Raw genomic sequence first — 57,291 nt, 5'->3', positions numbered from 1 at the left:
GTTTTAAGGTGATTTATGAAAAAGAAAACACCGAACACATACCGTCTTCGATGTTTTTTCACATATCTATGATCTTAGCTGCTCTGCCAAATCATTTTCGCGGATGGCCGTGATCCCGGCATTCAGATAAACCTGAAAACAGCCAGCTTCCTCGATGCCGCTCTCTTCCAGCGCTTCAACGATGCACACAAAGTTATCAATCAGATGATCGGATTTCATGCCCCTGCTGATCAACACATTGTTCAGCCATAATGCATAGTCGGTAAAGACCTTTTCATCTCCTGCTGCAGCTGTAGTGTTGAGATAATTGAAATGGTGGACATTATCTTCGTAACATTTCTGCCTTCCGATTTCCCCGAATCTTTCTTCTAGTTCAGGGTAGCGTTTATACAGTTTCATTACTGCACTGTCAATCACAGACTTATACATATTTTCCATCAATATGCCACCACCTTATACTTATCAATCGATGGGATGATCGAAGCAAGTTCCTGATCAGGATACTTTTTTTCAAGCTCATGAATCCGCTTGTAGTCCTCACTTTGTATCCATGTCATGAAATGTTCCTTCGTATCCCACTCCATATGCACGGTGATTTCGCCGGGCTTCTTTTCATTTTGAAGCAGCAGGAATCGCTGGAACCCTTCTGCTTCATCCACCAGCCCTGAACGCGAATGATAGATCGATATGACTTCTTCCGCCTTTTCATCCGGAACGACGAATGTTGAATGTACGATATACATGAAATCCACTCCTCCCCTGGCTTTTGCTTCCGACATCTTTTCCCCACTTTAACACAACAGAGGGCTCAGGGAAACTACCCTTCATTACTATTTCTGGAAGCTCCATGTTATCGCTTGAAAAGAATCTAAGAGAATTGCTAGTATAGAAAGATATTTTAAGAGAAGCAAGCAGTGCTTGATGTAAAAACTTACCTCGTTTCATGGGGCACACATAGGGAATTAAGCAATGCTGTATATCATTCATTCTTAAAATAATGACTAAAAAAGATCAACAAAAAGTAGGTAGATCATATGAATCCAGACATCTTAGTAAACCTGATCCTGGTTGGGAATGTATTCCTCGGTGTACTTTTCACGTTAAAATCACGACGCTGGTGGCTCCCTTATATTTTGATGGGGCTCACCTTTTTAACCCTCACCTTCGGATTCGGTATATCTCTTGTACTGAACAAACAATCGATTTTGTCTTATTTATTTGTATTCGTCGTCGGTCAGCTGATATGGGCATTTGTATTTGTCATCATTGCGCATATTCTTTCTTTCATCGTCAGGAAGTTGCCTTTCCGTCATAAACAGCAGATCGGGTGGGGCTTTCTTCTTGGATTCCCGCTGGTTTTTTTAGTGTTTATTTTGGTTCGTTAGAGATTGCGTGAAAAAGGCCTCCCCAAATGTGTATCGGGGGGCCGTTTTTTGTTATCTCACCTTGTTTGGGGCCCTGCAGTCGTTTTGTATGCTGACTTTGATCTTGATTCTTTCGTTTTTGGTGATAATCTTCGAGTTTTTCACGATAATCTTTTAGTTTCCATTGAAAATCTTCCAGTTTCGCCTGATAATCTTCGAGTTTTTACAATAATTCCGTCACTTACTATAAATTACCAATTCCACTCAAGAAATCAACAAACAAAAAAAGGAACGCCCAATGGACATTCCTTTTCAAATCAAAGCGCCTTATCCTCAGGACGGATTTTATCCAGCGGGACAAATACATCAAGGTGGCGGTATAAGTTTTCAAATTCTGCAGGAAGGACGCCTCCGAGTTCGCCGTCCACGTTCAGCTGCACTTTTTCTTTGGCTTGTATTTTGATACGGTTCGCTTGTGTGTAAATGACGTTAGGGTCTTTCACGTGCTCGCCCCGAACGGCAAGTGTAGCGATGCGAATGAATTCAGCGAGATTCGTTTTCTTCAAAATCAATAAGGAGAACAAGCCGTCGTTGATGGACGCATCCGGGGCAAGCTTCTCGAAGCCTCCGACCGAATTGGTGAGTCCGATCAAGAATAACATTGCTTCTCCTTCAAAGAGCTTTCCATCATACTCAATCGTTACATCTGTCGGTTTGATGGATGGCAGCATTTCGATGCCTTTTAAATAATATGCAAGCTGTCCCATCATGGTCTTGAGTTTACTTGGAACCTCGTATGTCAGCTCTGTGATTCGTCCACCGCCGGCAATATTGATGAAATAGCGTTCATTCATACGGCCAATGTCCACTGGGATGGATTCACCCTTTGTGATGACATCGATTGCCTGTCCGATGTCTCTCGGAATATGGAGGGCCCTTGCGAAGTCATTGGTCGTTCCCATCGGTACGATTCCAAGCTTCGGACGGTAGTCCTGTTCCGCCAGGCCATTTACCACTTCATTCAAAGTCCCGTCCCCGCCTGCAGCGACGACGATATCGTATTTACGTTCAACAGCGATTCGGGCGGCTTCCGTCGCATCTCCTTCACAGATCGTAGCGTGAACAGATGTTTCGTAACCGGCCTGTTCCAGTTTAATTAATACCTCGGCAAGATGCTTTTTAAAGAGCTCCCGGCCTGAAGTAGGATTGTATATAATTCTTGCGCGTTTCATACCCCATCATCCTAATCTTTATTTTAAATTACCTGATCTCGGAGATTATGTTCAAATTCCATCTTTTAACATCATATTAAAATAAACCTTCACTTGCAATAACGCTTTGCTGCTTCCTGCTTTTATAAAATGACAAATAGATGCCTTTATTAAACCTTGAGCATCTACCGCTCAATATCATAACTCTTTTCCGAAAAAAAATCTAATAAAAATATAGGAAATTAAAGAAGGTTTTATGACTTTTATTAGTATTTAATTTATCACATAAGATTGATATCTAAGATAATGTGTTAACACCGCTGTTGATTTCCGCAGGAGTCCTATCTTCATCCAAAAGAGTCTTTCATAAAAGAACTCCAACCATCGTACTATTAAGAGATTGGAAAATATCTAAGATGGAGGTCATTTATGAAGGTATTGATCCTGATTCACGTGCTTTCTGCCATCATCGGTGTCGGCCCCACGTTCTTCGCGCACCTTTTGACGAGACCAAATAAGAATGTGGATGAATTGCGGGTCGCGATGAAATACAGCAAGTTATTAGAATTCTTCCCAAAGATAGGCGGAAGTATTGCTGTTTTGACCGGAATTGCCCTTGTTCTCTTGGGAGATTACGGCTCATTCACTCAAATTTGGCTGCTCGGCTCTCTGATTCTGTACATTCTGATTCAAATCATCGTGATCGGCTTTATTACTCCTCCGACGAAAAAAGTGAATGAGTGGCTCGAGCGGCCTGAAAATCTGGAGCTGACGGGCTCTCCCCCAGAAGAAATTCAAACTGCATTGGTAAGTATTTATCGACGATTCTATCTAGCCTCCTCATTGGGAGTCCTTCTCTTTATTTTTATGATTCTTAAACCGTGATTAGAGTAGTCATTAAGAAGTGAATTGTTTAACTGAACCAACAAAAAAGCCACCGGGAATGAACGGATCATTCAAGGTGGCTTAAGAAAACAGCTTTATGTTGCGATGTTCAAGAAATTGCAAGGAGTCCTGAAGGGAACTGTCGTCGAAGTGATACACTTCCTGGATCATCTCTCTCCACTTATCCAGGTTCCTCATTTGATATTCACGGATGTTACGATACGTCATGACCTTCAGCGTGTGGTTGCGGAGAAAATAGCATTGATTGCCCTGAAAACGGACGGCTGTGATGCGTCTCATCGTGATATTATCGTCTGTATCCTGGTAGGATGCTTCGATATCCTTTATCAAGTCTTCTTCTTCAAGCGGCACCCACTCGATCAGTTTCTTTACGAAGGATTTCCCATTTGAACGGCGGTCCACTTCGAACTCATACTGATCTCTTTGGGTGAAAATGATTTCTTCCCCGAACCCGTGCAGGAGATGCTTATGTCTTGCTTCCAGTTCAACCGGTTTCATAATGGGCGAACCATAACCGACGTCGACGTACAGCTTTTTGCCATCGATCGTGATCATCAGGCCAAGGTGCCCCGGCTTCACTCTTACAAAGCGGCAATCGAAGCCCAATTCTTTTAAAAGCCTTCCGAAATTGATATTCAAGGTGAAGCATGTGCCTCCCCATCCTTTTGAATACAAATGTTCTGTAAATTCCTCAAGCGAAGGGACATAGGATCCCCCTTTAGAGAAGTAATAAAATTTACTGAAGGTTTCATAGGGGATTCGAATAAGATGCTGTTGAATTAATCGTTGTAAATAATTTATAGTAGGCTGCTCGATTTCCATGTTCAAGTAGTTTACGTACTTTTCTACAGCGTTCATTCTATCACTCTTTCTATTCCAAGCTATGTATATTATGATAATCCCGTAAAAGTATAGATTCAACCGATTGAACGGGTATCTTCCAAGAAAATAACCTGTTTCCTGCCTTTCATACTTCTTCTCCTATCATAAACCAAAATCCTTCCAAATCACGTTACGTTTTCATGTCATCTTCATTTTTGCTTTAGTGCAGCGAGGGACGGGCCTTTAGCATGCTAAAGGCCCGTCCCTCGCTAAGAAGGCAAGAAAAAAAGGCCCATCAGAGATGGCCTTGAACTATGTGTCGGTGATTTAGTTTTTGACTCCAGCTGCGATGCGCTTTACGTTCATCTCTGCTGTTTTCGTCAGGTCTGGAGTGAATCCATTTTTCATTCGCTCGTTTTCTTCTTTAAAGTAGGCTTGTACTTCTTCATCGAATTCGATTTCAATAAGATCATGAATATCAGTGATTCGAAGGGCGATCATTATAGAAACAAGGTGAGCAACTGTTAATGATTTTTTCTTGAAATTCACTAATTCATTGATCGTCGCTACCCGTAAACCTGTCAAGCGATGTAAATCACCTTGTGTCAATCCTCTTTCACGAAGGATGTCCCCCAATTTAATGTGAATTTTATGGGGAAATTTATCCAGTGATTCAATTACAATCGTATTTGTTTTTTGGTGAATCATGATGCTTCAACTCCTCATCCTATACCATAGTACCGTGAATAACGTCATTCGTGAACCGGGAAAAAGTTCCAATCACAAGGGCACTTTATACCATACCTATTATAACGGGAATACCCCCATGTAATAAAACCCTAAATAATTTTTCCTGTTTCTCTACTCGGAATAGAATCGTTCGGCTGTCATTCCAGAAAAAAAAGCCGGGAGAACAGAATCTCCTCAGCTTTTGTGTCTCCCGCCTACATCAATACTTTCTGTACCAGGGTTGTCTTAAGGCTTTCATACACTTCATTCCAAATGTTTTTATCCTTGGTGTATTGAGATGTTAAGCGCTCGATCATTTCTTTTTGTTTTTCTGGAAAATGCTCATGATCCTTCGGCGGCAATTTCGCTCTTTCATCATCGACGATTTTTTTCACCATGGGTGCTCTCGGCCCCCAGACGGTCTTCTCTTCACCATTCTCATCAATGAAAATAAAGATAGGGATCGCTCTTGATGTACCATTCGTAAGATATTGATCCATCAGTTCCAAATTCTGATCGCGAAGAATCATTTTCACTTCCATATCAGCTTCTTCAGCGACCTTCAGCAGAATCGGAATGTTCAGCATTGCATCCCCGCACCAATCTTCTGTGAGTACGATCACACGTAAAGATTGATCGGCAAGCCTCACGAGTACTTCTTTGTCTTCATCGGGAATCGTAAAATTATTTAAGATAGACAATGTATTTTCTTTGTGTGTTTTCATATATTCTAAATATTCACTTGGTGACATTCCTTCATCGAACCAATCTTGCAAGGTCATATTTACTCCTCCTAGGCTGCGTCTCTATAAAAATAGTACTTACCTATTTCTCATTTTCTCTCTTTATCTTATTCATGTTTACTTAAATCCACAAGTAATATCTATTTGTGTTTATTCCTGCGTTATACACAGCTGTTGATTTCCATGCAAGACATCGCTTACTGCGGGCAAACCTTGAGCCGCAGTAGTGTAGGTCTTCCACTCCAATCAACAGCGGGAAGCAATAATATCCACAATGTCATGTATCAAAACAACTTAAAATTTCAATTGTACGATTATGCCTGTAGGAATATAATATAAGAAAGCAGTCTCAATTCCGTTTCCACAGAAAAAAAGGAATAGCCATAGAGGGCTATTCAAAGGAAATTCCAGTGGGGAATAGGGTAGTTTTTACATATTGCCCTTATAGAATTCACGTTCTATACAGAAAACCGAAAAACAGACTCTCACAAAAAAAGCTGACTCAAAAGTCAGTTTAATCCTCTTCTTTTTGGTGAATGTATATGGTTATAGGATTATTTTTCAATTGAACCATCTTCAAAATGTCTGGAATTCTCTATTATCTGTGCCATTTTTTTATAGTAGTAGTTCAGCTCGATCACACTGTCTGCCTCCTTCAGTCTTTTCATATAGAGATTCGCTTTCTCATAATCTTCAGGCGGCAGTTCAACCTTGATTCTTTTTTTCTTCCACTTTGCCAACAGGTTTCACCTCATTGTGATTTGAAGATCCTCCCTTAGAGGTCAATTCGAGCTGATATTGAGATAGCTCTTGGATATAGGATGCTTTCGTGGTAGCTAAACTTTGCTCCATTTTTCTGGTAATGACGGAACTTCCCCCGATTCCTGATAATAAACTAATGTAGATCGCATACCACATCGGGATTGTGTCAATGACTGGAAGTACAGAGAGGTAACCTGCTAGAACGCCTATGATAATATCCTTTGTTGAACCAAAAAGGTAGTGCTTCTCACCCCGGTCATCGATAAATTTTCTTGGAAAGGTGAAATGACCATTTTTGAAAATCAGAATATGTCCTAAGCCCCCGATACCGCCCATCAACATTGGCAACAAGATCACTTCAATTAAGGACATTCTATCCACCCTCTGGAATCATTTACTATTATTATACATTATTTACAGAATATTCAGAATAGATAATTGGACGCAAATTTGTCCACCAAAGGAGAGCAAAAATGAGGAAAATTGTGATGAAAGTCTCGTCTGTCGACAAACTTCGATTCCAAAACTATATGATGCAGCTAAAAAGAGCTGAATCAAAAGCAGAAGCGGATATGTATTATCGAATGGCAAAAAAGATTCTTGAAAGAGGCAGGAAGCAGGCATAATTAGGTGCTGTGTGGAATGTATTTGGGATTTATTTTATGTGCAGTCCTCCAATGGATATTTTGTGCAGTCCGGCATGAGGGTACAGGACTTACTCCGTCACCGGCTGAACTGAATATGTAAAAACGCACGCCAAGTCTTTCGTACTTGGTTTTTATTTTTGACCATGTTTAGAAGGCATTCCTTCCAGACGGGAAATGAGTTGTATTTGTTGCTGAGTCTGCGGGTAAGGTTTAGAAACGAGCGTTTTGATTGGATTTGGTCCAATTTGCGGGATGGGTTGAGTTTGATGGATGGTGGATGGAGGAATGAAGGGATGGGTTTATTTAGAATCATTCTAGGAAGATCATATATTTTGAAATAGGATCGTAAATCTCCAGATAGGATCATATTTTCTGAAATAGGATCATAAATCTCCAGATAGGATCATAAATCCCCAAACTGGATCATAAATCCACAGATAGGATTCCAAATCCCCCAACCGGATCATAATTTGAAGATCTCCAAGCCCACCTTCTGCCAAATTAATTGAGACAAATAAAAAATGACCGTTTATCTTGAAAAACACTTATGTATGGGATCACTTTATACTAAATAAAACCTTAAAATACAAATAAAAGGAAGAGCCGAAGCCCTCCCTTTTTCATTTTTACGTATTAATAGACCCCAACTGCATCAAATGCAGCATTTACACTGGCCACTTCAGCACTTCCAGAACCGTAAAGGTCGGTCGCTGATTGGACTGCAGCTGAACGAAGCTGGCTGAATGTAGAAGATGGAGTCAGGTATTGAGTCAATGCACGGTAGTAGATGTCACCCACTTTATCTGTTCCGATTCCAGTCACACTCACACCATAGTGAGTGCCGCCCTGGCTCAATAGATAAGCAGCTTTGTTTCCAATACCGCTGTTGATATGGACACCGCCATTATCGCCTGTGCCTGTATATCTTACGGAATAGTGATCCGGGTCGTTATATTTTGTTGGATCTGACATGGAGCGCAGAGCATCCCCGCCTTGTCCCGGTGTGTAAATATCTTCCCCGATCTCCCAATCTGGATTGTTACCTGTATGGTATTCAAGCAGCGTTCCAAATATATCCGACATCGATTCATTGATCGCACCAGACTCGTTTTGATAGATTAGATCAGCCGTTGTATCTGTCACGGCATGTGTCAATTCATGCGCAACGACGTCAAGCCCTCCAGATAACGGAGCGAATGTTGATCCGTCCCCATCACCGTATACCATTTGCTGGCCGTTCCAGAATGCGTTATTGTAACTTCTTCCGTAGTGAACCGTGGACTCCAATGCCGCACCGTTGCCATCATAGCTGTTGCGGTTATGAGTATCCAGATAATAATCATATGTTTGGCCTGCATAGTAATGAGCATCGACTGCCGCTGCATCATAGCTTGCATGGAACTGGTTGTCGGCATCTGCCCAAAGGGATCCCGGCAGGCGCTGGCGGTTGCTCGCATCATACGTAAAGACTCCGCCACCTCTCGTATTATCCTGTAAATAATAGGTGGAAGATGAAAGGTACGTGTTTAGTGACTTCGTATCACCCAGTACCCCTGTTCCGGAACCGACCGTATCAGATCCCGTTGCACCAGGTCCGCCCGGTTTGCCGCCCTTTCCGTTTGCCTCATGGATTTCATTCACTTTATCTAAAATCTCCCCACTCGCCGCATCAATGAAGTAATTCCAGTTACCCGGCTTTGGATCAAGGAAATTGTAATTTACTAGATATGCCTGATGTGCTTGGCCATCTTTCATATAGATCACCGATTTTGATTTTGGTGCATATTCATATGCCGGTTCACTGCCAAGTTCCGCAACTAAGTCCTTTCCCCCTGCTGCCACCGCATCTTTCTTCGATACATTCTTCGAAGCTTTAAGAGATTGCTTTTCTGCAAGATTCGGAACAGGTGCGCCGGAGACTGCCGTTAATACTCCGTCCTTGTTTACGTGAGCTGTCAAAACGGCACCGTATACAGGAGTTCCTTTATACACTTGCTGAACGCGAAGATATGTATATCCAAGTTTATCTTTATTCTTTTCTACCACTTTGAAAGAAAGATTTGCATCTCCCTTGAACTTGAATATGTCCTGCTTTTGTGTAAAATAATCCATCACGATTTTTTCAGGAGAGTTGGCAGAAGGCTTCGTCAGCTTCCCTGAAATGAATTGCGGAGCCCCAATCTTTTCATTGAAATTTACTTTCTGGTTTAAATCAGGTGCACCCAAGGCATCCGCTGATAATACGGGACTCATCATCAAACCTGCTGTTAAACTTAATGCTACGACTTTTTTCTTCAATTACAACACCTCTTTTTAAGAATTTTCTAACTTTTCAAACTGTAGATAAAACTATAGTACAAGCCCGACATCCACCGAATGAGCCTAAATACCCATTTAACAAATTTCTCAACTCCGTGTCTTAATACCTATAAAAAAAGCCTGAAAATCACCCATTTCAGGAAAATTTGAATAAAAAGAAGAGTGTTTTTACCACTCTTCTGAAATTCCCATATAATGCCACACAAAAAACCCGTCTCTCTACCGCTTTAAAGCGGCGAGGGACGGGCCTTGGAATGGTGAAATTTAGCGTTTTTGAATTTCTTGCTGCAGCAGTTTGTTTACGAGCGGCGGGTTTGCCTGCCCTTTTGTTGCTTTCATGATTTGACCGACCAGGAATCCAATCGCACGATCTTTACCGTTTTTGAAGTCTTCGATCGATTGTGGATTGTTATCCAGGGTCTCAGTGACGATCTTCAGAAGAGCTCCTTCGTCAGAGATTTGAACAAGACCTTTATCTTTTACAATCTGTTCCGGATCTCCGCCGTTTTCAACAAGCTCTTTGAATACCTTCTTCGCAATCTTGGAAGAAATCGTTCCTTTTTCGATCAGCTGGATCATTCCTGCAAGACCTGCAGGGGTCAGTTTAAGATCGTGAAGTTCTTTTTGCTGGGCGTTCATGTAAGCCGATACTTCACCCATCAGCCAGTTGGAAGCCTGCTTCGCTTCTGCACCTTCACTGACCGTTTCTTCGAAGAAATCGGACATTTCCTTTGTTAATGTCAGTACCATCGCATCGTATGCAGGCAGTCCCAATTCTTCTACATAGCGCTGTTTACGCGCATCAGGAAGTTCAGGGATTTCCGCGCGGATACGGTCCATCCACTCTTGGTCGATGTGCAGGTTCAAAAGATCAGGCTCTGGGAAGTAACGGTAATCATCCGATCCTTCTTTAACGCGCATCAGGATCGTTTTACCTGTGGATTCATCGAAACGGAGCGTTTCCTGTTGAATCAGGCCGCCTGATAAAAGGACTTTTTCCTGACGGACGATTTCGTACTCCAACCCTTTTTTAACAAAGTTGAAGGAGTTCAGGTTCTTAAGCTCAGCTTTCGTACCGAACTGCTCCTGTCCGATCGGGCGCAGGGAAATGTTTGCGTCACAGCGAAGGGACCCTTCTTCCATCTTACAGTCGGAAACGCCAGTGTATTGAATGATGGATTTCAACTTTTCAAGATATGCATACGCTTCTTCAGGTGTACGGATGTCCGGCTCTGACACGATCTCGATCAGAGGTGTTCCCTGACGGTTGTAGTCGACTAGGGAATAACCGTCGCCGGAGTGCGTCAGCTTACCAGCATCCTCTTCAAGGTGAAGGCGTGTGATACCGATGCGTTTCTTTTCGCCGTTCACTTCGATTTCAATCCAGCCGTTTTCGCCGATCGGTTTGTCAAATTGAGAAATTTGATATGCTTTCGGGTTATCCGGATAGAAATAGTTCTTACGGTCAAACTTTGTATCCTGTGCGATTTCACAGTTCAATGCCATTGCCGCTTTCATTCCGAACTCAATGGCGCGTTTGTTCACCACTGGAAGCACGCCTGGATATCCAAGGTCGATTACGTTAGTATTCGTGTTCGGTTCTGCCCCGAAATGGTTCGGTGCCGGCGAGAACATTTTACTGTCAGTTTTTAATTCTACGTGGACTTCTAGTCCGATTACTGGTTCAAAGTTCATTGATTTCACCCCTTACAGTTGTGGTCTTTTTGTATGGAAATCTGTAGCTTGCTCGTAGGCATGTGCTACACGGTAGATTGTGCTTTCATCAAAGTGCTTCCCGATGATTTGCAGCCCAAGCGGAAGTCCGTTTGAAGAGAATCCGTTTGGAACAGAGATTCCTGGAACACCCGCAAGGTTAACCGGAATCGTCAGGATATCATTCGCGTACATTGTAAGTGGATCATCGATTTTTTCACCGATTTTAAATGCAGGTGTCGGTGTTGTCGGTCCAACAATGACATCATACTTTGCAAATACATCTTCAAAGTCTTTCTTGATCAGTGTACGGGCCTGTTGTGCTTTTTTATAATAAGCATCATAGTAACCGGAGCTGAGGGCAAACGTACCAAGCATGATACGGCGCTTTACCTCGTCCCCGAAACCTTCAGCACGTGTCTTCTTATAAAGGTCAAGAAGATTTTCAGCGTTCGGCGTACGGTAGCCGTAGCGGACACCGTCAAAACGGGCAAGGTTTGCTGATGCTTCAGATGAAGCCAGCAAGTAGTATGTAGCTACGCCATATTTAGAGTGTGGAAGTGAAACTTCTTCCCAAGTAGCTCCAAGGCTTTCCAATACTTTAAGAGAAGCAAGAACAGATTGGCGTGCCTCTTCTCCAACCCCTTCACCCAGGTATTCTTTCGGTACAGCGATTTTCAGACCTTTGATATTTCCCGTCAATGCTTCAGCATAGTTAGGAACTTCAACATTTGCCGAAGTGGAATCGTTCGGGTCGAGTCCAGCGATTGCCTGTAATAAATAAGCATTATCTTCTACGTTGCGCGTGATCGGTCCGATCTGGTCAAGTGAAGACGCAAATGCCACAAGACCGAAACGGGACACACGTCCGTATGTCGGTTTTAACCCGACCGTACCTGTGAACGATGCCGGCTGACGGATCGATCCACCTGTATCTGAACCCAGGGAGAATGGAACTTCCCCGGCTGCAACCGCAGCTGCAGATCCACCTGAAGATCCGCCTGGAACCGTTTCAAGATTCCAAGGGTTGCTTGTCTTTTGAAAACCAGAGTTCTCAGTGGATGAACCCATGGCAAACTCATCCATATTCAGTTTACCGATTGTGATCGTATCGGCACTATGTAATTTATTAATGACTGTTGCATCATAGATTGGATTGAAGTTCTCAAGGATTTTACTCGCACAAGTCGTACGAAGACCTTTTGTGACGATATTATCCTTGATCCCGATCGGCATTCCGAATAGAAGACCTTTCGATTCATCCGTCCCAAGCTTCGCATCCATTTCTTTCGCTTTCGCACGTGCATTTTCTTCATCTAATGTAAGAAATGCTTTCACTTTATCTTCGACAGAATCGATACGCTTGTATGATTCGTCAACTAGATCTGAAACAGAAACTTCTTTTTTATGTAAAAGCTCATGAAGCTCTGATAATTTATGATCAAATAATGACATGAGTTGCCCTCCTTAGTCCAAAATCGATGGAACGCGTACTTGTCCATCTTGTTTGTCTGGTGCGTTCTTTAACACTTCTTCACGCGGAAGCCCTTCTACCGGCTTATCTTCACGCATCACATTCTTCATATCAAGAACGTGGCTTGTCGCTTCCACATTCTCTGTATCTAATTCATTCAGCTGCTCGGCAAACCCGATGATCGCATCTAATTGACTTGTAAACTTTTTCGCTTCGTCCTCTGTGATGGCTAGTCGTGCAAGGTGTGCAACATGCTTCACCTGATCTTCTGAAATTCTAGACATCCTCTTCACCTCCATATAGTTTCGAACACTAACAATACTATTGATAATACCAAAATTCGCGGTGTTAAAGCAATAGGCGAGGACTGGATGAAGTGGATTGCAGTAGGTAAACCGGATGGAGGAGCAGATTCTTTGATGACTGTTGGATAGGGGTTTGTGGATAGGTTTCTTTTTAGATCGGCAGTTTTTTAGAGAAATGGATTGAGTTTCGGTTAAATATCGGTTCGGGGACGTGCCATAATGCTTGATTCGTAGAAATATCAGCGTCTTGGTTCAATGAAATTTTTTAATATTCGTTTTATGCTGACTATTCTCGGATTTATGCTGAAAAAAATGAATATATGCTGACTTTTTGAGATTTATGCTGAAAAATATCATGTTATGCTGACTTTTTTCGTTTTATGCTGACTTTAACAAATAATGGAATATACACCAGACTTTCTTCCGTTAAAAATCCTTCTCGAATAACGTCCTTCTCCAGGCTTCGCTTCCATTAATAAAAACCGCCCCACCACATGACAGCGGGAACGGTTTAGAACATATCCTCATTAAAAAAGCTTATTTTTAATAGTAGAAAACAGACTCTTCTTTTTGGGCTTTGCTTTATTGATTGGTTTGTCTGACTTCTTTTTTACATAAATCTCTTCCTTATTGATTGCATGATCGTATACGAGCAGCAGACCGATGTCGGTTTGAGATTCTTTATTCGTCACCATGGAGAAGGATACTCCATACTGATTAGCGAGTTTTATATATTTTGTCAGGTAGTCATAGTTCATGTTTCCATTCAAAAGAAGTTTCGCATCCGGGTGTTCCTTCAGACTTTCCTCGATTTCCCGGTATACCTTTTTCTCCCGCACTTGATTCTGCGTCAGGGCAATGACGATCCGTTCCCTTAAGCTTCCCAGAAATTTTCGCCGTTCGTCAGGCTTCGTCTGTTTCTGCCCGTACATCCCATTTTCCAAGTAATCATCAATCGTTGGCTTGCTCACTTCCGGCACCTCCGAGGCTTTATGCTGATTTTCCCTACACTATATGATTCCAGCAGCTCATTTGTTTCATTTATCTCATTGTCTCCCATTTTCTCTTATGCAAACACTTTCAGACAAACGATACCCCTTATGTGATGAAGGTGACAATGGGCTAAGCCTATCACATTCCTTCATTTTTCAATACATCAAATAAATAATGCTCATACGTATCACATTCAAAGATCGTTCCGTGTTCATCAATGGTCCCTCCCGTACCGCACACATCGACTACAATACCATCAACCGGAAGCTCACTGTCCTTCAGCTCCTTTTTCCCAGCGGTATCGATGCGGAACTTATTCTGATCCTCCACTGCATAGCCCATCCGCTGACCATCCGATCTCAATTCGTAGTAATTCATGCGGTCATCGCTCAGCATTGGTTTCGTTATTAGGTCGAATTGTGTCAGGACAAAATCTGCTTCTGTATGAGGAGATGTACCCCATTGTTCCGCTTCGTATCTGCTTCTTTTCACTCTGACCGCATCACCGTCCCCGGAAAGTCTTATCTGATAAAAGACGGTATAAGGGTGAGATTCATCGACGATCGACAAATCCAATCGTTCATACTCCCCTTGTTTATCAATGACCATCCTAAAATCTCTCAACTTAACGCCATACTCATTCTCCACGTCCAGTTCCTTCTTGATATTCTTCCATTCATCCAGCAGACTTCCTTCGTAAAAATTAGTCTGCTGGAGCGTCACGGTTCTCGGCCGCTCATACCATTCCTTCTCGACAAACGGTATGATCACGGACAACAGAAAGACGGTAAGTCCTAAGTAAGCCGCTCGCTTTTTCCCCCAGGCATTGTTTGGAATGTCGCGAAAAAACAATAGGAACACCACGAACCCCAGCGGCAGCTTCACCCTGTTTAATTCCAACATGAAAGCTCCAAGGATGGCATATCCCAAAAGCTTCATGAATAAGTATGGCTCTTCTTCTTCTGATTTACGGTATAGTATGATGACAACAGCAATTGAAACCATGAACAAAAAGAGTTCCATCATTTTCACTTCCCCCCCTCTCCCTAACAGGAAAATTATTACATACACTCATTATACCAGTAAAAACATATACAACCGGAACACATCAAGAAATAACTCCATAAAAAAAACCGCTCCATCGAATGGAACGGTTTTTTCATTATGTTCAAAGCACTGACAACAAAATCGCCTTCTGCACATGCAGTCTGTTTTCCGCCTGCTGGAACACAGCGGACTTCACGCCGTCGATGACTTCCGCTGTCACCTCTTCACCGCGGTGAGCAGGAAGGCAGTGCAGGAATTTCACATCGTCCGAGGCATAAGCAAGCAACTTTTCATTTACCTGATAAGGTTCAAATACCTGAAGGCGCTCGGCCGTCTCCTCTTCATGACCCATGCTGGCCCATACATCTGTATAGACGATATCAGCGCCGGCAGCCGCTTCCACTGGATTATGGGTAAGCGTGAAACTCCCGCTGCTCACCTTAGCCAGTTCAACTGTGACATCAATCACTTCCTGAGCAGGTTCATATCCCTCAGGACAAGAAACAACCACATCCATTCCAAGCTTCGCACACAGGATCATGAAGGAGTGGGCGACATTATTTCCGTCCCCTATATAGACAACCTTCAATCCAGCGAGCTGGCCTTTCAACTCGTAAATGGTCAGTACATCGGCAAGTGCCTGACAGGGATGATACGTATCACACAAACCATTTATGACAGGCACACTTGCATGTTCAGCGAGCTCGGCGACTTTTTCATGTTCAAAGGTACGGATCATGATCGCATCGACATACGAGGAAAGCACTTTCGCTGTGTCAGCGATCGATTCACCTCTGCCAAGCTGGATATCACGGGAGTTCAGGTAGATTGCATGCCCGCCCATCTGCAGCATGCCCGCTTCAAAGGATACACGGGTTCTTGTCGATGATTTCTCAAAGATCATTCCGAGTGTTTTGCCTTCAAGTTTCTTAGAGACCGGGTTCTTTTTCAGATGCTCTGCCAATGACAGGAGTTCATGCACTTCTTCTGTTGTATAGTCCAGCCACGTTAATAAGTCTCTCCCTTTCAGGGAAATTTTCTTAAAAGGGGACAGGACAGCATTTGATTTCGTCATGTTCATTTCACTCCTTGCATCATTTTAGGTTTCGCCAATGGAATCGGATCGACATCGGCTGCCTCCATACTATTGATAAAAGCGAGCAGAGTCTCTTTTTCCGTGATGACTGTGACTCCCGCTTCCAATGCTTGAATGCGTTTCTTCTTCATTTCTTCGGTATTCTGGTTGTTGAAATAGACTGCAGCCCCGGGAGAATCCACCCATTCATCAAATCCAGCTACTCCTGAAGTTTGATAGGCTTGAAGACTGCCTATGTCTCCATCTATGAAAATAGTGCCTCCGCTCTGCACGTGATCATGTATAGGTTCAAATACCTTAAACAAAGCCTCTTCCACCGTTCGCCCCAGGCACATCCCTTCTCCGGTCGATTTCATATTCGCCCCTAAGATCTGATCTAGCTCAGGAAGTGCGTGGGAAGAAAAAACCGGATATTTGACAGCCACATTTTTCAATTCATCAACAGACGGTGCCATGAAAGAATCTATTTTCAGATTCTTATCACATAAAAGGTCTGTCGCCATATCAATTAACGAGAAGCCGATGACCTTACTGATGATCGGCACCGTGCGGCTTGCCCGCGGATTGACTTCTAAAATGAATACCTCATCTCCCTGCAGAAGGAACTGGATATTCATGATGCCTGTATAATTCAGGGCAGAGACCACTTTTCCGGCATATTCTTCAATGGCTTTCTTAACTTTATTAGACAGTGATTGAGCAGGGAAAATAGCCATGCTGTCACCTGAATGCACACCTGCTCGTTCGATATGCTCCATTATTCCTGGAATATAGGCGTTTTCCCCATCTGCGACCAGGTCGATTTCAGCTTCCCCGCCCATTTTGAATTCATCTACGAGAATAGGGAAATATTCATCATCTGCTCCTTGAAGCCACTTCTGAAGTTCTGCCAGTGTTTCCACTTTCACCATTCCTTTACCTCCGATGACATAAGACGGACGGCATAGAATCGGAAAATGCAACTCCTTCGCTACCTTCAGCGCTTCAGCTTTACTATGACAGATATCCCCTTTAACCCGGGGAACCGATAACCCATCAAGCAATTGATAGAATCGATCACGGTCTTCGACAGCATCAATGGTGTCAGAGGTGATGCCAAGAAGATGAACCCCTCTCTCTTCCAAAAGAGGCGCAAGATTCAATGCCGTCTGCCCTCCGAATTGCACCAGGACGGTATCGATTTCCTCATGGTCAATGATTGCCAGGACGCTCTCCAATGTCACCGGCTCGAAATACAGGCGGTCTGCCGTTTCATAGTCAGTGCTGACTGTTTCAGGGTTATTATTGACGATAATCGTTTTGAAGCCGTGCTTTTGCAAACGTTGATTTGCTTTAACGGCGCTGTAGTCAAACTCTACTCCCTGGCCGATCCTGATCGGGCCCGAGCCGATGATGAGCGCCTTCTTCCCGCCCTCGAGCGGCTGGATTTCATTTTCTCCATAGTAGGTGGAGTAAGCATAGTTGGTGATGGCTTCGAACTCGCCGGCGCATGTATCGACCATTTTAAAGCTCGGTTTGATTCCAAGAGCCTTCCTCAATGCGGTGACTTCATATTCCTCAATGCCTGACAGCCTCGCAATTTCACCATCTTCAAATCTGTATTTCTTCGCCTGCTGCAGCAGTTCTTCATTTAAGGGACCTTTTTTTAGTTTTTCCTCGATTGCCAACAGATTTTTCAATAGAGACAGAAACAGAAAATCGATTTCCGTTCTAGAATGCAGTACTTCCATTCCATGTCCTCTTCTCAAAAGCTCTACAAGCTGAAAGAATCGGATGTCTGTCGGCGTTTCGATTGCCTCAAGCAAGTCATCGTCTGTAAAAGAAGACAGCTCTTCTTTAAGGGAAAGGCCTCCTGCGCCAATATCAAGGGATTGAACCGCTTTTTGAAAAGCCGCTTCCATCGTACGTTCGATGGCCATGACTTCTCCGGTCGCTTTCATTTTGGTCCCTAGGCGGCGGTTTCCTTCCGGGAACTTATCGAACGGCCAGCGCGGAAACTTGACGACGACATAATCAAGGGCCGGTTCAAAGCTTGCATAGGTCGTTCTCGTCAGCGGATTGATGATTTCATTCAATGTAAAACCGACGGCAAGCTTGACGGCGATTTTCGCAATCGGGTAGCCGGTCGCCTTCGATGCGAGCGCCGATGAACGGCTGACCCGAGGATTGACTTCAATGACGTAATATTGATTGCTATCAGGGTCTAAAGCAAACTGTATATTGCAGCCCCCCACTACTTCAAGCGCATTGATGATGTCAAATGCCGCTGTACGGAGCATATGAAACTCCTGATCCCTGAGCGTCTGGGATGGGGCAACGACAATGGAATCACCCGTGTGGACACCGACGGGATCGAAGTTTTCCATGTTGCACACCGATATACAATTTCCTTTCGAATCCCTCATCACTTCATACTCGATTTCCTTGAAGCCGGCAATGCTCTTTTCCACAAGGATCTGATTGATCGGACTTGCTTTCAGTCCGGTTTGGACATACTTGATGTACTCTTCTTTCGTGGATGCAATCCCCCCTCCTCTGCCTCCTAATGTATAGGCAGGGCGGACAATGATCGGAAGCGAAATTTTTTCCGCGAAGACTAGTGCTGCTTCAACGTCTTCGACTATTTCACTTTCAGCGACAGGATGACCGAGTTCGTTCATAAGGGTACGGAACTTCTCACGATCTTCCCCTTTCTGGATCGACTCCACCGAGGTGCCGAGCAGCTTCACGCCGTATTTCTCCAGCACCCCTTTTTCATGAAGCTCCACTGCAAGATTGAGAGCCGTCTGGCCGCCGAGATTCGCGACCAGCCCATCGGGACTCTCCTTTTCAATGATGGATGTTACCGTTTTGACAGTAAGGGGTTCACAGTAGACCTTGTCTGCATTTTCAGTGTCGGTCATGATGGTCGCCGGGTTATGGTTTACAAGGACAACTTCATACCCTTCCTCTTTCAGGGCAAGACAGCCCTGGGTTCCGGAATAATCAAATTCTGCTGCCTGCCCTATGATGATCGGACCTGATCCAATGACAAGGATCTTCTGTATACTTGAATCTTTAGGCATAAATCTTCTCTCTCCCTGGTTGTTTAATGGATTGATAGAATTCTTCAAAGATGTATGATGCATCTTCAGGACCCGGTCGTGCTTCAGGATGGAATTGCACGGAAAGAATCGGTTTCGTCTTATGCTGCAGCCCTTCTACAGAACCGTCATTTACATTGAAAAAACGCGGATTGAGCTGTGTATTCTGTAAATTTTCATCCTCCACCACATAGTTATGATTTTGGGAGGTTAAGAACACCTGGCCCGTTCCCTGGTCGATGACTGGATGATTCGCTCCCCGGTGCCCGAATAGGAGCTTCCGTGTATTGCCCCCTAAAGCAAGGGCAATCAATTGATGACCCAGACATATCCCGAGTGTCGGCAATGAAAGAATATGTTCTTTCAGCTGCGGCAGTACGTCTGCCATTTCTTTCGGGTCGCCGGGACCATTCGAAATGACGAGAGCATCGGGCTTCAGAGTATGAAGCAATTCGATTCGGTCATAAGGGACGACGGTTACCGAGCAGTCCATGTTCACGAGACTCGTGACGATTGATTTTTTTACACCGAAATCAAGAAGTGCCACATGTACGTTCCCGCTTCCATAATGATTCAATTCTGCAGAGGCCACTTGTTCAATCTGACCTTTCAGCTTTTTGGATGCAGGGATCTCCGCTGTTACGCTTATACATGCATTTTGACTCCCAAGCTCTCTGATCGTTTTAACCACCTGCCGGGTATCCACCCCGGTCATATAAGGAATCTCCCACTTGTGAAGATACTCTGTTAGGGAGGACGTCGCCTGATAATGAGAATAAACGTCTGGACAATGCAGCATGATCACACCTTTCACTTGCGGCTCTGCACTTTCCGAATCACCCTCATTGACTCCGTACTGGCCGATCAGCGGATAGGTGAATACAACGATTTGATCTTTATAGGAAGGATCAGTGAGAACCTCCTGATAACCCGTCATTCCTGTAAAAAAGACAATTTCTCCTACAACGGGGCTTTTGCTGACGGAATACAGTTCTCCTTTGAAAACTCTCCCGTTTTCTAAACTTAAGTAGCCGGTCATGACTAATCCCTCCTCAAAATGAATTTTTATTATACTATTAGTATTTTTATACAGTCACAAACAAAAAAATTTATCGGGCAGTCTCTGCCGCTTGCGGCTTAAGCGATTGTTCCAGTATTGCCAGTGCTTCCTGAAGCTCGATTTCCGTAACCGTCAAAGGAGGCAGCAAACGGATGACATCAGGACCCGCAGGCAGTGTCAGCAGTCCGTTTCCCCTCAGCCGTTCAATGGACTCTTTCGCTTCACCCTCTACTTGAATCCCGATCATGAAGCCTTCTCCCCTCACTTCTTTCACATGCGATAATGGCTCCAGCTTATCTTTAAGGGACTGGATGAATGAATTGGATTTACCTTTCACTTCACTTAAAAACGATTCATCCATTATCGTTTCGAGAGTTGCTTTTACCGCAGCCATTGCCAGGGGATTTCCGCCGAACGTGGAGCCGTGGGTGCCCGGTGAGAAAGTCGAAACGAGCTCTTTCCTGCCAATCATCGCGCCGACCGGGAATCCGCTTCCGAGTCCTTTGGCGGCTGTGACAATATCAGGTTGTAAACCGTGGTGCTGAAAAGCAAAAGGGGCTCCAGTACGGCCGATCCCTGTTTGCACTTCATCGATGATCAAGAGGGCATCCAGTTCCCTGCACTTTTTCTCCACTTCTTTCAAAAAGGCATCTGTCCCGGGATTTACTCCGCCTTCTCCTTGAATCACTTCCACCATGATTCCTGCAATGTCGTCAGCTTCTATTTCCCCGATAGCCTCCACATCGTTATACGGCAAGTATTCAAATGCCGGGAGCAGCGGACCGAATCCGCTGTGGATCTTCTCCTGTCCTGTCGCGCTCATCGTCGCGAACGTGCGCCCGTGGAAGGATTGTTTGAAGGTAAGAATCTTTGTTTTTCCAGTATACTTTTTTGCCAGTTTGATAGCGGCTTCGTTCGCTTCCGCCCCGCTGTTGCAAAAGAAGACGGCATCCAATCCGCTGGCCCCGGTCAAAAGTTTAGCGGCTTCCTCCTGCAGCGGTAGTTGAAAGAGATTGGACACATGCCATATACTATCCAGCTGCTCTTCCACGGCCATTTTGACTGCTGAAGGGGAGTGCCCGAGATTACAGACGGCAATACCGGCAATGAAGTCCAGGTATGTCTTTCCGCTGGAATCTTTCACTTTGGTCCCTTCACCCGAAACCAGTTCAATATCCAATCGATTATACGTAGGGAATAAATGGCTCATGAGGCTGCAACCGCTCCTTTATCGGTAATTTTTGTACCCAGAATGTTTCCGTTTTGAAAAATCGCCTGCTGTCCTCCGACAATCATCACTTCTTTCATGGTGGGCGATAACACGGTAAGTGCGGAATTGACCTTCGGAATCATTCCTCCCGAGATCACTCCGGTATCGATCAATTGATTTATTTCCTCCGCTGTCGCTTCCTGAATCAGCCCGTCATCCTGAAGGACGCCGGGTACATCCGTTACGTAGAGAAGCTTCCCTGCTCCTGCTGCCTTCGCGATCGAAGCAGCAGCGAGGTCAGCATTTACATTCACTTTTGTACCTTCTTTTGTAAGGGCAAGAGGCGCAATGACAGGAAGATACCCGGCTGAGGTCATGCCGGCAATAAAGTCGTTCTGTACCTCTACAATATCACCGACCAACCCAAGTGACTCTTCATCTATCAGAGAGGCTTTTAATAAATTGGCGTCATATCCGCACAGCCCGACCGCTTTCAATCCATGATGATTCAATTGGTTGGTGAGGTAGCTGTTCACCTTCCCTTTTAAAACCATTTCTGCAACCTCTAAAACAGGTTCCGTCGTCTTGCGCTGTCCGTTAATAAAGGTCGTTTCTATATTCAGCTTTTCAAGCATATTGGTAATCTCTGGTCCGCCGCCATGAACGATCACAACGTGGTACTCCTTCATCATTTCGGCCAGACTTTCAAAAAATTGCGGGGAAAGTCTGTAAAGGATGCTTCCCCCCAGCTTGATGACGAGCATCTCACGTTCGGTAGCTGGCATTGATTTTGACATAGTCATATGTTAAATCGCACCCCCAAGCTTTTCCTTCTCCCGTACCATCTTGTAAAAGAACTTCGATGACCACATGTTCTTCGTTTTTCATATATTCACTTACACTCTTTTCATTGAAAAGCTGTGGTGTTCCATTACAGAAAACAAGTTCCCCGCCAATGTAAATGTCACATGTTTCAGGCTGCAGGGTAACTTCGCTGTGACCCATAGCACCTACAATCCTTCCCCAGTTAGGGTCCGCTCCATAAATCGCTGTCTTGACGAGATTCGATCCGACTATTTTCTTAGCGATGATGTTTGCATCTTCTGTTGAATTGGCGCCTTTCACCTTAACCTCTATAAGCTTTGTGGCACCCTCCCCGTCACGGGCGATTTGTTTTGCCAGGTCTACGCATAAAAGAGTGAGCCCCTCCTGAAATTGCACCCAATCTGGATGATTTTCATTTAACGGCTTGTTCTCAGCCGCTCCGTTTGCCATCACAATGACCATGTCATTCGTTGACGTTTCTCCGTCCACTGTAATCTGATTGAAAGAAGTATTGACCGCTGTCTTCAAGGCGCTTTGTAAGACCGGGGAGGAGATATTGGCATCAGTCGTTATAAAGCCGAGCATCGTACCCATATTCGGGTGAATCATTCCCGATCCCTTGGCAGCACCACCTATCGTGACGGTCTTCCCATCGATCACTACCTCGACACAGCTGGCCTTTTCAACTGTGTCTGTTGTCAAGATCGCCTGTTGAAAAGATTTTGCACCGTTGTAATCCCTGTGGACCGCAATTTCGCTGCATCCGCGCTCCATTTTTTCCATCGGGAGGCATTCGCCGATTACTCCTGTCGAGGCAACGGCAACATATTCCTCAGGCAGCCTGAAGCGCTTTGCAATCAGTTCCCGTGTTTTATATGCATCTTTCAATCCCTGATCGCCGGTACAGGCATTGGCAATCGCACTGTTGCACACTACTGCCTGGAGGATGCCGTCAGCGGCAATGCTTTCCTGCGTCACTTTAAGAGGAGCTGCCTGAAAATGACTCTTTGTGTAAACCGCTGCACTCTGAGCAGGTGTCTCACTGTAAATCACGCCAAAATCCTTCTTTTCGTAGCGAAGACCGATATGGATGCCTCCTGCTTTGAAGCCTTCAGGGGATAATACGCTCCCCCCTTCAACCTCTAGCACTGCTTTTTTCTCCATGACACTCATTTCTCTCTCCTCCTTTAAAATAGGCTATGGATAAATTGGATAATATTGAAGCCCGGCCGTTTCTTCGTGGCCGAACATGAGATTCATATTTTGAACGGCCTGGCCTGCTGCGCCTTTGATCAGATTGTCGATGACGGAAACGATCGTGACTCTGCCTGTCCTGGAATCTACTTTTATAGCAATATCGCAGAAATTGGTGCCGAACACTTCTTTTGTACTTGGATATTGACCGATCGGCCGGATCCGCACAAACGGACGGCCGCTGTAATAATTCTGATAAAGCTCGTGAAGCTCCTCTGTCGTTTGTTCGGACAGAAGCTCACCATAGATGGTTGCCATGATGCCGCGGGTCATCGGAATAAGATGCGTCGTAAAGGTGACCGCTGCTGAATCAGGGTTCCAGCGCTTCAGCTGCTGTTCGATTTCCGGGGTATGCTGATGCTCATGAACCTTGTAGATCCTTAAGTTTTCCTGTGTTTCTGAAAAATGACTGGATAGCGATGGCTTCCGTCCTGCCCCTGAAAGACCTGTCTTGGCATCGATGATCAGTGAATCCGCATGTACAAGCTTTTGCTGGACCAAAGGCGCAAGCGCCAACAGGGTCGCTGTAGGGAAGCAGCCCGGGTTAGCAATGAGGTCAGCTTCTTTAATCGCGCCCTGATTACATTCTGTCAGCCCGTAGACCGCTTCGCTTAAGACGGAAGTGGCTGCCGCCTCTCCCTTATACCAGTCTTTATAATCATTTGGATCTTGCAATCGCAAATCACCGGAAAGATCAATAATCTTCGCCTTCCCTCCCAGAAGCTTTGGAGTCATCTTTTTGGAAATCCCTGCCGGAACCGCCAGGAACACGGCATCGAGCTGTTTCATTTCATCGAGCTGAATGCCGTGGACCGATTCATTTGATAATCCAGTCAGATGGGGATATTGCTCAACATATGAATTTCCATTCAATGTCGATGAATACAAAATACAATTGTCGATAAAAGGATGATTCGACAGAAGGCGGTGCAGTTCCACACCACCATAACCAGTAGACCCAACGATTCCAACATTCATCAATCATTCACCACACACAATAGATTTAAATTAGGTCTTATTATATGACTGCATAAACATAAAATCAATAGTATATTTATTAAAAATTAATTAACAATTTTTCTTCCCAAAGAAAAAGCCCGTTCCTCAGCGCTTTAAAGCGCCGAGGGACGGGCCTTCATTTTTTATGTGATTAAAATTGTTCCGCTTCAGTAGATCCTTTCAGTGCGGTTGTCGATGAAGTACCGCCTGAAATGACCATGGATACTTCATCAAAGTAACCTGTTCCTACTTCACGCTGATGTCTTGTTGCAGAGTAACCGTGCACTTCACTTGCAAATTCTGCTTGCTGCAGCTCAGAGTACGCGGCCATTCCACGGTCTTTATAACCTCTCGCAAGCTCAAACATACTGTGATTAAGTGCATGGAAGCCAGCAAGCGTAACAAATTGGAATTTATAACCCATTTTGCCCAGCTCGATTTGGAACTTAGCGATTGTTTCATCATCCAGCTTCTTCTTCCAGTTGAAGGATGGAGAACAGTTATATGCCAGCAGTTTCCCAGGGTGTTCTTTATGGATGGCTTCTGCAAATTGACGGGCTTCCTCAAGGCTCGGTTCAGATGTTTCACACCATACAAGGTCGGCGTACGGCGCATAAGCAAGACCTCTTGCAATTGCTTGGTCAAGACCGGCATTTGTACGGAAGAAGCCTTCAGGTGTGCGCTCCCCGGTGATGAATGGAGCATCATATGAATCGACATCACTTGTGATCAAGTCCGCTGCGTTCGCATCTGTACGTGCAACGATCAACGTCGGAACACCCATGACATCGGCTGCAAGACGTGCTGAAATCAAATTCTTCACAGAGGTTTGAGTAGGAAGCAGTACTTTCCCGCCTAAGTGGCCACATTTTTTCTCCGAGGAAAGCTGATCTTCGAAGTGAACCGCTGATGCCCCTGATTCAATCATCCCTTTCATCAATTCGAACACGTTCAGCTGACCACCGAATCCTGCTTCTGCATCCGCGACAATCGGAACAAACCAATCAATGGATTCGTCACCTTCTACATAGTGGACCTGGTCCGCACGCTGAAGAGCCTGGTTGATGCGCTTAACGACAGAAGGTACTGAGTTTGCAGGATACAAGCTTTGATCGGGATACATTTGGCCTGACAGGTTGGCGTCAGCAGCTACCTGCCATCCGCTTAAGTATATAGCCTTGAGTCCTGCTCTGACCTGCTGGACAGCCTGATTACCAGTCAAAGCTCCCAGTGCATTGATATAGTTTTCTTCGTGCAATATATTCCACAGCTTCTCAGAACCGCGTCTAGCTAAAGTGTGTTCGATATCAATGGAGCCCCTTAATCGAATAACATCTTCTGCGGAATAAGGTCTAGTGACCCCGCGCCATCTTTCGTCCAGTTCCCAGCTTTCCTGTAAAGCTCTCGCACGTTCATTTACACTGTTTTTTGTCATTGAATATCTCTCCCTTAATAAATTTAGTGGTTTGTTAAAACTTAAGTATGCGTTGGTGTATGGAAACAGGTTGTTTCCGTGTTCATAGAAGGTTTTTGTAATGAGAAGAATTCCTGAGAAGTCGTCATGATGAGTTGAGTGAAACGTGATAATAAACTTTGTTATAATACAGTTTAATTAACATGTTTGTATTATATAACAGTGTGTTTAAAGTTGGAACCTTTTTTTATTATTTTTTCTTCGACAAATTTCGCGGTTGCTAAAAGACCTGTTACAAACACAAAAAAGGCCTGCCACCATCACTTTTTAGAGTGATGATGACAGACCCATGTACTTGTTTATTTTACGATATCTTTTGCTACAGCTTCATCAAATTCAGCTTTAACTTCTTCGCTTGGTTGAGGTCCAACCTTACTGAAGATGACGATTGCCAGCACCGCAAGTACGAATCCTGGAACGATTTCGTAAAGACTGAATGGAATCACTTCTGCTACTGTCAGCTGTTTCCATACAACGACTGTCACAGCACCAGTGATCATACCAGCAAGCGCACCATTGCGTGTCATGCCTTTCCAGTATAGAGATAATAGGATGATCGGTCCGAATGCTGCACCAAATCCACCCCATGCATAACTTACTAGATCAAGGATCTTCGTTCCGCCTCCATTTGCAGGGTTACCTTGAAGGGCTAGAAGGATTGCGACAAACGCAATTAATAGTACCCCGATACGACCTACCCATACAAGCTCTTTGTCAGATGCATTTTTACGGATGATCGCTTTATAGAAATCCTCTGCTAACGCACTTGAAGATACAAGTAATTGAGAGTCAATTGTACTCATGATAGCAGAAAGAATGGCAGCTAACAGAATACCTGAAACCCAAGGGTTAAAGAGAACATCTGTAAAGAAAATAAATACTTTTTCTGAATTATCCACATCTCCGGCAATCAATGGAGCATCAGCAAAGTATGCAATACCAGTGAACCCGGTAATGACTGCCCCGATCATGGCAATTGTCATCCAGCTCATACCGATCCAGCGTGCCTTTGGTACATCCTTTGTTGAACGCAATGCCATAAAACGTGTAATGATGTGAGGCTGGCCAAAGTAACCCAGACCCCAAGCTAATAATGAAATAACACCGATGCCTGTCATAGTGTTCATAGTATCCAGATTCGCAGGGTCTACTGTACGTACAGCATCAACTGTAGCATTCCATCCTCCAAGCTCTGTAATCGCTACGATAGGTGTCACGATTAGAGCGAGGAACATTAGGATCCCTTGAACAAAGTCAGTCCAACTTACCGCTAAGAATCCTCCCAGGAACGTATAGGAGATGATTACAATCGCACCAATCCAAAGTGCTGTATTATAAGTCATACCAAACGTTTCTTGGAATAGTAACGCTCCGCCTACAAGACCAGAAGATGTATAGAAGGTAAAGAATACAAGGATGATCACTGCTGAAATGACACGAAGCAGACGTGATCCATCTTTAAAACGATTTTCAAAATAGTCAGGAACCGTGATTGAATCATTCGCAACTTCCGTGTAAGCACGTAGTCTTGAAGCAACGAATCTCCAGTTTAAATAAGCACCAATTACTAACCCAATACTTAACCAAATGGAACCTAATCCAATTGCATAAGCCAGACCAGGAAGTCCAAGCAATAACCATGAACTCATATCGGATGCACCAGCACTTAGAGCTGCTACCCCCGGTCCTAAACTACGTCCTCCAAGAACGTAATCCGATAAGTTACTTGTTAATCTGTACGAAATAATACCAATTGCAAGCATACCAACTAAATATACGATAAACGTGACTAAAGTAGCTATATCCATTGTGTTGTCAGCATTCCCCTTTCAATTAATTTGTATAGATGTTTGTCAGGTGCTTAATCCGACTTTTGATACATGCTTAAAGACCTTTTGAAAATGCAGTCCAGCAGTTCTTTACCCTATGCATACAGGTTGTAAACTTATTCACTCAATATTGTTTGAAAAAGTTTCTTCTGCGAAGCGATGTTTCCGTAACAAGTTCACAACGTTATTAATGCTAACATACATTTCAAAAAAATCCATACGCAATTTTCTGAATATATAGACCTATATGCATTTTTATTCACTAATTTTGCATATATTTTTATGAAAGCGCTTAAATAGCTATATTCATTCATAAAAATTTATAAAATTAAATTGATTTGTTTGACAAATCTGTGTTGTTTTCAGAAAAATTAGCTAACGTTAGCTCTTTTAGGTTGTACCAAAAGACTTAAAATATGCATGAAATAAATTTAAGCAATCTTAGATTATAACCAAAATAAAATGGAGGGATAACCCCTCCATTATTTTTCTTTATGTTTCATTCTGTAAATTATATAGGCGATTAAGTTTGCGGGTAAAAATAGAGGATTGATTTGGGCATTTTGGTGAAGGAATGCTTCTCCGAACGGCATGTTTTCAAAAACTTCACCGGATTCACGTTTTTTCTTTTTCTTTTCCTCTTCCATCTCTTTAATGTAACGATATTGAACAGGAATCATGACAAGCGTTATGACAAACAAAGCCAGTGCAATGAGTAACCCGGCAGAATAAATTCCATCCATGTTAATTACCTCCTTTGTTATTATACGAGCGAAAGAATGGCGGGTTTCATAAAAAAACCGATCTGCAAATTAGCAAGATCGGTTCATGGTTGTATAAAACGCTATTATTCATAAATGTGCAAGTATGTTTCTTTACTTCCTTTTTTCTTCACGACCAATGCCTCGGGTCCGTAAGAAGAATTAATGAGCAATTCCACGTTCCAGCTTTCAGGGGTATTCTTTCCGATCAAATTGGATAGATGTCTGGCAAAACCAATTGTTTCTGTCTTTCCGTTAAATGTCAGTGCCACTTCCATTTTCATGTCGGTAAGCTTTTGATTTTGATAAAGTGCTTCGCCAGTTACACCTGTGAACACAGGGAAATAACCTTCAATTTCCTTCTTCAGGTCCTGGAATATCTTATTATCATTCGGGTGATTTTCCGCTGATTCCGGGGATGGGAAGATGTAGTATTCTTCATTGATCCCTTCCCAATTTTGTATCATATCTGACCCGGCTTCCACTGTTGTATACGCAAAAAACTGCCCGGGGACTACCTGTTGCTTTGGAGCTTGCTTGTATAGAGCAATCATGATCGGTACGTTTTGAAGATCTTCTCTCTGACGTAATCTTTTCAGAACCTCTTCAGCCATCTTGGCTCCCTGTTCCTTCAGTACTTGATTGCTGATATTTTTTACCGTTCTCGTTCCATTCGAGAGATTGGTTTCATAATCGACGGAATTCAGAGAAAGGGCGATGACCACGCCTCCAAGCTGGACTTTGTTGTCATCTTCTTTCTTTATCAAGTAATTATGTTCAACAATATGAGCTAAATAGATCGGGGCATTGTTCCCTTTTGTCTGCACTGGATTCAAGCCAAGATTTTCGCTTTCCTTCAGCTTTTTCTCGGCGAGTTGTTCACTTGTGAATTTCCGCTGCAGCCAGCTGTCGATCGTCTTTTTGCTTAAGAATTGCCCTTCTTTGAAAAAATAATCATTGGTTGAAAAACGCTTTTGGGCAACACGCAGCAAACCATTCTCTATCTCATTAATATCGTATCTTGAGCCAAGATCATTCACGACGATTCCGCGTGTTTTACTTGTATCATAAGGAAGCATGGTCTTATAATAATCGTTTGAAATTTGAAAGTTAGGAATGATCGCCTTCTTCGATTCACTATCCTGATTTTCCTGAACGACTTGATCCTGCTTTTCAAACGTCGGCGCACAGCCTCCCAACATCAACAAGGCGGCTAATGCTGCCGATAACCTTTTTTTCATTACGTTCTACACCTCTTATCGGTTAAGTTCTTCCATCAGCTTATCCTCATCCCAAACCTCTATCTCGAGCTCGTTTGCTTTTGCAAGCTTCGAGCCTGCGTCTTCTCCGGCTATGACAAGATCCGTTTTCTTGCTTACGCTCCCTGTCACTTTACCGCCGAGCATTTCAATCTTCTCTTTCGCTTCGTTACGTCCCAATTGTTCGATTTTCCCCGTTAACACAATGGTCTTCCCTGCAAAGTAAGAATCCGATTCACTTGCCGCCACAGGTTTAGGACCTTTATATTCCAAGTTGACTCCAACATCTTTAAGCTCCTGGACCAGCTCTTTGACTTCATCATTTTCAAAATAAGCCACGATCGCATCGGCCATTTTCTCTCCGATTTCATTGATGTTCGTCAGTTCTTCTTTTGAAACCTTCATCAGTTGATCCATACTCCCAAATTCCTGGGCAAGGGTCTTGGCTGCTTTAGCCCCTACATGACGGATTCCCAAACCGAATAGTAGTTTCTCGAGTGAATTCTTTTTTGAAGCCTCGATCGCCTGGAGAAGGTTATCCACCGACTTCTCACCCATTCGCTCGAGCTGAAGCAGCTGGTCACGCTCCAATTTGTATAGATCTGCCACATCCACAATCAATTGTTCCCTGAAAAGCTGACTGATGACCTTTTCACCAAGCCCATCTATGTTCATCGCATTTCTGGAAACAAAGTGAATAAGACCTTCACGAATCTGGGCAGGGCATTTAGGGTTGATACAGCGTAGCGCCACTTCCCCTTCAAGCCTCACAAGCTCACTTTCACATTCAGGACAATGAGTGGGCATATTGAATTCCTGTTCATCGCCTGTTCTTTTTTCTTCCAGTACATTTACCACTTCAGGGATGATGTCCCCTGCTTTTTTAATCACGACATGATCTCCGATTTTGATATCTTTTTCCCTGATGAGATCTTCGTTGTGCAGGGAAGCACGCTGAACCGTTGTTCCGGCAACCCTTACAGGCTCAAGAATAGCGGTTGGTGTAACCACTCCGGTACGTCCTACACTCAGTTCGATTTCTTTCAGTATCGTGATTACTTCTTCTGCAGGAAACTTGAATGCTATGGCCCAACGCGGACTCTTAGCCGTTGTCCCAAGTTCTTTCTGCTGCTCAAACGAATCAACTTTAATGACGATCCCATCGATATCATACGAAAGATCCGGACGTCTTTCCGTCCAGCTTTCCACATATTCCATTACTTCTTCTATATCAGCACAGCGCTTGCGTTCAGGGTTCGTCTTGAATCCAAGCTTATCTAATTGATCGAGACCTTCACTGTGAGAGTCTATACCTGTATCACCGATGTCAGCCAGGGCATAAAGGAAGATATCAAGATTTCGTGAAGCGGCTATCTTAGGATCCAGCTGACGCAATGAACCTGCAGCAGCGTTACGCGGATTCGCGAACGGTTCTTCTCCTTTTTCCTCTTTCACTTTATTCAAAGCTTCAAATGAACGCTTCGGCATGAAAGCTTCCCCGCGGACTTCAAACGAAAGAGGTTCCTTGATCTTTAATGGGATCGAACGGATCGTCTTCAGATTGGATGTAATATCCTCCCCTATCGAACCATCCCCGCGTGTGGCACCTTGAACGAATACTCCCTTTTCATAACGCAGGGAAACAGCCAGGCCATCAATCTTAAGCTCACAGACATAGGAAAAATCATCCCCGACTGCCTGACGGACACGACGGTCAAAATCCCGGAGATCCTGTTCATTAAAAGCGTTCCCCAAACTCAGCATTTGACTGCGGTGCTCCACCTTTTCAAATGCATCGAGTATTGTCCCCCCGACTCTTTGAGAAGGCGAGTCCGCTGTTTGTAATTCAGGGTACTGATCCTCTAGATCGATCAGCTCTCTCAATAACTGATCATATTCTGAATCCGGCACTGAAGGTTTATCAAGGACATGATACTCATAATTATATTGATTCAATAATTCATGTAGTTCCTGTACACGTTTTTCAGCCGATTGTTGATCCATTCTAACAACCCTTTCTTGCTAATCTTCACGCTTATTAAACAAGTGTTTAAATATGTGACCGTTGATTTAACAATGTCTATTGTTGTTAATCAAACGTTTGTTTAACTGGTTGGAGTGTGTTTTCCCACTACTCCTGTCAGTTTTGTATTGTCCCTATACACCGCTGTTGATTTCCGTGGAAGACTACGCTTTCCGCGGGCGAGCGGGGAGCCTCCTAGGCGCTTTGCGCCTGCGGGGTCTCCCCAGCTTCGCTTTTCCCGCAGGAGTCTTCGTCTTGCACTCCAATCAACAGCTGGAATCAACCTAAGATCAACCTAACTTTTATCGCATCTAAATTACTAATCAGGCTTTTTCTATCGGCGCAAATTTTGCCAACAGGCGTTTGATTCCTGTCGGGCTTGGGAAGGCGATGTCGAGTTCGACGCTGTCTCCTGAGCCTTTCACACTGACGACGGTACCGGTGCCCCATTTTTTATGGGCGGCCTTGTCGCCGACTTGCCAAGATACTGATTCGCCGCCGGTTGTCTTTTGGACGACAGGACGGGTGACAGGTTTCCTTGGAGCTGGACGGGAAGGACCACTTCCGGTTGATCTGCCGTACGAAGAGAATGGACTTTTGCTTTTGCTTTCGGCCATGACATCATCCAGCAGGTCTGCAGGGATTTCACTGATGAACCTTGATACAGGGTTCATTTTTGTCTGACCGAACAGCGTCCTCATTTGAGCATTTGTCATATAAAGCTCTTCTTCTGCACGCGTGATGCCGACATATGCAAGGCGGCGTTCTTCTTCCATTTCGTCTTCTTCCATCAGAGAACGGCTGTGAGGGAATACACCTTCCTCCATCCCCATCAGGAATACGACAGGGAATTCAAGTCCTTTTGCAGCATGAAGAGTCATTAATATGACCGATTCCTTCGGCTGATCATCTTCATCAAGCTTATCGATATCGGCAACCAGCGCCAGGTCCGTCAAGAAGGCAACAAGACTCTTATCATCGTTTGATTGTTCAAAGCTTTTTGTAACAGACAGGAACTCATCCAAGTTTTCCAGTCTACTCTGCGACTCGATGGATTTTTCCGCTTTTAACATATCCGTATAGCCGGATTTTTCAAGGATCTCTTCTACAAGTTCGGTGACCGATAGATACTCCTGCATACCTGTATAGCCTTTGATCATCTCTTTGAATTCAATCACTGCTTTTGTGATTTTCGGGCTCAGTCCGATAAAATCAGCTTCCTCAAGTGCAGAGAACATGGAAATGTCATGATCCTGTGAATAACGGGCGATTTTATCGATCGAGGTCGCACCGACCCCTCGTTTCGGTACATTGATCACACGCTGCAGGCTGATATCATCATCCGGATTGGCAATCAAACGCAGATAAGCAAGGATATCCTTGATCTCTTTTCTGTCGTAGAACTTGATGCCGCCCACGATGGAGTATTCGATATTCGATTTAAGCAGAACTTCCTCCATTACACGGGACTGCGCATTCGTTCGATACAGGATGGCGAAGTCAGAGTATTTGCGTTTCCCGCTTTCCACCATCTCCTTGATCTTCCCTGTTACAAACTGAGCTTCCGTTTGCTCGGAATCCGCTCTGTAATAAGAAATCTTTTCCCCTTCGAGATTCTCTGTCCACAGGTTTTTCGGCTTCCGGTTTGAGTTCTTCTGGATCACTTCGTTTGCTGCTTGTAAAATACGCTTCGTCGAACGGTAATTCTGCTCAAGCAGAATGACATTGGCACGCGGGTAATCCTTTTCAAATGAAAGGATATTGGCAATGTCAGCACCGCGCCAGCGATAAATGGATTGATCGGAGTCCCCTACCACGCAAAGGTTTTGAAAGCGTGATGCGAGTAATTTAACGAGCATATACTGGGCTCTGTTCGTATCCTGATACTCATCCACGTGGATGTATTGGAATTTGCGCTGATAGAACTCCAGAACTTCAGGTACCCTTTGAAACAGCTGGATGGTCGTCATGATCAGGTCATCGAAATCGAGTGCCTGATTCTTTCGAAGACGCTTTTGGTATTCTGTATAAACATCCGATACCACCTGGTCATAATAGCCTCCCGCTGTCTTGGAGAACTCTTCGGGAGTGATCAGTTCATTTTTCGCGGAACTGATCGACCCGAGGATGGAACGTGCATCGAATTTCTTCGGGTCGATGTTTTTATCTTTCAAAATGGATTTGATCACGGACTGCTGATCCGTCGAATCCAAAATCGTAAAATTACGGTTCAACCCGATGCGGTCGATATCCCGGCGCAATATACGCACACACATACTGTGGAACGTCGAAATCCAGATGTTCTCGGATGCGCCCCCCAGGATGTTATTGATACGATCCTTCATCTCCCGTGCCGCTTTATTCGTAAAGGTAATCGCCAGGATGTTATAAGGATTCACTCCTTTTTCCACCATAAGATACGCAATCCGGTGCGTCAGCACTCTCGTCTTACCGGATCCTGCACCTGCCATGATCAATAAAGGACCCTCTGTTGCCTTCACAGCCTCTGCCTGCTGCGGATTCATTCCATTCAATAACCGATCAGTCAAAAATTGCATAACACTCACCACCATAACGAACATACGTTCTATATTTGTTGTCTTTTATTATATCTCAAGGAGGATGGAACCTCCAGCAGTAATCTTATCCTTTGACGGCTTTGACCGTTTTTAACGCTTCTTTCAAATCTTCATATACAACATTTCCAACGACGATTACGTCTGATACATCGGCCATTTCCTTCGCCTGCTCAGGTGTTTTGATGCCGCCGCCATAGAATAGAGTCGTATTCTCAAGTGAATCTTTGACTTCCTTCACTGTTTCAACATCCCCATATGTACCACTGTACTCCAAATAAAAAATCGGGAGGTTAAACATTTTCTCCGCCATCATGGCGTACGCAGCGACATCCTCGCTCGTCAGATCCGTATTCGCTTCCGTCACCTTCGCCGCTTTACAATCTTTGTTCAATATACAATACCCTTCAACAAGGATTTCATCCCAATTCATGATTTCCCCATATTCCTTTACCGCCTGATGGTGAAGACCCGTGACCCAGTCAGTATTGGAGCTGTTCAGCACCATCGGAATAAAATACAAATCAAATCCTGGAGTAATCGACTCCAAATTTGAAACCTCCAGAATACAAGGAACTGTATAGCGTCTTACCCGCGCCATTAAATCAAGGACCTTTTCGAGGGTTACACCGTCCGTTCCCCCTACAATGATTGCATCCGTTCCTGATTCACATACAGCTTCGAGCTCTTCATCATCTATGTGTTTATTGGGATCCAGCTTGAACACATGGCTCCACTTTTGGACATCATACATTGATCGTTCCTCCATTCATACATCCATCTAACGTATTATATCATGTGCAGAAGGGAGTCGCATTACCTCGTCTTTTGTTAAAAATTGAAATTAGGCGGGTTTGGTGGACGTTTATTAGCAGGCGCTGGGGATGAGGGTTTGCTGGGCCGCTTCTTTAGAATGATTCTTATAAGATCATAAAATCTGGATTAGGATCATAAATTTCAAATTGGGATCATAAATCGTGATTTAGGATCATATATTCACGGATTGGATCATAAATCCTGAAAATGGATCATATATTCACGGATTGGATCATAAATCCTGAAATTGGATCATATATTCACGGATTGGATCATAAATCCTGAAATTGGATCATATATTCACGGATTGGATCATAAATCCTGAAATTGGATCATATATTCACGGATTGGATCATAAATCCTGAAAATGGATCATAAATCCTGAAACAGGATCATAAATCTCCTTACCAGCATCATTGCTTGTTCCTACAGCCACTAAAATTGGTAAAATCGTACCCCGAATCCACCTCCAGAGCTCCCTTTTCTCACCAAAACCATCAAAAACTTTTAAATCTAATGCACAAACCGCACATTCCACCATCAATTTCAATCAAATCAAAATAAAAACCGCTTTCCCCGCAGCCTCAATCGAATCAAATATCCACCGCTATCCCTTCAGCCTCAATCCCAAATCAAAATAAAAACCGCTATCCCTAAAGATAACGGTTCACCTATTATTTTTCCTCTTTATCATGTACACGGTCAAGAACAAGCTGGTACGCATCGTTGCCGTAGTTCAAGCAGCGTTTAACACGGGAGATCGTTGCGGTACTTGCTCCCGTTTCGGTCTCGATCTTATGATACGTCTTGCCTTCCTGAAGCATGCGGGCCACTTCAAGTCTTTGGGCAAGGGACTGAATTTCATTGATCGTACACAAATCGTCAAAGAAACGATAACATTCTTCCATATCCTGCAGAGAAAGAATGGCGTTAAATAGCTGATCCAGTTCTTTCCCTCTTAGTTTGTTTATTTGCATAAATAGTCTCCTTTTCCTTCTCTATTCTTGATACGAGACAGATCCTGATAACCCGGGAGAGCTTGGTATGATGTTGATCCAGGTAGCCCCTTTTCCCAGCGGGATCTGCTTGCCGTTTTCATACGGAAGAATCCTTCCATCTACGTTCTGCCATTGAACTTCTCGGAGTTTTCCATCCTGTATAAGATAAGCGCTGCCGCCTGATTGTAAGTCGATATCACGTCTGCCGGCACTGTCAATGATTCTATGAGGCGTTTCGGCAATCAGGATGTTCTCAAGCAGCACGGGATCTTCGGTTTCGTAATCTTTCGTCTGTTCTCCGTTCGAGTAACGTTCATATTTGCCTTCGTCCTGATTGTATTCATAGACGACATCAAACAGCGGGTTATTAAAGTAAGAAATCATGATTGAATTTGCTTTTTCTCCAGTCATTGATTCTTCTTTTGATAAAAAGCTTAACGATTGCGGGGGAGTATCCGTATAGAAATCATTCTCTTTTGCCCCTTTTTGGATATTTTCATAAGAAATATATGAATTATGAGGAGCCTTCCGGAAATCCGCCCGCTTGAATAGCGTCCCATCGTACCTGATGCCATTCAGGTGATCGATTTCCCCGCTGTCAAGTTTCTCTTTTGCGTCGGGACTGTAACCGTGGGCGATATAAAGGCTGTCGTAGCCTTTTGCGAGGTCGATATAGTAATCTCTCGCACTCCGGACCGGACCGATTTTTTCAGGCTGCCTGCTTTGATAGATGGCAAGGAACCTTGTCACATCTCCTTCTGCCAGCACTTCATATACAATATCCGCTTTGGAAAGACCAGATTGAGGTCTTGCTTTCGGGTGATTATTCACCATGACTGCGACCGAACGAGCGGTCGCTTCTTCTTTCATTTCTTCACCAGTAAGAGGTGACTGAAACTTCATCACATTCTCGACATTTTCATTAGCCACTGGCGAAGCATTTTCTTCCTTCACAGGTTTTTTCCCTGCTTCTTCTTTATCTGAACTGCATGCTGCAAGGGTCAGTGCACTTAACAAAATAATAAGTGGCTTTTTAAGCATAAAATCGTAACACCCCTAAATGTTGTCTCTATACTTTCATATTTTAACGCATTATCGTTGGAAAGAGTACCGTTTTCTTCATTACATCATAGATTCCTTTTTGTGTCACCCTTATATAAGGCAAGTGAGTCGATTGCAAAAAGAGCAGTGTGTAAATGGGATCGGCAAATTTATACCCTCGTTCCGACAGCAATGCTTTCATGATTTTCTCTTCTTCAATCAGTTCCGGCATTTCTTTTTTCGAAAGAAGACCGCTGAGCGGGAGCGGAATTTCATGCAGTACTTCACCATTTTCAGTGAGGACGATGCCTCCGCCAATTTCTTTCATTCGATTAAAAGCAGCAATCATATCCGATTTGCTTTTTCCTATCAAGATGATATCCCCCGTATTGGAGTAGGATGATGCAAATCCCTTCACCCCGTTCGAGAAGCCTTTCAGCAGTGTACTGATTCTCCACTTCCCGTTTCGGTCCAGGAGCATCAGGAAAGACTCGTCATGGTCTGAAGGAAGCTCATCAGTGGCAGGATTGATGTTGATTGAATATGGCTTGGTAATCACATCGTTTACCATTTCGATTCCAAATGGCATGGAAAACTGGAGATCGTCATTCGTGACATTCCAGTCCAGCGAAAGGGGGCTGAAGCCATGCTCCTCCCAATGAATCGTCTCATCATGGTTAACAGGCTGATTGTCTCTCAACACCCATTTTCCTTTTGACAGCACCGATAAAGGTGTCGGATCCCTTTTACTCTTAAGGAAATTGATATTGGCGACTCTCCCGGTGGCAATCATTCCGTGCAGGTGTGTAAGGTTATAATAATTTGCGACATTGTAACTGGCCATATTGTATGCTTCTATCGGTGAAATGCCTTTATCGATGATCATTTTTATCAGTACGTTCAGGACACCATCTTCATGAAAAGCAGGTGTGGAACCATCGGTTGTCAGAAGGATGGAATCATAATTCTCGATCCCCTTTTCTTGAAGACCTTCCAGAAGGACTGGCAGATCCGGCCGGATGGATGAATGGCGAAGCGTCACCGTCAAGCCTTGAATGAGCCTCTTGTAAACATCTTCCCCTGTCATCGATTCATGATCGCCGTCGATTCCAAGCAGTCCGAGTTTCGCGATCGTCTTATCTGAAGCTCCCGGTAGATGTCCCTCAACGATTTTTCCCATTCTTTTGGCTTCCTGCATCCAATGAAGGATTAGATCGTCACCTTCAAGGAGACGCGGCCAGGCAGTCAATTCCCCTCCCTGTACAACCGCCTCATTTTCCAGCCACGACTTCACCTCTCCGTTTGAGAAAGTAGTGTCTTCCTCTACCATTTCGGTTTGTGAATCAAATCGCGTCCACCAGTACATCGAATACGGCAGCTTATTAAACTCCCCCAATAAAGAAAACGCTTTCTTTTTTTCCAATTGCAAAAACATCATAAGGTTATCATTCACAAATGTAGTTGTACCTGTTTGGGATGCATATTTGGAAAAAGATTGGGGATTATAAAGCTGAAACGGATGCACATGTGGTTCTATATATCCGGGGACAAGGTATTGTGATGAACAATCTACAATTTCACATTCCCCCATGAGATCCGGGAGCCGGTCACCAGTGTAAACGATACGGTCTTCGTACACCCAGATATGACCCTGCACCCATTTTTTCAATGTTGAATGCAGATATGTTGCATTTTTCAAAAGGATGGTTGGAGATCGCTCTCCGTCGAGAACCTGTACGTGTTCCCGCAGTTGTTTATTCTTCCATCTGTAGCGCTGTTCCAAGGCGAACACTCCTCTGGTGGAATGGTATTGTCTGTTTTATTTAAAGTCTTTCTTTACAATGTAAGTTGATTGAGAAAACCTTTGAAAACGCCCGTAACACTCACTTAAATGAGTTTTTCTCCCATGAAGAAAGGGCTTTCATTTATGTTAACATATTTTGTCTTTTAACGCATTAAAGGTTTACAACAATTATGTGAATTTTCTATTAAGGAGGAGTTTACAAATGAAAGTATCATCAAACATCGGGATCATCAATGCTTTATTCCGCATTACAGTGGGCTTCACGATTCTGGCATGGGCTACATCCAAGCTTGTTAAACGACCATGGAGAGATTCGTACCTGGTAATGGCGATGATCGGAGCCATGAAAGTGGGAGAAGGAATCCTGCGGTACTGCCCAGTTACCGATCTTTTGGAAAAGAGCGGCGACAGCGATGGGGACAAGAAATCAAAAGGTCTAGGAAGCTTTAAAGCAATGGACATGTTCAATGTGAAAGACATGCTGAAATCAGACAAAAAGAAAAACGAACACGGGAATTTCGGCAGCACCGAAACCAATAAAAACAAAACTGAATCAACCGCGACAAAAAAAGACGCCGACTTCAACCCGGAAGAACTCACCAATAAAGAGGTCCAGGAAGCACTGAACGGCGACCTTGGTACATCATCCAGCAAAACAAGCAGCTTCGATAACCAGGGATTCACTCAAATCTAATCAGGGAGGGACGCCCTTTAACCCGCTAAAGGCCCGTCCCTCGTCACATTAACGTGGTAAATTATCATGAAAAGGAGATGCGTGTTATGTTTTGGGAGTATTTGACCGATATGTCTTACGTTTTGTTTTCACTGATCGGCGGAATCATCGCGATTGCTTATGTGTTTATCCGCAGAACTAGGAAGAGACGTGTTCGATAGCCTTCTTCCCAATATCCTTTCTGTAAAAGAGACCGTTGCACTCAAGAGTGTTTAATTCTTCATAAACAGAATGATAGGCTGTTTCCACTGTGCCAGCTTCTACAGCTATCAACAGAACTCTGCCTCCGTCTGTAACCAGTTCCCCTTCTTCATTGCGGGCTGTTCCGGCATGATAAATGAGTGTATCCTGCTTAAGATGTTGTAAATCAGGCAGGTTCACGCCTTTTTTATATCCATCAGGATATCCGTCTGAAGCAAGGACCACTCCAAGAACCGCTTCATCCTTCCATTCCAGGTTGACCTCCTGGCCATCCAGGAGATCTCTGATGATCAGTCCCAAATCGGATTTCAATCTCGGCAGAACGACCTGAGTTTCCGGATCGCCAAAGCGCGCATTGAATTCAATCACCTTCGGACCATCGGCTGTCAGCATGAGCCCCGCATACAAAATACCCGTAAACGAACGATTTTCCTTCACCATCGCTATTGCTGTCGGCAAAAGAACAGTCGATACTGCTTCTTTCACGATTTCATCTGAAATATGAGGCACCGGTGAATAGGCACCCATTCCACCTGTGTTCGGACCCTGATCTCCATCGAATGCACGCTTATGATCCTGAGCGATGACCATTGGATACACATCCTCACCTTGTACAAATGCCATCAGGGAAAATTCTTCTCCGACCAGACATTCTTCGATGACCACCTTTACAGAAGCGTCCCCGAATTTTTTATCAAGGAGCATTTCTTCCAGCGCCTGCAGTGCCTCTTCTTCCGTCTGCGCCACAACCACGCCTTTTCCTGCAGCCAGTCCGTCTGCTTTGATGACGATCGGGGCCCCTGCTTTTTTGATATAAGCCGAAGCCGCTTCGATGTCTGTGAACACTTCATATTCAGCAGTCGGAATGTCGTATTTCTTCATTAGTTCCTTAGAAAAGGATTTGCTGCCTTCAATGATGGCTGCGTCCTTTGAAGGTCCAAATATCTTTAACCCTTGGGCTTGAAACTCATCTACGATCCCCTCAAGCAATGGGTTTTCAGGTCCGACAAACGTATAATCGATTTCCTTCTCTTTCACGAGGGAAATCAGCGCTTCACTGTCTGTTTCATTTATAGCGATCAGCTCAGCGATCTCCGCCATCCCTGGATTACCTGGTGCACAGTAAACATTTGATACACTTTCGCTCTCAGACAGCTTCCGGACGATGGCGTGTTCACGGCCGCCGCGCCCAATTACAAGTACCTTCATTAGAAAAAGCCCCCTTATAAAAAATCCCCTCCTTTTTTACAAACGAGGAGGGGCAGATGAATATCTTAATGCTTGAAATGACGAACCCCTGTAAACACCATCGTAATACCATATTCATCCGCTTTTTTGATCGAATCTTCATCACGGATCGATCCGCCCGGCTGGATGATGGCTGTGACGCCGGCTTTGGCTGCCGCTTCCACGGTGTCATCCATCGGGAAGAAAGCGTCTGAAGCCATGCTGGATCCAACTGCTCTTTCTCCCGCCTGCTCTATAGCAATCTTGGCTGCACCGACGCGGTTCATCTGTCCTGCTCCCACCCCGACGGTCATCTGGGCATCGGTCAGCACGATCGCATTGGATTTCACATGCTTAACGACCTTCCAGCCAAGTTCCATGCTAGCCCACTCTTCAGCTGTAGGCTCTCGCTTGGTGACGACTCTTACATCTGCATCCTCAAGCGTGAAGGTATCATCCGATTGTACGAGAAGACCGCCTTCTACAGTGGTGATTTTCTCCTCAAGTTTGTTAGTGGATTCGAATGGCACCGTCAATAAACGGATGTTCTTTTTACTTGAGAGAATCTCGAACGCTTCATCGCTGAATGATGGAGCAATGACGATCTCCAGGAAGATTTCATGAAGCTGTTTAGCCGTTTCTTCGTCAACCACGCGGTTCAATGCAATGATGCCGCCAAAGATTGATGTCGAGTCCGCTTCGTAGGCTTTCGAGAATGCTTCATGAATGGTTTCACCCACACCGACTCCGCACGGGTTCATATGCTTGACAGCAACTGCTGCGGGCTCGGTGAATTCCTTTACGATCTGCAGGGCTGCATTTGCATCATTGATATTATTGTAGGAAAGCTCTTTCCCATGCAGCTGCCTTGCCATCGCAACTGAAAATTCAGATCCCAGCGGCGCCCGATAAAAGGAAGCCTTTTGGTGAGGGTTCTCCCCATAACGCAAGCTTTGTTTCAGTTCAAAAGTCAGCGTCAGGCGCTCTGGATTCTCTTCACCGGACGCTTCTGTCATGTAGCCCGCGATATGCGCGTCATACGCTGCTGTATGGCGGAACACTTTCGCAGCAAGCTTCCGGCGGTTTTCATGGGATACCTCTCCGTTCAGCTTCAATTCTGCAATGACTTGATCGTAGTCCAGTGCATCGACAACAACGGTCACATACGCGTGATTCTTGGCTGCTGCACGAAGCATCGTAGGTCCGCCGATATCAATGTTCTCAATCGCTTCATCAACGCTCACGTTCGGCTTGGCGATTGTTTGCTGAAAAGGATACAGATTCACGCAGACAAGATCGATACCTTCAATCCCTTGTTCTTCAAGCTGCTGGCGGTGAGATTCTTCTCCCCGTTTCGCAAGCAGTCCACCATGAATGGATGGGTGAAGCGTCTTTACACGGCCTTCGAGGATCTCCGGAAAGCCTGTCACGTCCTCCACTCCGATGACCTCGACATCATTTTCAAGGAGAAGCTTTTTGGTTCCCCCTGTAGAAATGATTTCGTACCCTAATTGTTTTAACTCTTGTGCGAATTCCACGATTCCACTTTTATCTGAAACACTGATTAACGCTCTTTTTTTCATATGGCTCCTCCTCTGACTAGTCACTGTTTATCTACCTTTTTCAAAGCCCGTCCCTCACCACTTTACCACACTACCATGATAAAGCAATATCATTTATTTATCGATCAGTAGCCTGTGGTGAGGAAAAGGTGGTTCAAGGTGGTCGGGTATAGATAGTGTTCGACATGCTGAATTTTTTCCTGGAGTGACTGCCGCGTTTCCCCTGTTGAGATGCGGACAATTTCCTGAGCGATGATTTCCCCTGTGTCCATCCCTGCGTCCACATAATGAACGGTCACCCCTGAGATTTTCACTCCGGCTTCAAGTGCCTGGCCAATCGCATCTTTGCCCGGAAAAGCAGGCAAAAGAGACGGATGGATATTCACGATTCTTCCCCCGTAGCTTTCAAGGAGTGTAGGGCCGATCAGTCTCATATAGCCTGCCAGCACAATAAAATCCACGCCTGCAAGTTCGAGCTGATGCAGAATTTCACGTTCGAATGCTTGTTTGTTTTCATAGTCTTTTGCCCGGAATACGAAAGCAGGGATGCCTGCCGACTGCGCCCTGTGGATGACAAAGGCGCCAGGCTGGTCACACACCAAAAGCTTGATATTGGCCTTCAGCGTACCCGCTTGAACAGCATCTACTAATGCTTGAAAGTTACTTCCGCTTCCTGAAGCAAAAATGGCAATCTGTCTCATGACTAAGCCTCCATTACTGACTCGGTTTTTGTACGAATTGTACTCCTTCACCTTTAGAAACCTTACCGATGATGCAGGCTGCTTCTCCCTGTTCTTTTAGGAATCCAACAATATTTTCGGCGTCACTCTCGTCCACTGCAAGCACAAAGCCGACCCCCATATTGAAGATATTGTACATTTCTTCATGAGGAATCCTGCCGTACTGCTTCAGTGCAGTAAATATATCCGGCATTTCCCAGCTGCCCTCCTGGATAACAGCTCCAAGTCCATCAGGCATCATCCGGGGAATGTTCTCAATGAATCCCCCTCCGGTTATATGCGACATTCCATTGATACGATACTGCTTCAGAACAGCCAGCACAGGTTTCACATAAATCCTGGTCGGTGTAAGTAAAGCTTCCTTTAGTGTGGTTTTTAATTCCGGTAAGGATTCTTCCAAAGCGAAAGAATGATCTTCAAAAAAGATCTTTCGTACTAAAGAGTATCCATTACTGTGTATACCACTCGAACCCAGTCCGATTAACATATTTCCTTCAGAAATGTTCTCCCCTGTTACGATTTCTTTCTTTTCACAGGCACCCACTGCAAAACCGGCGATATCATATTCTTCATCTGTATACATCCCCGGCATCTCGGCTGTTTCGCCGCCGATGAGCGCGCAGCCTGCCATTTCACATCCGTCCGCAATACCTTTTACAATACCTTCTATCTTTGCCGGATGAGCCTTTCCGGTCGCTATATAATCTAAGAAATAAAGCGGCTCTGCTCCTTGTACGACGATATCATTCACGCACATCGCTACACAGTCGATGCCGATCGTGTCGTGCTGGTCAGCCATGAACGCAAGCTTCAGCTTTGTACCGACTCCATCCGTCCCCGACACAAGCACCGGTTCCTTTAAACCAAGCTGTGATAAGTCAAACATACCTCCGAAGCTTCCCAGCTGCCCGAGTACGCCTTCGCGTGCCGTCCGTTTCACATGCTTCTTGATCCGTTCGACCGATTCATATCCTGCTTCTATATCCACGCCTGCCTGGCGATACGCATTTGCCATCTCGATCTCCCCCTATTTCACAAGCTCTTTTTCATGCGGATGAAGAGTATCCGGGTAGATTTCAGTCGGATACTTTCCGGTGAAGCACGCAAGGCACTGCCCGCGGTTCTCTGAAGAATCATCGCGCCCGATCGCTTTCAATACACCATCCGTACTAAGGAATGTCAGTGAATCCGCCCCGATGATTTTACGCATCTCTTCCACCGAATTAGAAGAGGCGATTAATTCTTCATGAGTCGACGTATCAATTCCGTAGAAACATGGATTTTTAATAGGAGGGGAACTGATGCAGACATGCACTTCCTTTGCTCCCGCTTCCTTCAGCATGCTGACGATCCGCTTGCTCGTCGTTCCGCGGACGATGGAATCATCCACCATCACAACGCGCTTTCCTTCGACTACCCCTCTTACAGGAGAAAGCTTCATCTTTACACCCTGTTCACGAAGGGACTGAGAAGGCTGGATAAATGTACGTCCAACATAGCGGTTCTTAATGAGTCCCATCTCATAAGGGATGCCCGATGCCTCGGCATAACCGATCGCACTTGAAATACTTGAGTCTGGCACCCCCGTAACAACATCCGCTTCTATCGGTGCTTCATACGCGAGTTCCATTCCCATCCGCTTACGGGCCGAATGAACGTTTATTCCCTGGATGTTGCTGTCAGGTCTTGAGAAATACACATATTCCATCGTGCACATTGCATTTCCATTTGAAAAACTGAACCGTTCAGAGGTGATTCCCTCATCATTGATGATCACAAGCTCTCCCGGTTCGATATCACGTACGAATTCTGCGCCCACGATATCAAAGGCACAGGTTTCGGATGCCACACAATACGCATCGCCTAGTTTTGCAAGAGATAACGGGCGAAGACCATGCGGATCCAGTGCCACCATCATCTCCGTTTCTGTCATGACAAGGAACGCATAGGCCCCTTTTAACATCGTCAGCGCATTCTTCACCCGATCCTTCAACCTGGAATATCCGCTTCTTTTTATCAAATGAGCCAGAACTTCCGTATCAGAAGTTGTTTGAAAAATACTCCCCTGACCTTCAAGCTGATGCTTCAAGGCGTTTGCATTGACCAGGTTCCCGTTATGCGCAAGTGCAAGCCCCCCGCTCTGCGAGTTAAAAAGGAGAGGCTGTACATTTTCATAGCCCCCTCCCCCAGCCGTCGCATAGCGTACGTGGCCGATGGCTCCGTACCCCGTAAGCTTCTCGATCGAACCTTCCTGAAACACTTCCGTTACGAGCCCTTCCCCTTTATGACCTCGCAGCGTGTCGCCATCTGACACAACAATCCCTGTTCCTTCCTGTCCGCGGTGCTGCAAGCTATGAAGGCCGTAGTACGTAATTTGTGCAGCGTTCGGGTGTCCCCATATCCCGAACACCCCGCACTCTTCGTTTAAACCTTTGATTTCAGCAAGCATGGAATCGCTCCTCTCCAGGCTGATTCAAGTTCCTCTACAGTCGCTTGTATAAGAATTTCCCCTTGGCGGGATGCGATGGTGATCTCCCCATCTTCTTTTACCGCTCCGACGATCTTCGCTTCCCCAACCAGCTTTTCGAATTCTTCCCGATGTTCAGGTTTCACAGAAATCAGGAATCGTGATTGCGTCTCACTGAATAACTCTGACACATGACAGTCTCCGTTAACAAAGATTTCAGCTCCCAATCCTTTTGTGCCGAACGTCGATTCCGCGAGAGCAACAGCAAGGCCGCCTTCTGCGATATCATGAGCCGAGGCAACCAATCCTTTTTGGATCGCTTCTAAGAGCTGCATTTGACGGCGAAGTTCTACTTTCAAATCAATGGCAGGTGCTTGGCCGAAGATTTTTCCTTCCGTCAGCTTCTGCAATTCACTTCCACCAAATTCCTGGCGTGTTTCCCCGATGATATAAATTAAATCTCCCGCTTCCTTGAAGCTTTGAGTCGTAATATGATCCAAGTCTTCCACCAGTCCTACCATCCCCACAACAGGAGTAGGGTAAACGGCTGTACCCATCGATTCGTTATAGAGTGATACGTTCCCGCCGATGACCGGTGTGGAAAGCTCGCGGCATGCTTCACTCATTCCGTCAACAGACTTCTCGATTTGCCAGAAGATTTCAGGCTTCTCCGGGTTACCAAAGTTTAAGCAGTCAGTGATCGCGAGTGGGATACCGCCTGAACAAACGATATTCCGGGCTGCTTCCGCAACTGCGATTTTCCCGCCAACTTCAGGATCCAAGTACAGATAGCGCGAATTACAATCCGTCGTCATGGCAAGTGCTTTTCTCGTCCCGCGCACACGGACAACCGCTGCATCCGATCCGGGGCTTACAACCGTACTTGTTCTAACCTGGTGGTCGTATTGGTCATAAACCCATTCTTTACTTGCGATCGTCGGCTGCTGCAATAAAGCGAGCACAGTATCTTTATAATCCGCTACTTGCGGCACCGGAGTTTCCATTGCTTGAAATTCCTTATAATAATCCGCTTCCTTAGACGGCTTATGGTAAACAGGCGCTTCCTCCGCAAGGGCATCGACCGGAACATCCGAAACCACTTCCCCCTTATGAAGAAGGCGAAGACGTTTGTCATCCGTCACCTTTCCGATCGAAACCGCTTCTAAGTCATACTTTGAAAATAGATCGACAATCTCCTGCTCGCGGCCTTTTTCAACAACGATCAACATACGCTCCTGTGATTCCGAGAGCATCATTTCATATGCCGTCATGCCTTTTTCACGCTGAGGTACAAGATCTAGATTCATTTCAATCCCAGAACCTGCTTTAGACGCCATCTCCGCAGACGAGCTGGTCAAACCGGCCGCCCCCATATCCTGAATCCCGACGAGCGCATCGTTTTGGACAAGCTCAAGACATGCTTCGAGTAGCAATTTTTCCATGAAAGGATCTCCAACCTGAACCGCAGGACGTTTCTCTTCAGACCCTTCGTTCAATTCTTCTGAAGCAAATGTTGCGCCATGGATTCCATCACGTCCGGTTTTAGCTCCCACATACATGACCGTATTGCCAACACCGTGCGCCTGTCCTTTTTTAATATCCTTATGATCGATCAACCCGACACACATCGCGTTGACGAGAGGGTTTCCTTCATACGAAGAATCGAATTGTACTTCCCCTCCGACAGTCGGAATGCCGATACAGTTACCATAGCCCGCTATTCCGGCCACTACTTCTTTAAATAGATACTGAACACGAGGAGAATCCAGCTCTCCAAAGCGTAAAGAGTTGAGGAGTGCAATAGGTCTCGCTCCCATCGAGAATACATCACGTATAATGCCCCCGACACCCGTCGCCGCTCCTTGATAAGGTTCAATCGCTGAAGGGTGATTATGACTTTCGATTTTGAAAACCACTGCCTGATCATCGCCAATATCAACAATCCCAGCTCCTTCTCCAGGTCCTTGAAGAACACGCTCGCCTGTTACCGGGAATTTCTTAAGGACAGGCTTGGAATTTTTATAGCTGCAGTGTTCTGACCACATGACCGAGAAAAGTCCGGTCTCCGTGTAGTTAGGTGTTCTTCCCAGGATGTTTTCCACCATTGAAAATTCTTCGTCTGTTAATCCCATTTCACGATAAAGCTGTTCTTCTTTCACCTTTGATGGGGTTGGTTCAAGCATTAACGACATGTTTTTCCCTCCAGTGTTTGACAATCGATTGAAAGAGTTTCTTCCCGTCTTCACTACCTAATAAAGTGTCCATCGCACGTTCCGGGTGAGGCATCATGCCAAGGACATTCCCGCGCTCATTTGTGATTCCCGCGATATCGGCCACGCTTCCGTTCGGATTTCCACCGCTGTAGGTGAATACGATTTGGTTGTTCTCCTGAAGTCCTGCAAGCGTCTCTTCATCACAGAAGTAATTCCCTTCTCCGTGAGCGATCGGGATTTGGATTTCCGCTCCCTTTACATAGCTGCTTGTAAACATCGTTTCATTGTTCTCAACCGTTAAAGGAACTGTCTTACAGATGAACTTCAAGCTGTCATTCCGGCGCATCGCCCCTGGCAATAGACCCGTTTCCAGCAGAATCTGGAATCCGTTGCACACGCCTAATACAGGCTTGCCTTCTTCTGCCGCTTTCACGACTTCCTTCATGACGTTTGAAAAGCGTGCAATCGCTCCTGAACGGAGGTAATCCCCGTAAGAGAATCCGCCAGGCAGCAGAACGGCATCATAGTCCTCCAGAGAAAGGTCATCATGCCAAACGTAGTCTACTTCTTCTCCGATTTCATCCTTGATTGCATGGTACATATCAATGTCACAGTTGGAACCAGGAAATACAATCACCGCAAATCTCATTGAGTCACACTCTCCTCGATCTCATATCGATAATCCTCGATCACAGGGTTTGCTAGTAAACGGTGGCACATTTCTTCAACAGCGGCTTCGACATTCTCGACCGTTGAAGGAAGAGTAAGCTCCATATACTTCCCGACACGCACATCTTCCACGGATTTGAACTCCATTGAATGAAGGGCCTGTTTAACAGCACTTCCCTGCGGATCCAATACACTTTCTCTTAACGTGATGTAAATTTTTACTTTGTACATAGACTATTTCCCCCTAAGCGTTCTAAAATGATTGAGTATACTTCTGTTAAACTGCCTAAATCTCTTCTGAAAACATCTTTATCCAGCTTTTGCTTCGTATTCCAATCCCAAAGGCGGCATGTATCCGGCGAAATTTCATCTCCCAGCAGTATGTTTCCGCTGTGGTCTTTTCCGAATTCCAGCTTGAAATCTACTAAAAGCACACCCGCTTCTTTAAAAATCTCTTGAAGAACTCCATTTACTTTCAGGGACATCTCTCTTAATACAGTGCGTTCTTCCTTTGAAGCAATCTCCAGATAATCAATATGGTCATCCGTAATCAGCGGATCGCCCAAGTCATCATTTTTATAATAAAATTCGATGATCGGCTTCGGCATCTCCGTCCCCTCTTCAATGCCAAGGCGCTTCGAAAGGCTTCCGGCGATCACATTCCGTACGACCACCTCAAGCGGGATGATGTCCACCCGTTTGACCAGCTGTTCGTGATCTGATAATTCCTTAACAAAATGACTGTCGATTCCTTTTTCGGCAAGCTTTGAAAATAGCAGACTCGAAATCTTATTATTTAAAACCCCTTTGCCGTCGATATCCGCTTTCTTCTCCCCGTTAAAAGCAGTGGCGGAATTCTTGTACTGAATCCAAACGACCTCTTCATCACTCGTGGAATAAATCTGCTTCGCTTTTCCTTCATATAAAAGAGTCCCTTTTTCCATCTGAAATCCCCCTGTTATGTCAATATTGGCAATCTTCAGTCTATATCTGGATAAAAAAAGGGAGGGATCCTTTTAAAAACCCCTGCCCTATGTACTTGTCTAAGTACTTATTACTCCAGTCCGCAGCGTTCAAAGATGGTATCGACATGCTTCAGATGATAGTTATAATCGAAGCAGTCATCAATGTCCGCTGGAGAAAGTTTGGATGTAATCGTGCTGTCTTCCTCGATCAGCGAGCGGAATGCTACCTGCTTCTCCCATGCTTCCATCGCTTTCGGCTGAACTGTGTCATACGCTTCCTCACGAGTCATGCCTTTATCGATCAGGGCAAGAAGAACGCGCTGCGAGTAAATCAACCCAAGCGTGCGATCCATGTTGCGCTGCATATTCTCAGGGAACACCGTCAAGTTCTTAACGATATTTCCAAATCGATTAAGCATGTAGTTAAGAGCAATTGTCGCATCCGGTAAAATGACACGTTCAGCAGAAGAATGTGAGATATCACGCTCATGCCATAACGGAACATTTTCATAAGCGGTCATCATGTACCCTCTGATCACGCGTGCCATCCCCGTCATATTCTCTGAACCGATCGGGTTGCGCTTATGCGGCATGGCCGATGAACCCTTTTGGCCTTTTGCGAAAAACTCTTCCACTTCACGTGTTTCACTCTTTTGAAGGCCGCGCACCTCAACTGCAAACTTCTCAATCGATGTTGCAATCAAAGCAAGTGTACCCATGTAGTGAGCGTGGCGGTCACGCTGCAGCGTTTGAGTGGAAACTGGTGCCGGTTTGATGCCAAGCTTTTCACACACATACTTTTCAACGAATGGATCGATATTTGCATATGTTCCCACAGCACCGGAGATTTTACCGAATTCCACTCCGTCAGCGGCTGCTTTAAAACGCTCGACGTTACGCTTCATCTCTTCGTACCAAAGAGCAAGCTTCAAACCGAATGTCGTCGGCTCAGCGTGGACTCCATGCGTTCTTCCCATCATGACCGTATGTTTATGCTCGATCGCTTTGTTTTTCAAAATCTCCACGAATCGCTCAAGATCCTTCAGGATGATTTCATTCGCTTGCTTCAGTTGATAAGAAAGAGCAGTATCCACCACATCGGTTGAAGTCAATCCGTAATGAACCCATTTTCTTTCTTCTCCTAGTGTTTCAGAAACCGCTCTTGTAAAAGCCACTACATCATGGCGTGTTTCCTCTTCGATTTCTTTGATACGGTCCACATTGAAGCCTGCGTTTTCACGGATCTTCGCAACATCTTCTTTTGGGATATCGCCGATTTCAGCCCATGCTTCACATGCCAGTATCTCTACTTCAAGCCAGGCCTGAAACCTATTTTCCTCTGTCCAAATCGCTCCCATTTCCGGGCGTGTATAACGTTCAATCATTTCATTCGTCCTCCGATCTTTTCCTGCACCTTCCAAACCCCGGCATCGTTCACAGCCGCCAGCGTCTCCCCGACGTCATCTGTTAAAAGGGTGACATGGCCCATTTTCCTTTTTGGCTTTGGCACATCCTTGCCATACAGATGAACAAACCAGTCAGGGTGATTTGGAATAGCTTTCATTATAGGTTCTATATGTTCTCCTAATAGATTAACCATCACAGCGTTCTTTAATAATTCGGGTTGAACAAGCGGCCAGTTGCAAATCGCTTTGATATGCTGAGCGAACTGAGAGGAGTCGCACGCTTCGATTGAATAATGACCAGAATTATGTGGTCTCGGCGCCAGTTCATTGATGTAAATGGAGCCGTCTTCCGTCAGGAACATTTCAATGGCAAGCGTCCCGACCAGATCAAGCGTCTCGCTGATTTTCTCAGCCATATCAACCGCTTTACGTGAAATGTCTTCAGCGATGCGAGCAGGAGCAATCGTTTCATGCAGGATATTATCCACATGAATATTTTCCACTACCGGAAAATGAGTTTGCTGACCGTCAGGATTCCTGCTCACGATCACTGATAACTCTTTTTCAAAAGGGATCCATTTCTCAAGTACACAAGGTCCGCTATCTAAAAGAACTGCCGCCTCGCTTACTTCTTCCACTCTTCGGATCACGAATTGCCCTTTGCCGTCATATCCACCCCTTGATGTCTTTAAAACAGCTGGATAGCCAAGCTTTTCTATATTATCATAGATGTCTTCTTCCTGTTGAATAACTGCGTAAGGTGCCACTTCGACACCGGCCAATGTGAGTGCTTCCTTTTCTGTTATACGGTCCTGCGTGATGCGGATCAGTTCCGCACCCTGCGGCAGATAAGCCCTGCCTGACAGCCATTTCAAAGCGTCATAGTCGATGTTCTCGAATTCATAGGTAATCACATCCGATTCTTCTGCAAGGCGGTCCAACGCGTCATATTGATCGAATGGAGCGGTGATCACCAAGTCTGCAATCTGTGCACAAGGCGATGAAGGAGATGGGTCCAATACGGCAATCCTGAATCCGTTATGCTTTGCTGCGAGAGCCATCATCCGGCCTAGCTGGCCTCCGCCGATGATCCCGATTGTCTGTCCCGGTAAAATCGTTTTCTTAAACAAGGTCATCACTGCTTTCCAACACTTTTTCTCGTAAGGTATCCCGTCTATTTTCCAATGTTCCTGCCAATTCCTTATCCTCGACTGAGAGGATTTGCGCTGCAAGGAGTCCTGCATTTACAGCTCCCGCTTTTCCGATCGCAACCGTCGCTACCGGCACGCCTCCAGGCATCTGCACGATGGAAAGAAGCGAATCCATTCCATTCAGTGCCTTCGATTGGACCGGCACCCCGATGACAGGAAGTGTCGTTTTCGATGCCACCATTCCAGGGAGATGGGCTGCGCCTCCTGCTCCTGCAATGATTGCCTTTATTCCTCTATCTCTCGCAGATTCTGCGTATTCAAACATATAATCAGGTGTTCTATGAGCGGACACGACCCGCTTTTCATACGGGATCTCAAGCTCCTCCAGAATGTCACATGCATGCTTCATCGTTTCCCAATCTGATGTACTTCCCATAATAACCGCTATCATAATCGTGACAGACACCTCCACTCGTTTTTCCTCAAAAAAATACCCAGATCAATTGATCTCTGCATCATGAGAGAAAGCAATTGATCTGGGTATTTTAACCGTACAGAAAGAGCCCTTCCAGCCAGGGGCATTAAAGACGCTTCTGTATCCAGACAGTCACTTCCCCTCATAGTCCGGCTGTTTAAGGCAGCCAGGTAGAAACTTACGGGCCATATTCCCATTATTATATGAGGGTATTCGATTTATTTGTCTTCATCATACCGCTATTTCCCGGCACTGTCAACGAATAATCGAACGATTTTAAATGTCTGAAAATTAATGTTCGGATTTCACCAAAATCACTCTTCGATTTTCTTTCCTTCAAACACAATTGTCTGCCTTACAGGGACAAATTCTATTTTACCTCCGTCCTTCTGCTCTTCAAAAACAGGCTTCTCCATCCTTCTGACCGGCATATAACCTGCTTCTTTCATGCGGTCCAGACACTCACTGATCGTTTCCTTCTCCTGCACTTCAAATAATAGCTTCTTTTTACTCATACTTTGATTTTTCCTTTACGTATATTTCGAACGGTCTTCACCCAGAATCCGCCGTGGATTGTCTTCGGTTCATACGCGATGATAAACGCTTTAGGGTCAAGCTCTTTAATCGTCGCATACAGCTTCATTTCATATTTCCGCGGAGTCAGGATCTGCAGGGCCATTCGATTTCCTTCCAGACCGTTCGCTTCCCAGTTCGTCACGCCATATCCTTTCGAACGGAGCTGATCAGGAAGTGCCATATCATATTCCTTCGTTATGACATTAACCGTAATATACCCCAGCGCCAGCTTCTCTTCAATCTTCATGCCGACCACTACACCTATACCGTACCCGACCGCATACGCAATCAAGTTTTGTATTTCATTTAAGTTGTCCAGTACGAGACCAAGCCCGACGACATAAATGACCACCTCAAATGTACTCACGAATGCTGCAAAATAACGGTATCCCTTCAAGGTCAAAATCATCCGTATCGTAAAAAACGACACGTACACAATATTTATCACTAAAATGATCAAAACCATCATTACACTGTTCTCTAACAACTTGTCATTCCTCCTCTGCCACACATACCCAAATTAAGTATTAATTCTACTAAAAAAAAAGTAAAAGTTGAACCATCAAACGTAAAATAATCCTTGCGCTGCCAGTGACAATTTTTAGAAAAACGTCCCCATTAGTGTGTTTTTCCTATTTCCGCAGTGCCAAAACGTATTATTTCCCTATACTGAATGGATTTTCTCATCAAATTCTAATCTTACTCTAATAGCTTTCACTTTTTATACGGTTATCATTAGACTTGCTTATGAATAAAGATTTCACTCCTAAACATGAGGAAACGCCACTTACTTCATGTAAAAATCTTTATAAAATGAGGCTCATTCTAAATTTCTTTATTTTGGACAAAAGCTTAGCTGTAGCTTTTGTCTTTTTTTTTGACAAAAAGAGGTTCAACGACGTCTCTGATGAACTCATCAATGTCGTTGAACCTCTTTTTATTTGCTTATTAGACTGTTGCCGGTTTGGCTGCAGGTTTGTTTTGGCTTTCGATTTCATTGACTGCATCTTCACTTGTGTCGACGCGTTTAACAAAGAGTGCCAATATCAATGCAACTATATTGATTCCAAGTGCTACGTAGAATGAATATTGAATCCCTGCCAATAGTGATTGCTGTGTCAAAGCAGCAGTCGACGCTTCCGTGACGGTTGCCGGATCAACACCGCTCATCAGGCTTTCCGCCTCTGTTTTCGCGACGGTGTTCATGATGGTGATCAGGATCGCTGTACCAATCGACCCGGATACTTGCTGTGCTGTATTATTAACTGCCGTCCCATGTGGATTCAATCGATTAGGCAGTTGATTCAAACCATTCGTCATGATCGGCATCATGACCATGGACATCCCAAATAGACGTAATGTATAGATCAGGATAATATGTGTATAACTTGTATCGATCTGTAATTGTGCAAGCATATAAGTTGAAATCGCTGTAATGGCAAGACCGGTCAGAGATAACGCACGGGGACCGAATTTATCAAATAACTTCCCCGTAATAGGCGACATGATTCCCATAATGATCGCACCAGGCAGCATCATCAAGCCGGAATCCAGCGGTGAAATGCCGCGAACACTTTGAACATACGCAGGTGTTAAAATCATACCTGAGAACATGGCAACCGCATTGACTATTGCAATCACCGATGCAAGGGCAAACATTGGATACTTATACACCTGAAGATCCAATAACGGCTCATCAATCTTGAATTGGCGGATGATGAAAGCAGCTAATGCAATGCCCCCCGCAATCAGGGTCGTTAATACAATCGCATCCGTCCATCCATCAGAACTTGCCGTACTGCACCCATATAATAATCCTCCAAATCCGATACAGGAAAGAACAAGTGACAGCGTATCAAGAGATGCCTCTTTATTTTGGTCCATTACATTTCTGAATTTCCAAACGGCCAATAATAAACTCATGACAGCTAAAGGCAATATCATTTCAAATAACAATCGCCAATCGTGATGTTCTACAATGTAACCGGATAACGTAGGTCCTATCGCGGGGGCAGTGATCATAACCAAACCGAAGACACCCATCGCTGCTCCTCGTTTTTCACGAGGGAAGCTGACTAACATGACGTTCATCAGAAGCGGTCCCATGACAGAGGATCCTGCTGCCTGAACCATGCGGCCGGTAAGCAGCACACCAAAATTCGGCGCAAAAGCTGCCAATGCAGTACCCAATGTGAATATTGCCAGAGAAGTAATAACCAGATTACGATTCGAAAAACGTGTGATCAAAAATGCCGACGCTGGGATCAGCACCCCGCTCACAAGCATATAACCTGTAGCAAGCCATTGTACCGTTGAATAATCTGCTATTTCCAAATCCAACATGATCGATGGCAGTGCAACATTTAATAACGAGTTATTTAAAAATGCGACGAAAGCTCCAATGAAAAGAATCGCCAACATTAAATATGGCGGTTTTTTATTTTGAATTGCAGAGTCCATACCCTCATCCCTTTATGTTTAAATTATTTATTTTGTTACTCGAACTATTTTATACCCGTAGTTTAAATAAATCAACACTTTTATACCACCAGTATAAAAAGATTGTATTTCCAGTCCAAGAAAACTATACTACTCTATAGAGAGAGACTGGAGGACGGTATGAATAATCGAAAAAGGAAAGTAGCAGATATCGCATTATCATTGTTTATAGAAAAAGGTTTCCAACAGACTTCGATCCAGGAAATCATTGAAAAAGCAAACATTTCAAAAGGGACGTTCTATAACTATTTCTCTTCTAAAAACGATTGTATCGCAGATATATTAGAGTATCTGCGTTATGACGCAAGCCAGCAGAGGGTCGCGATGCAGATCGGAAAGGATGCTAAGGAGCGAAATGTCTTAGTCGAACAGATCACGATACTTATTAGATTGAACAAAGAACGAAATCTAAATGTCCTTTTCGAAGCCATCTTATCTTCAAATGAAGCCGATCTGAAGAAACTGGTGATGCAGCACAGGATGATAGAAATGGAATGGCTCTCCAACCGTTTTATCGAAGTCATGGGCGATGAAATCAGGGAAGTTGCATTTGAGGGTACTGTTTTGTTCTACGGGATGCTTCAATACTTATTGTTTACCATGAGGGTGACGAACAGCTCCTATCCTTTGGAGCGGCTGGTCGATGTAATCCTGTCCTATATCGAACTGATTATCCCTTATATGTTAAAGCATGACACATCGATGCTGAGCCATTCTGCAATAGACCTGCTGCAATCCAACATCGATAAACACACAGTAACAAAATCAGAAGTAATGGAACTCGCAGACTGGTTTCAAAAGCACTGTTCATTCAGTGAAGAGCAGCAGGACTTATTCGATGCCATCCTAAGCGAACTGCGGCGCGACCGCATCCGTAAAATTGTCCTTAAGCCGCTCTTAAAACCTTTTCAGCAGCTATTCAACGAGACTGAAAATGAATCACACGCCCACAAATTCACGAATATGGTATGGAATTTTTTGAAGTCGGTTTGACTATTTTTTAAAAATCGAATGCCGCCGGAAATGGTACTTTTTCGGCGGCATTTTTAATCCATTATTTTTTATTGGTGAGGCGTTCGGTTAAATGAGATAACGGGTTTTGAGATTTTGATAATATATTTTGATTTTTGATAATAAACATCTCGTTTTTGATAATATATCTGTTTTTTTGATAATAAGTACCCCGTTTTTGATAATATATCCAGTCCTAGCCCAGAATAAGGACCATTTCTACCGTGCTGCTGGCTATTTTATTGATAAAACA

Annotated in this window: 52 protein-coding genes, 1 pseudogene and 1 riboswitch; of the genes and pseudogenes, 6 read left to right on the top strand and 47 right to left on the bottom strand. The window is 44.6% G+C overall.

The genetic code is table 11. From position 1 onward, the window contains the following. Positions 1–66 precede the first annotated feature (66 nt). The gene (locus ACXAFV_RS22310; RefSeq protein WP_475129742.1) at positions 67–438 is read right to left on the bottom strand and encodes a hypothetical protein; all 372 of its coding nucleotides are present in this window, start codon (positions 436–438) and stop codon (positions 67–69) included. Further along, on the bottom strand, positions 438–743 hold the full coding sequence (locus tag ACXAFV_RS22305) for an antibiotic biosynthesis monooxygenase family protein (RefSeq protein WP_475129740.1): 306 nt from the start codon (positions 741–743) through the stop codon (positions 438–440). Before ACXAFV_RS22305 ends, ACXAFV_RS22310 begins: the two co-directional genes overlap by 1 nt. A 291-nt stretch (positions 744–1,034) precedes the next feature. Between ACXAFV_RS22305 and ACXAFV_RS22300 the strand changes: the two genes are divergently transcribed. After that, entirely contained in the window at positions 1,035–1,385 is a 351-nt protein-coding gene (locus ACXAFV_RS22300; protein ID WP_475129739.1) for a hypothetical protein, read from the top strand. A 296-nt stretch (positions 1,386–1,681) separates the two neighbouring features. Here the strand turns inward: ACXAFV_RS22300 and ACXAFV_RS22295 are convergent, their stop codons facing one another. Continuing rightward, positions 1,682–2,596 carry a diacylglycerol kinase gene (locus tag ACXAFV_RS22295; protein WP_175986645.1) on the bottom strand — a complete coding sequence of 305 codons (915 nt, stop codon included), beginning with the start codon at positions 2,594–2,596 and terminating at the stop codon, positions 1,682–1,684. A 408-nt stretch (positions 2,597–3,004) separates the two neighbouring features. Between ACXAFV_RS22295 and ACXAFV_RS22290 the strand changes: the two genes are divergently transcribed. Continuing rightward, a complete protein-coding gene (locus ACXAFV_RS22290; RefSeq protein ID WP_475129738.1) occupies positions 3,005–3,460 on the top strand; it encodes a DUF2269 family protein in 456 nt (151 codons plus the stop codon). 81 nt (positions 3,461–3,541) lie between these two features. Here ACXAFV_RS22290 and ACXAFV_RS22285 read toward each other — a convergent pair whose 3' ends face one another. The 5 genes from ACXAFV_RS22285 to ACXAFV_RS22265 form a co-directional block, all read right to left on the bottom strand. Further along, positions 3,542–4,339 carry an arylamine N-acetyltransferase gene (locus tag ACXAFV_RS22285; protein WP_475129736.1) on the bottom strand — a complete coding sequence of 266 codons (798 nt, stop codon included), beginning with the start codon at positions 4,337–4,339 and terminating at the stop codon, positions 3,542–3,544. A 291-nt stretch (positions 4,340–4,630) separates the two neighbouring features. Beyond that, positions 4,631–5,011: a helix-turn-helix domain-containing protein gene (locus ACXAFV_RS22280; RefSeq protein WP_475129734.1), complete on the bottom strand. Its 381-nt coding sequence runs from the start codon at positions 5,009–5,011 to the stop codon at positions 4,631–4,633. A 236-nt stretch (positions 5,012–5,247) separates the two neighbouring features. Next, positions 5,248–5,814 (bottom strand): thioredoxin family protein, encoded by a 567-nt coding sequence (locus tag ACXAFV_RS22275; RefSeq protein ID WP_475129732.1) that lies wholly within the window; start codon positions 5,812–5,814, stop codon positions 5,248–5,250. Positions 5,815–6,329: 515 nt separating this feature from the next. Then, positions 6,330–6,515 carry a hypothetical protein gene (locus tag ACXAFV_RS22270; RefSeq protein ID WP_475129731.1) on the bottom strand — a complete coding sequence of 62 codons (186 nt, stop codon included), beginning with the start codon at positions 6,513–6,515 and terminating at the stop codon, positions 6,330–6,332. Next, a complete protein-coding gene (locus tag ACXAFV_RS22265; RefSeq protein WP_475129729.1) occupies positions 6,481–6,909 on the bottom strand; it encodes a DUF4257 domain-containing protein in 429 nt (142 codons plus the stop codon). The genes ACXAFV_RS22270 and ACXAFV_RS22265 overlap by 35 nt, the downstream gene beginning before the upstream one ends. Positions 6,910–7,010: 101 nt before the next feature. Here ACXAFV_RS22265 and ACXAFV_RS22260 point away from each other — a divergent pair, with 101 nt between their 5' ends. Next, positions 7,011–7,163 (top strand): hypothetical protein, encoded by a 153-nt coding sequence (locus tag ACXAFV_RS22260; RefSeq protein WP_475129727.1) that lies wholly within the window; start codon positions 7,011–7,013, stop codon positions 7,161–7,163. Between the two features lie 654 nt (positions 7,164–7,817). Here ACXAFV_RS22260 and ACXAFV_RS22255 read toward each other — a convergent pair. The 24 genes and pseudogenes from ACXAFV_RS22255 to ACXAFV_RS22140 all read right to left on the bottom strand — a co-directional run bounded on the left by ACXAFV_RS22255 (position 7,818) and on the right by ACXAFV_RS22140 (position 39,122). Then, positions 7,818–9,482, bottom strand: a complete 1,665-nt coding sequence (locus ACXAFV_RS22255; protein ID WP_475129726.1) for a M4 family metallopeptidase — start codon at positions 9,480–9,482, stop codon at positions 7,818–7,820. 285 nt (positions 9,483–9,767) lie between these two features. Further along, positions 9,768–11,198, bottom strand: a complete 1,431-nt coding sequence (gene gatB / locus ACXAFV_RS22250; RefSeq protein ID WP_475129725.1) for an Asp-tRNA(Asn)/Glu-tRNA(Gln) amidotransferase subunit GatB — start codon at positions 11,196–11,198, stop codon at positions 9,768–9,770. A 12-nt stretch (positions 11,199–11,210) separates the two neighbouring features. Next, on the bottom strand, positions 11,211–12,671 hold the full coding sequence (gatA, locus tag ACXAFV_RS22245; RefSeq protein WP_475129723.1) for an Asp-tRNA(Asn)/Glu-tRNA(Gln) amidotransferase subunit GatA: 1,461 nt from the start codon (positions 12,669–12,671) through the stop codon (positions 11,211–11,213). 12 nt (positions 12,672–12,683) lie between these two features. Then, positions 12,684–12,974 carry an Asp-tRNA(Asn)/Glu-tRNA(Gln) amidotransferase subunit GatC gene (gene gatC, locus ACXAFV_RS22240; RefSeq protein WP_334218296.1) on the bottom strand — a complete coding sequence of 97 codons (291 nt, stop codon included), beginning with the start codon at positions 12,972–12,974 and terminating at the stop codon, positions 12,684–12,686. Between the two features lie 548 nt (positions 12,975–13,522). Next, positions 13,523–13,966 (bottom strand): YueI family protein, encoded by a 444-nt coding sequence (locus ACXAFV_RS22235; RefSeq protein WP_475129722.1) that lies wholly within the window; start codon positions 13,964–13,966, stop codon positions 13,523–13,525. A 160-nt stretch (positions 13,967–14,126) separates the two neighbouring features. After that, positions 14,127–15,014, bottom strand: coding sequence for a hypothetical protein (locus ACXAFV_RS22230; protein ID WP_475129720.1), 888 nt, complete (start codon positions 15,012–15,014; stop codon positions 14,127–14,129). A 142-nt stretch (positions 15,015–15,156) separates the two neighbouring features. Beyond that, entirely contained in the window at positions 15,157–16,110 is a 954-nt protein-coding gene (gene argF / locus ACXAFV_RS22225) for an ornithine carbamoyltransferase (protein ID WP_475129719.1), read from the bottom strand. Positions 16,111–16,112: 2 nt separating this feature from the next. Further along, on the bottom strand, positions 16,113–19,196 hold the full coding sequence (locus tag ACXAFV_RS22220) for a carbamoyl phosphate synthase large subunit (protein ID WP_475129717.1): 3,084 nt from the start codon (positions 19,194–19,196) through the stop codon (positions 16,113–16,115). Then, complete coding sequence (locus ACXAFV_RS22215; protein WP_475129715.1) at positions 19,189–20,253, bottom strand: carbamoyl phosphate synthase small subunit; 1,065 nt, start codon at positions 20,251–20,253, stop codon at positions 19,189–19,191. The genes ACXAFV_RS22220 and ACXAFV_RS22215 overlap by 8 nt, the downstream gene beginning before the upstream one ends. Before the next feature lie 70 nt (positions 20,254–20,323). After that, the gene (locus tag ACXAFV_RS22210) at positions 20,324–21,484 is read right to left on the bottom strand and encodes an acetylornithine transaminase (protein ID WP_475129713.1); all 1,161 of its coding nucleotides are present in this window, start codon (positions 21,482–21,484) and stop codon (positions 20,324–20,326) included. Next, a complete protein-coding gene (gene argB / locus ACXAFV_RS22205; protein WP_475129712.1) occupies positions 21,481–22,287 on the bottom strand; it encodes an acetylglutamate kinase in 807 nt (268 codons plus the stop codon). The genes ACXAFV_RS22210 and argB overlap by 4 nt, the downstream gene beginning before the upstream one ends. Beyond that, the gene (gene argJ / locus ACXAFV_RS22200; RefSeq protein ID WP_475129711.1) at positions 22,250–23,482 is read right to left on the bottom strand and encodes a bifunctional ornithine acetyltransferase/N-acetylglutamate synthase; all 1,233 of its coding nucleotides are present in this window, start codon (positions 23,480–23,482) and stop codon (positions 22,250–22,252) included. Before argJ ends, argB begins: the two co-directional genes overlap by 38 nt. Positions 23,483–23,506: 24 nt before the next feature. Then, positions 23,507–24,541, bottom strand: a complete 1,035-nt coding sequence (argC, locus tag ACXAFV_RS22195; protein WP_475129710.1) for an N-acetyl-gamma-glutamyl-phosphate reductase — start codon at positions 24,539–24,541, stop codon at positions 23,507–23,509. Between the two features lie 172 nt (positions 24,542–24,713). Beyond that, the gene (gene aceA / locus ACXAFV_RS22190) at positions 24,714–25,997 is read right to left on the bottom strand and encodes an isocitrate lyase (protein ID WP_475129709.1); all 1,284 of its coding nucleotides are present in this window, start codon (positions 25,995–25,997) and stop codon (positions 24,714–24,716) included. 338 nt (positions 25,998–26,335) lie between these two features. Then, positions 26,336–27,844 carry a sodium/proline symporter PutP gene (gene putP, locus ACXAFV_RS22185; protein WP_475129708.1) on the bottom strand — a complete coding sequence of 503 codons (1,509 nt, stop codon included), beginning with the start codon at positions 27,842–27,844 and terminating at the stop codon, positions 26,336–26,338. 503 nt (positions 27,845–28,347) lie between these two features. Continuing rightward, the gene (locus tag ACXAFV_RS22180; RefSeq protein WP_475129706.1) at positions 28,348–28,608 is read right to left on the bottom strand and encodes a DUF3949 domain-containing protein; all 261 of its coding nucleotides are present in this window, start codon (positions 28,606–28,608) and stop codon (positions 28,348–28,350) included. Between the two features lie 104 nt (positions 28,609–28,712). Then, positions 28,713–29,867 carry a CamS family sex pheromone protein gene (locus tag ACXAFV_RS22175; protein WP_475129705.1) on the bottom strand — a complete coding sequence of 385 codons (1,155 nt, stop codon included), beginning with the start codon at positions 29,865–29,867 and terminating at the stop codon, positions 28,713–28,715. A gap of 15 nt (positions 29,868–29,882) precedes the next feature. Next, entirely contained in the window at positions 29,883–31,889 is a 2,007-nt protein-coding gene (gene ligA / locus ACXAFV_RS22170) for an NAD-dependent DNA ligase LigA (protein ID WP_475129704.1), read from the bottom strand. 101 nt (positions 31,890–31,990) lie between these two features. After that, positions 31,991–32,178, bottom strand: a pseudogene (locus tag ACXAFV_RS22165) (hypothetical protein). Positions 32,179–32,231: 53 nt separating this feature from the next. Continuing rightward, positions 32,232–34,466, bottom strand: coding sequence for a DNA helicase PcrA (gene pcrA / locus ACXAFV_RS22160; RefSeq protein WP_475129702.1), 2,235 nt, complete (start codon positions 34,464–34,466; stop codon positions 32,232–32,234). 85 nt (positions 34,467–34,551) lie between these two features. After that, on the bottom strand, positions 34,552–35,238 hold the full coding sequence (pcrB, locus tag ACXAFV_RS22155; protein ID WP_475129699.1) for a heptaprenylglyceryl phosphate synthase: 687 nt from the start codon (positions 35,236–35,238) through the stop codon (positions 34,552–34,554). A gap of 736 nt (positions 35,239–35,974) precedes the next feature. Continuing rightward, entirely contained in the window at positions 35,975–36,277 is a 303-nt protein-coding gene (locus ACXAFV_RS22150; protein ID WP_446245096.1) for a YerC/YecD family TrpR-related protein, read from the bottom strand. A 21-nt stretch (positions 36,278–36,298) separates the two neighbouring features. Next, positions 36,299–37,339, bottom strand: coding sequence for a DUF3048 domain-containing protein (locus ACXAFV_RS22145; RefSeq protein WP_475129697.1), 1,041 nt, complete (start codon positions 37,337–37,339; stop codon positions 36,299–36,301). 43 nt (positions 37,340–37,382) lie between these two features. After that, on the bottom strand, positions 37,383–39,122 hold the full coding sequence (locus tag ACXAFV_RS22140; RefSeq protein WP_475129695.1) for an adenine deaminase C-terminal domain-containing protein: 1,740 nt from the start codon (positions 39,120–39,122) through the stop codon (positions 37,383–37,385). A gap of 223 nt (positions 39,123–39,345) precedes the next feature. On the opposite strand from ACXAFV_RS22140, the gene ACXAFV_RS22135 reads away from it, so the two are divergent. Both ACXAFV_RS22135 and ACXAFV_RS22130 read left to right on the top strand, forming a co-directional pair. Continuing rightward, the gene (locus ACXAFV_RS22135) at positions 39,346–39,837 is read left to right on the top strand and encodes a YgaP family membrane protein (protein WP_475129694.1); all 492 of its coding nucleotides are present in this window, start codon (positions 39,346–39,348) and stop codon (positions 39,835–39,837) included. Between the two features lie 86 nt (positions 39,838–39,923). Continuing rightward, the gene (locus ACXAFV_RS22130; protein ID WP_341985401.1) at positions 39,924–40,037 is read left to right on the top strand and encodes an EYxxD motif small membrane protein; all 114 of its coding nucleotides are present in this window, start codon (positions 39,924–39,926) and stop codon (positions 40,035–40,037) included. Here the strand turns inward: ACXAFV_RS22130 and purD are convergent. The 15 genes from purD to ACXAFV_RS22055 all read right to left on the bottom strand — a co-directional run bounded on the left by purD (position 40,015) and on the right by ACXAFV_RS22055 (position 55,988). Further along, positions 40,015–41,286, bottom strand: coding sequence for a phosphoribosylamine--glycine ligase (gene purD / locus ACXAFV_RS22125; protein WP_475129693.1), 1,272 nt, complete (start codon positions 41,284–41,286; stop codon positions 40,015–40,017). The two genes, ACXAFV_RS22130 and purD, sit on opposite strands and share 23 nt — an antisense overlap. A 65-nt stretch (positions 41,287–41,351) precedes the next feature. Continuing rightward, the gene (purH, locus tag ACXAFV_RS22120; protein ID WP_475129691.1) at positions 41,352–42,887 is read right to left on the bottom strand and encodes a bifunctional phosphoribosylaminoimidazolecarboxamide formyltransferase/IMP cyclohydrolase; all 1,536 of its coding nucleotides are present in this window, start codon (positions 42,885–42,887) and stop codon (positions 41,352–41,354) included. A 104-nt stretch (positions 42,888–42,991) separates the two neighbouring features. Then, positions 42,992–43,567 (bottom strand): phosphoribosylglycinamide formyltransferase, encoded by a 576-nt coding sequence (gene purN, locus ACXAFV_RS22115; RefSeq protein WP_475129689.1) that lies wholly within the window; start codon positions 43,565–43,567, stop codon positions 42,992–42,994. A 13-nt stretch (positions 43,568–43,580) separates the two neighbouring features. Next, a complete protein-coding gene (gene purM / locus ACXAFV_RS22110) occupies positions 43,581–44,621 on the bottom strand; it encodes a phosphoribosylformylglycinamidine cyclo-ligase (protein ID WP_475129687.1) in 1,041 nt (346 codons plus the stop codon). Positions 44,622–44,633: 12 nt separating this feature from the next. Further along, positions 44,634–46,055: an amidophosphoribosyltransferase gene (gene purF / locus ACXAFV_RS22105; protein ID WP_475129685.1), complete on the bottom strand. Its 1,422-nt coding sequence runs from the start codon at positions 46,053–46,055 to the stop codon at positions 44,634–44,636. Further along, complete coding sequence (gene purL / locus ACXAFV_RS22100; RefSeq protein ID WP_475129684.1) at positions 46,031–48,265, bottom strand: phosphoribosylformylglycinamidine synthase subunit PurL; 2,235 nt, start codon at positions 48,263–48,265, stop codon at positions 46,031–46,033. Before purL ends, purF begins: the two co-directional genes overlap by 25 nt. Further along, the gene (gene purQ, locus ACXAFV_RS22095; RefSeq protein WP_475129682.1) at positions 48,249–48,935 is read right to left on the bottom strand and encodes a phosphoribosylformylglycinamidine synthase subunit PurQ; all 687 of its coding nucleotides are present in this window, start codon (positions 48,933–48,935) and stop codon (positions 48,249–48,251) included. The genes purL and purQ overlap by 17 nt, the downstream gene beginning before the upstream one ends. Then, positions 48,932–49,186, bottom strand: coding sequence for a phosphoribosylformylglycinamidine synthase subunit PurS (gene purS, locus ACXAFV_RS22090; RefSeq protein ID WP_475129681.1), 255 nt, complete (start codon positions 49,184–49,186; stop codon positions 48,932–48,934). Before purS ends, purQ begins: the two co-directional genes overlap by 4 nt. Next, a complete protein-coding gene (purC, locus tag ACXAFV_RS22085; RefSeq protein WP_475129679.1) occupies positions 49,174–49,899 on the bottom strand; it encodes a phosphoribosylaminoimidazolesuccinocarboxamide synthase in 726 nt (241 codons plus the stop codon). The genes purS and purC overlap by 13 nt, the downstream gene beginning before the upstream one ends. 110 nt (positions 49,900–50,009) lie before the next feature. After that, on the bottom strand, positions 50,010–51,305 hold the full coding sequence (gene purB / locus ACXAFV_RS22080) for an adenylosuccinate lyase (RefSeq protein WP_475129677.1): 1,296 nt from the start codon (positions 51,303–51,305) through the stop codon (positions 50,010–50,012). Continuing rightward, positions 51,302–52,462, bottom strand: coding sequence for a 5-(carboxyamino)imidazole ribonucleotide synthase (gene purK / locus ACXAFV_RS22075; RefSeq protein ID WP_475129675.1), 1,161 nt, complete (start codon positions 52,460–52,462; stop codon positions 51,302–51,304). Before purK ends, purB begins: the two co-directional genes overlap by 4 nt. Continuing rightward, positions 52,449–52,928, bottom strand: coding sequence for a 5-(carboxyamino)imidazole ribonucleotide mutase (gene purE / locus ACXAFV_RS22070; protein WP_475129674.1), 480 nt, complete (start codon positions 52,926–52,928; stop codon positions 52,449–52,451). Before purE ends, purK begins: the two co-directional genes overlap by 14 nt. A gap of 149 nt (positions 52,929–53,077) precedes the next feature. Then, positions 53,078–53,179, bottom strand: a riboswitch (purine riboswitch). Positions 53,180–53,266: 87 nt separating this feature from the next. Beyond that, complete coding sequence (locus tag ACXAFV_RS22065; protein ID WP_475129671.1) at positions 53,267–53,467, bottom strand: NETI motif-containing protein; 201 nt, start codon at positions 53,465–53,467, stop codon at positions 53,267–53,269. Further along, complete coding sequence (locus tag ACXAFV_RS22060) at positions 53,464–53,994, bottom strand: DUF2179 domain-containing protein (RefSeq protein ID WP_475129743.1); 531 nt, start codon at positions 53,992–53,994, stop codon at positions 53,464–53,466. The genes ACXAFV_RS22065 and ACXAFV_RS22060 overlap by 4 nt, the downstream gene beginning before the upstream one ends. Positions 53,995–54,476: 482 nt before the next feature. Next, on the bottom strand, positions 54,477–55,988 hold the full coding sequence (locus ACXAFV_RS22055; protein WP_475129669.1) for a DHA2 family efflux MFS transporter permease subunit: 1,512 nt from the start codon (positions 55,986–55,988) through the stop codon (positions 54,477–54,479). Between the two features lie 159 nt (positions 55,989–56,147). On the opposite strand from ACXAFV_RS22055, the gene ACXAFV_RS22050 reads away from it, so the two are divergent. Beyond that, the gene (locus ACXAFV_RS22050; protein WP_475129667.1) at positions 56,148–57,020 is read left to right on the top strand and encodes a TetR/AcrR family transcriptional regulator; all 873 of its coding nucleotides are present in this window, start codon (positions 56,148–56,150) and stop codon (positions 57,018–57,020) included. Positions 57,021–57,291 lie beyond the last annotated feature (271 nt).

Source organism: Rossellomorea sp. ABR4_012, from assembly GCF_056159545.1.
This window is presented reverse-complemented; position numbering and strand designations above follow the sequence as displayed.

Excerpts from the sequence above, each read along its gene's own strand:
- ACXAFV_RS22310 (WP_475129742.1), bottom strand. The coding sequence starts at position 438 with ATGGAAAATATGTATAAGTCTGTGATTGACAGTGCAGTAATGAAACTG.
- ACXAFV_RS22305 (WP_475129740.1), bottom strand. The coding sequence starts at position 743 with ATGTATATCGTACATTCAACATTCGTCGTTCCGGATGAAAAGGCGGAA.
- ACXAFV_RS22300 (WP_475129739.1), top strand. The coding sequence starts at position 1,035 with ATGAATCCAGACATCTTAGTAAACCTGATCCTGGTTGGGAATGTATTC.
- ACXAFV_RS22295 (WP_175986645.1), bottom strand. The coding sequence starts at position 2,596 with ATGAAACGCGCAAGAATTATATACAATCCTACTTCAGGCCGGGAGCTC.
- ACXAFV_RS22290 (WP_475129738.1), top strand. The coding sequence starts at position 3,005 with ATGAAGGTATTGATCCTGATTCACGTGCTTTCTGCCATCATCGGTGTC.
- ACXAFV_RS22285 (WP_475129736.1), bottom strand. The coding sequence starts at position 4,339 with ATGAACGCTGTAGAAAAGTACGTAAACTACTTGAACATGGAAATCGAG.
- ACXAFV_RS22280 (WP_475129734.1), bottom strand. The coding sequence starts at position 5,011 with ATGATTCACCAAAAAACAAATACGATTGTAATTGAATCACTGGATAAA.
- ACXAFV_RS22275 (WP_475129732.1), bottom strand. The coding sequence starts at position 5,814 with ATGACCTTGCAAGATTGGTTCGATGAAGGAATGTCACCAAGTGAATAT.
- ACXAFV_RS22265 (WP_475129729.1), bottom strand. The coding sequence starts at position 6,909 with ATGTCCTTAATTGAAGTGATCTTGTTGCCAATGTTGATGGGCGGTATC.
- ACXAFV_RS22260 (WP_475129727.1), top strand. The coding sequence starts at position 7,011 with ATGAGGAAAATTGTGATGAAAGTCTCGTCTGTCGACAAACTTCGATTC.
- gatB (WP_475129725.1), bottom strand. The coding sequence starts at position 11,198 with ATGAACTTTGAACCAGTAATCGGACTAGAAGTCCACGTAGAATTAAAA.
- gatA (WP_475129723.1), bottom strand. The coding sequence starts at position 12,671 with ATGTCATTATTTGATCATAAATTATCAGAGCTTCATGAGCTTTTACAT.
- gatC (WP_334218296.1), bottom strand. The coding sequence starts at position 12,974 with ATGTCTAGAATTTCAGAAGATCAGGTGAAGCATGTTGCACACCTTGCA.
- ACXAFV_RS22230 (WP_475129720.1), bottom strand. The coding sequence starts at position 15,014 with ATGATGGAACTCTTTTTGTTCATGGTTTCAATTGCTGTTGTCATCATA.
- argF (WP_475129719.1), bottom strand. The coding sequence starts at position 16,110 with ATGACGAAATCAAATGCTGTCCTGTCCCCTTTTAAGAAAATTTCCCTG.
- ACXAFV_RS22220 (WP_475129717.1), bottom strand. The coding sequence starts at position 19,196 with ATGCCTAAAGATTCAAGTATACAGAAGATCCTTGTCATTGGATCAGGT.
- ACXAFV_RS22215 (WP_475129715.1), bottom strand. The coding sequence starts at position 20,253 with ATGACCGGCTACTTAAGTTTAGAAAACGGGAGAGTTTTCAAAGGAGAA.
- ACXAFV_RS22210 (WP_475129713.1), bottom strand. The coding sequence starts at position 21,484 with ATGAGCCATTTATTCCCTACGTATAATCGATTGGATATTGAACTGGTT.
- argB (WP_475129712.1), bottom strand. The coding sequence starts at position 22,287 with ATGACTATGTCAAAATCAATGCCAGCTACCGAACGTGAGATGCTCGTC.
- argJ (WP_475129711.1), bottom strand. The coding sequence starts at position 23,482 with ATGAGTGTCATGGAGAAAAAAGCAGTGCTAGAGGTTGAAGGGGGGAGC.
- argC (WP_475129710.1), bottom strand. The coding sequence starts at position 24,541 with ATGAATGTTGGAATCGTTGGGTCTACTGGTTATGGTGGTGTGGAACTG.
- aceA (WP_475129709.1), bottom strand. The coding sequence starts at position 25,997 with ATGACAAAAAACAGTGTAAATGAACGTGCGAGAGCTTTACAGGAAAGC.
- putP (WP_475129708.1), bottom strand. The coding sequence starts at position 27,844 with ATGGATATAGCTACTTTAGTCACGTTTATCGTATATTTAGTTGGTATG.
- ACXAFV_RS22180 (WP_475129706.1), bottom strand. The coding sequence starts at position 28,608 with ATGGATGGAATTTATTCTGCCGGGTTACTCATTGCACTGGCTTTGTTT.
- ACXAFV_RS22175 (WP_475129705.1), bottom strand. The coding sequence starts at position 29,867 with ATGAAAAAAAGGTTATCGGCAGCATTAGCCGCCTTGTTGATGTTGGGA.
- ligA (WP_475129704.1), bottom strand. The coding sequence starts at position 31,889 with ATGGATCAACAATCGGCTGAAAAACGTGTACAGGAACTACATGAATTA.
- pcrA (WP_475129702.1), bottom strand. The coding sequence starts at position 34,466 with ATGCAATTTTTGACTGATCGGTTATTGAATGGAATGAATCCGCAGCAG.
- pcrB (WP_475129699.1), bottom strand. The coding sequence starts at position 35,238 with ATGTATGATGTCCAAAAGTGGAGCCATGTGTTCAAGCTGGATCCCAAT.
- ACXAFV_RS22150 (WP_446245096.1), bottom strand. The coding sequence starts at position 36,277 with ATGCAAATAAACAAACTAAGAGGGAAAGAACTGGATCAGCTATTTAAC.
- ACXAFV_RS22145 (WP_475129697.1), bottom strand. The coding sequence starts at position 37,339 with ATGCTTAAAAAGCCACTTATTATTTTGTTAAGTGCACTGACCCTTGCA.
- ACXAFV_RS22135 (WP_475129694.1), top strand. The coding sequence starts at position 39,346 with ATGAAAGTATCATCAAACATCGGGATCATCAATGCTTTATTCCGCATT.
- ACXAFV_RS22130 (WP_341985401.1), top strand. The coding sequence starts at position 39,924 with ATGTTTTGGGAGTATTTGACCGATATGTCTTACGTTTTGTTTTCACTG.
- purD (WP_475129693.1), bottom strand. The coding sequence starts at position 41,286 with ATGAAGGTACTTGTAATTGGGCGCGGCGGCCGTGAACACGCCATCGTC.
- purH (WP_475129691.1), bottom strand. The coding sequence starts at position 42,887 with ATGAAAAAAAGAGCGTTAATCAGTGTTTCAGATAAAAGTGGAATCGTG.
- purN (WP_475129689.1), bottom strand. The coding sequence starts at position 43,567 with ATGAGACAGATTGCCATTTTTGCTTCAGGAAGCGGAAGTAACTTTCAA.
- purM (WP_475129687.1), bottom strand. The coding sequence starts at position 44,621 with ATGGCAAATGCGTATCGCCAGGCAGGCGTGGATATAGAAGCAGGATAT.
- purF (WP_475129685.1), bottom strand. The coding sequence starts at position 46,055 with ATGCTTGCTGAAATCAAAGGTTTAAACGAAGAGTGCGGGGTGTTCGGG.
- purL (WP_475129684.1), bottom strand. The coding sequence starts at position 48,265 with ATGTCGTTAATGCTTGAACCAACCCCATCAAAGGTGAAAGAAGAACAG.
- purQ (WP_475129682.1), bottom strand. The coding sequence starts at position 48,935 with ATGAGATTTGCGGTGATTGTATTTCCTGGTTCCAACTGTGACATTGAT.
- purS (WP_475129681.1), bottom strand. The coding sequence starts at position 49,186 with ATGTACAAAGTAAAAATTTACATCACGTTAAGAGAAAGTGTATTGGAT.
- purC (WP_475129679.1), bottom strand. The coding sequence starts at position 49,899 with ATGGAAAAAGGGACTCTTTTATATGAAGGAAAAGCGAAGCAGATTTAT.
- purB (WP_475129677.1), bottom strand. The coding sequence starts at position 51,305 with ATGATTGAACGTTATACACGCCCGGAAATGGGAGCGATTTGGACAGAG.
- purK (WP_475129675.1), bottom strand. The coding sequence starts at position 52,462 with ATGACCTTGTTTAAGAAAACGATTTTACCGGGACAGACAATCGGGATC.
- purE (WP_475129674.1), bottom strand. The coding sequence starts at position 52,928 with ATGATAGCGGTTATTATGGGAAGTACATCAGATTGGGAAACGATGAAG.
- ACXAFV_RS22065 (WP_475129671.1), bottom strand. The coding sequence starts at position 53,467 with ATGAGTAAAAAGAAGCTATTATTTGAAGTGCAGGAGAAGGAAACGATC.
- ACXAFV_RS22060 (WP_475129743.1), bottom strand. The coding sequence starts at position 53,994 with ATGGTTTTGATCATTTTAGTGATAAATATTGTGTACGTGTCGTTTTTT.
- ACXAFV_RS22055 (WP_475129669.1), bottom strand. The coding sequence starts at position 55,988 with ATGGACTCTGCAATTCAAAATAAAAAACCGCCATATTTAATGTTGGCG.
- ACXAFV_RS22050 (WP_475129667.1), top strand. The coding sequence starts at position 56,148 with ATGAATAATCGAAAAAGGAAAGTAGCAGATATCGCATTATCATTGTTT.